47 protein-coding genes and 1 tRNA gene (2 of these 48 cut by a window edge) are annotated in these 57347 nt (G+C 65.4%); 22 read left to right on the plus strand and 26 right to left on the minus strand.

Going from position 1 to position 57347, the window contains the following annotated elements; all coding sequences use genetic code 11:
• The 3 genes from phhA to CLI93_RS12345 all read left to right on the plus strand — a co-directional run.
• Positions 1 to 21, plus strand: partial view of a phenylalanine 4-monooxygenase gene (phhA, locus tag CLI93_RS12335; protein ID WP_095995959.1) — the final stretch only. It extends 900 nt beyond the left edge of the window; only the last 21 of its 921 coding nucleotides appear in the window; its start codon lies beyond the left edge, outside the window; it ends in the stop codon at positions 19 to 21.
• Between the two features lie 25 nt (positions 22 to 46).
• Positions 47 to 757 (plus strand): SDR family NAD(P)-dependent oxidoreductase, encoded by a 711-nt coding sequence (locus tag CLI93_RS12340; RefSeq protein ID WP_095995960.1) that lies wholly within the window; start codon positions 47 to 49, stop codon positions 755 to 757.
• A 210-nt stretch (positions 758 to 967) separates the two neighbouring features.
• Entirely contained in the window at positions 968 to 1789 is an 822-nt protein-coding gene (locus CLI93_RS12345; RefSeq protein WP_095995961.1) for an undecaprenyl-diphosphate phosphatase, read from the plus strand.
• A 36-nt stretch (positions 1790 to 1825) separates the two neighbouring features.
• Here CLI93_RS12345 and CLI93_RS12350 read toward each other — a convergent pair whose 3' ends face one another.
• From CLI93_RS12350 to CLI93_RS15210, 7 genes are all read right to left on the minus strand, one after another.
• Positions 1826 to 2254, minus strand: coding sequence for a polyhydroxyalkanoate granule-associated phasin (locus CLI93_RS12350; RefSeq protein ID WP_238945740.1), 429 nt, complete (start codon positions 2252 to 2254; stop codon positions 1826 to 1828).
• Positions 2251 to 3009, minus strand: a complete 759-nt coding sequence (locus CLI93_RS12355; RefSeq protein ID WP_095995962.1) for a glutathione S-transferase N-terminal domain-containing protein — start codon at positions 3007 to 3009, stop codon at positions 2251 to 2253. The genes CLI93_RS12350 and CLI93_RS12355 overlap by 4 nt, the downstream gene beginning before the upstream one ends.
• A gap of 130 nt (positions 3010 to 3139) precedes the next feature.
• Complete coding sequence (locus tag CLI93_RS12360; protein WP_095541691.1) at positions 3140 to 4165, minus strand: ABC transporter permease subunit; 1026 nt, start codon at positions 4163 to 4165, stop codon at positions 3140 to 3142.
• Between the two features lie 58 nt (positions 4166 to 4223).
• Positions 4224 to 4889 carry a lysozyme inhibitor LprI family protein gene (locus CLI93_RS12365; protein ID WP_095541690.1) on the minus strand — a complete coding sequence of 222 codons (666 nt, stop codon included), beginning with the start codon at positions 4887 to 4889 and terminating at the stop codon, positions 4224 to 4226.
• Between the two features lie 132 nt (positions 4890 to 5021).
• Positions 5022 to 6185: a phosphatidate phosphatase App1 family protein gene (locus CLI93_RS12370; RefSeq protein WP_095541689.1), complete on the minus strand. Its 1164-nt coding sequence runs from the start codon at positions 6183 to 6185 to the stop codon at positions 5022 to 5024.
• Positions 6182 to 6553 carry a hypothetical protein gene (locus tag CLI93_RS15205; RefSeq protein WP_172424224.1) on the minus strand — a complete coding sequence of 124 codons (372 nt, stop codon included), beginning with the start codon at positions 6551 to 6553 and terminating at the stop codon, positions 6182 to 6184. Before CLI93_RS15205 ends, CLI93_RS12370 begins: the two co-directional genes overlap by 4 nt.
• 38 nt (positions 6554 to 6591) lie before the next feature.
• Complete coding sequence (locus CLI93_RS15210) at positions 6592 to 6945, minus strand: ArsR/SmtB family transcription factor (protein WP_238945739.1); 354 nt, start codon at positions 6943 to 6945, stop codon at positions 6592 to 6594.
• A gap of 210 nt (positions 6946 to 7155) precedes the next feature.
• Here CLI93_RS15210 and CLI93_RS12380 point away from each other — a divergent pair, with 210 nt between their 5' ends.
• The 5 genes from CLI93_RS12380 (at position 7156) to CLI93_RS12400 (ending at position 12706) form a co-directional block, all read left to right on the plus strand.
• Positions 7156 to 7785 carry a CDP-alcohol phosphatidyltransferase family protein gene (locus CLI93_RS12380; RefSeq protein ID WP_238945756.1) on the plus strand — a complete coding sequence of 210 codons (630 nt, stop codon included), beginning with the start codon at positions 7156 to 7158 and terminating at the stop codon, positions 7783 to 7785.
• A 97-nt stretch (positions 7786 to 7882) separates the two neighbouring features.
• Positions 7883 to 9262, plus strand: coding sequence for an adenylosuccinate lyase (gene purB, locus CLI93_RS12385; RefSeq protein ID WP_095541687.1), 1380 nt, complete (start codon positions 7883 to 7885; stop codon positions 9260 to 9262).
• A 392-nt stretch (positions 9263 to 9654) separates the two neighbouring features.
• A complete protein-coding gene (locus CLI93_RS12390; RefSeq protein WP_095541686.1) occupies positions 9655 to 10638 on the plus strand; it encodes a TerC family protein in 984 nt (327 codons plus the stop codon).
• Positions 10639 to 10780: 142 nt separating this feature from the next.
• A complete protein-coding gene (gene guaB, locus CLI93_RS12395; RefSeq protein WP_095541851.1) occupies positions 10781 to 12250 on the plus strand; it encodes an IMP dehydrogenase in 1470 nt (489 codons plus the stop codon).
• Positions 12251 to 12412: 162 nt separating this feature from the next.
• Positions 12413 to 12706: a hypothetical protein gene (locus CLI93_RS12400; RefSeq protein ID WP_095539194.1), complete on the plus strand. Its 294-nt coding sequence runs from the start codon at positions 12413 to 12415 to the stop codon at positions 12704 to 12706.
• Between the two features lie 307 nt (positions 12707 to 13013).
• On the opposite strand, the gene CLI93_RS12405 is transcribed toward CLI93_RS12400, so the two are convergent.
• The gene (locus CLI93_RS12405) at positions 13014 to 15665 is read right to left on the minus strand and encodes a hypothetical protein (protein WP_095541685.1); all 2652 of its coding nucleotides are present in this window, start codon (positions 15663 to 15665) and stop codon (positions 13014 to 13016) included.
• Positions 15666 to 16247: 582 nt separating this feature from the next.
• Here CLI93_RS12405 and guaA point away from each other — a divergent pair.
• Entirely contained in the window at positions 16248 to 17864 is a 1617-nt protein-coding gene (gene guaA / locus CLI93_RS12410; RefSeq protein ID WP_095541850.1) for a glutamine-hydrolyzing GMP synthase, read from the plus strand.
• 238 nt (positions 17865 to 18102) lie between these two features.
• Here the strand turns inward: guaA and CLI93_RS12415 are convergent, their stop codons facing one another.
• Together CLI93_RS12415 and CLI93_RS12420 are read right to left on the minus strand one after the other, a co-directional pair.
• Positions 18103 to 20733 (minus strand): AAA family ATPase, encoded by a 2631-nt coding sequence (locus CLI93_RS12415; protein ID WP_238945738.1) that lies wholly within the window; start codon positions 20731 to 20733, stop codon positions 18103 to 18105.
• A 301-nt stretch (positions 20734 to 21034) separates the two neighbouring features.
• Positions 21035 to 27685, minus strand: a complete 6651-nt coding sequence (locus CLI93_RS12420; protein WP_095541684.1) for a DUF3320 domain-containing protein — start codon at positions 27683 to 27685, stop codon at positions 21035 to 21037.
• Between the two features lie 215 nt (positions 27686 to 27900).
• Here CLI93_RS12420 and CLI93_RS15645 point away from each other — a divergent pair.
• The 3 genes from CLI93_RS15645 (at position 27901) to CLI93_RS12435 (ending at position 29510) form a co-directional block, all read left to right on the plus strand.
• A protein-coding gene (locus tag CLI93_RS15645) for an IS630 family transposase (protein WP_420823127.1) occupies positions 27901 to 28840 on the plus strand; the annotation gives its coding sequence in 2 pieces (ribosomal slippage) (positions 27901 to 28239 and positions 28241 to 28840; 939 coding nt in all).
• A gap of 95 nt (positions 28841 to 28935) precedes the next feature.
• The gene (locus tag CLI93_RS14975; RefSeq protein WP_143326336.1) at positions 28936 to 29229 is read left to right on the plus strand and encodes a CopG family ribbon-helix-helix protein; all 294 of its coding nucleotides are present in this window, start codon (positions 28936 to 28938) and stop codon (positions 29227 to 29229) included.
• Positions 29230 to 29267: 38 nt separating this feature from the next.
• Positions 29268 to 29510, plus strand: coding sequence for a type II toxin-antitoxin system RelE/ParE family toxin (locus CLI93_RS12435; RefSeq protein WP_238945736.1), 243 nt, complete (start codon positions 29268 to 29270; stop codon positions 29508 to 29510).
• 56 nt (positions 29511 to 29566) lie between these two features.
• On the opposite strand, the gene CLI93_RS12440 is transcribed toward CLI93_RS12435, so the two are convergent.
• The 5 genes from CLI93_RS12440 to CLI93_RS12460 form a co-directional block, all read right to left on the minus strand.
• Positions 29567 to 30466, minus strand: coding sequence for a hypothetical protein (locus CLI93_RS12440; RefSeq protein WP_095541680.1), 900 nt, complete (start codon positions 30464 to 30466; stop codon positions 29567 to 29569).
• Positions 30463 to 31338 (minus strand): hypothetical protein, encoded by an 876-nt coding sequence (locus CLI93_RS12445; RefSeq protein WP_095541679.1) that lies wholly within the window; start codon positions 31336 to 31338, stop codon positions 30463 to 30465. Before CLI93_RS12445 ends, CLI93_RS12440 begins: the two co-directional genes overlap by 4 nt.
• A complete protein-coding gene (locus tag CLI93_RS12450) occupies positions 31335 to 32267 on the minus strand; it encodes an ATP-binding cassette domain-containing protein (RefSeq protein ID WP_238945735.1) in 933 nt (310 codons plus the stop codon). Before CLI93_RS12450 ends, CLI93_RS12445 begins: the two co-directional genes overlap by 4 nt.
• A gap of 69 nt (positions 32268 to 32336) precedes the next feature.
• Positions 32337 to 33620, minus strand: a complete 1284-nt coding sequence (locus CLI93_RS12455; RefSeq protein WP_095541678.1) for a YbfB/YjiJ family MFS transporter — start codon at positions 33618 to 33620, stop codon at positions 32337 to 32339.
• Positions 33621 to 33632: 12 nt separating this feature from the next.
• Positions 33633 to 37283, minus strand: coding sequence for an indolepyruvate ferredoxin oxidoreductase family protein (locus CLI93_RS12460; RefSeq protein ID WP_095541677.1), 3651 nt, complete (start codon positions 37281 to 37283; stop codon positions 33633 to 33635).
• A 317-nt stretch (positions 37284 to 37600) separates the two neighbouring features.
• Here CLI93_RS12460 and argB point away from each other — a divergent pair, with 317 nt between their 5' ends.
• Both argB and CLI93_RS12470 read left to right on the plus strand, forming a co-directional pair.
• Complete coding sequence (argB, locus tag CLI93_RS12465) at positions 37601 to 38491, plus strand: acetylglutamate kinase (RefSeq protein WP_095541676.1); 891 nt, start codon at positions 37601 to 37603, stop codon at positions 38489 to 38491.
• 147 nt (positions 38492 to 38638) lie between these two features.
• Positions 38639 to 38896 (plus strand): DUF2789 family protein, encoded by a 258-nt coding sequence (locus tag CLI93_RS12470; RefSeq protein ID WP_095541675.1) that lies wholly within the window; start codon positions 38639 to 38641, stop codon positions 38894 to 38896.
• Between the two features lie 203 nt (positions 38897 to 39099).
• Here CLI93_RS12470 and CLI93_RS12475 read toward each other — a convergent pair whose 3' ends face one another.
• The 3 genes from CLI93_RS12475 to CLI93_RS12485 are packed head-to-tail and all read right to left on the minus strand — an operon-like array spanning position 39100 to position 43839.
• Positions 39100 to 40560, minus strand: coding sequence for an efflux transporter outer membrane subunit (locus CLI93_RS12475; RefSeq protein WP_238945734.1), 1461 nt, complete (start codon positions 40558 to 40560; stop codon positions 39100 to 39102).
• A 31-nt stretch (positions 40561 to 40591) separates the two neighbouring features.
• Positions 40592 to 42625, minus strand: a complete 2034-nt coding sequence (locus CLI93_RS12480) for a MacB family efflux pump subunit (RefSeq protein ID WP_238945733.1) — start codon at positions 42623 to 42625, stop codon at positions 40592 to 40594.
• Positions 42626 to 42639: 14 nt separating this feature from the next.
• Positions 42640 to 43839 (minus strand): efflux RND transporter periplasmic adaptor subunit, encoded by a 1200-nt coding sequence (locus CLI93_RS12485; protein WP_095541846.1) that lies wholly within the window; start codon positions 43837 to 43839, stop codon positions 42640 to 42642.
• Positions 43840 to 44199: 360 nt separating this feature from the next.
• On the opposite strand from CLI93_RS12485, the gene CLI93_RS12490 reads away from it, so the two are divergent.
• Positions 44200 to 44697, plus strand: a complete 498-nt coding sequence (locus CLI93_RS12490; protein WP_095541845.1) for a universal stress protein — start codon at positions 44200 to 44202, stop codon at positions 44695 to 44697.
• A gap of 285 nt (positions 44698 to 44982) precedes the next feature.
• On the opposite strand, the gene CLI93_RS12495 is transcribed toward CLI93_RS12490, so the two are convergent.
• Positions 44983 to 45924: a DUF808 domain-containing protein gene (locus CLI93_RS12495; protein ID WP_095541673.1), complete on the minus strand. Its 942-nt coding sequence runs from the start codon at positions 45922 to 45924 to the stop codon at positions 44983 to 44985.
• A 91-nt stretch (positions 45925 to 46015) separates the two neighbouring features.
• Between CLI93_RS12495 and CLI93_RS12500 the strand changes: the two genes are divergently transcribed.
• Positions 46016 to 46579, plus strand: a complete 564-nt coding sequence (locus tag CLI93_RS12500) for a cob(I)yrinic acid a,c-diamide adenosyltransferase (RefSeq protein ID WP_095541672.1) — start codon at positions 46016 to 46018, stop codon at positions 46577 to 46579.
• Positions 46580 to 46626: 47 nt separating this feature from the next.
• Here CLI93_RS12500 and CLI93_RS12505 read toward each other — a convergent pair whose 3' ends face one another.
• The 3 genes from CLI93_RS12505 to metK all read right to left on the minus strand — a co-directional run bounded on the left by CLI93_RS12505 (position 46627) and on the right by metK (position 49741).
• Positions 46627 to 47046, minus strand: coding sequence for a hotdog fold thioesterase (locus tag CLI93_RS12505; protein WP_095541671.1), 420 nt, complete (start codon positions 47044 to 47046; stop codon positions 46627 to 46629).
• Between the two features lie 124 nt (positions 47047 to 47170).
• Entirely contained in the window at positions 47171 to 47950 is a 780-nt protein-coding gene (locus tag CLI93_RS12510) for a DUF6683 family protein (RefSeq protein WP_143326335.1), read from the minus strand.
• A gap of 603 nt (positions 47951 to 48553) precedes the next feature.
• Positions 48554 to 49741: a methionine adenosyltransferase gene (gene metK, locus CLI93_RS12515; RefSeq protein ID WP_095541668.1), complete on the minus strand. Its 1188-nt coding sequence runs from the start codon at positions 49739 to 49741 to the stop codon at positions 48554 to 48556.
• A 178-nt stretch (positions 49742 to 49919) separates the two neighbouring features.
• Between metK and CLI93_RS12520 the strand changes: the two genes are divergently transcribed.
• The gene (locus tag CLI93_RS12520) at positions 49920 to 50810 is read left to right on the plus strand and encodes a lysophospholipid acyltransferase family protein (RefSeq protein WP_095541667.1); all 891 of its coding nucleotides are present in this window, start codon (positions 49920 to 49922) and stop codon (positions 50808 to 50810) included.
• 31 nt (positions 50811 to 50841) lie between these two features.
• Positions 50842 to 51726 carry a lysophospholipid acyltransferase family protein gene (locus CLI93_RS12525; RefSeq protein ID WP_172424222.1) on the plus strand — a complete coding sequence of 295 codons (885 nt, stop codon included), beginning with the start codon at positions 50842 to 50844 and terminating at the stop codon, positions 51724 to 51726.
• 48 nt (positions 51727 to 51774) lie between these two features.
• On the opposite strand, the gene thiL is transcribed toward CLI93_RS12525, so the two are convergent.
• Both thiL and apaG read right to left on the minus strand, forming a co-directional pair.
• The gene (gene thiL / locus CLI93_RS12530) at positions 51775 to 52785 is read right to left on the minus strand and encodes a thiamine-phosphate kinase (protein WP_095541843.1); all 1011 of its coding nucleotides are present in this window, start codon (positions 52783 to 52785) and stop codon (positions 51775 to 51777) included.
• Between the two features lie 26 nt (positions 52786 to 52811).
• Positions 52812 to 53243, minus strand: a complete 432-nt coding sequence (apaG, locus tag CLI93_RS12535) for a Co2+/Mg2+ efflux protein ApaG (protein WP_095541666.1) — start codon at positions 53241 to 53243, stop codon at positions 52812 to 52814.
• Positions 53244 to 53337: 94 nt separating this feature from the next.
• Between apaG and rpe the strand changes: the two genes are divergently transcribed.
• Complete coding sequence (gene rpe, locus CLI93_RS12540; protein ID WP_095541665.1) at positions 53338 to 54030, plus strand: ribulose-phosphate 3-epimerase; 693 nt, start codon at positions 53338 to 53340, stop codon at positions 54028 to 54030.
• A 66-nt stretch (positions 54031 to 54096) separates the two neighbouring features.
• A tRNA-Ser gene (locus CLI93_RS12545) sits at positions 54097 to 54186 on the plus strand.
• Positions 54187 to 54277: 91 nt separating this feature from the next.
• On the opposite strand, the gene CLI93_RS12550 is transcribed toward CLI93_RS12545, so the two are convergent.
• Positions 54278 to 55063, minus strand: a complete 786-nt coding sequence (locus tag CLI93_RS12550; RefSeq protein ID WP_238945732.1) for a Crp/Fnr family transcriptional regulator — start codon at positions 55061 to 55063, stop codon at positions 54278 to 54280.
• 13 nt (positions 55064 to 55076) lie between these two features.
• Between CLI93_RS12550 and CLI93_RS12555 the strand changes: the two genes are divergently transcribed.
• Positions 55077 to 55592, plus strand: a complete 516-nt coding sequence (locus CLI93_RS12555) for an Mpo1 family 2-hydroxy fatty acid dioxygenase (RefSeq protein ID WP_095995963.1) — start codon at positions 55077 to 55079, stop codon at positions 55590 to 55592.
• A 196-nt stretch (positions 55593 to 55788) separates the two neighbouring features.
• The gene (locus CLI93_RS12560; RefSeq protein ID WP_172424221.1) at positions 55789 to 56550 is read left to right on the plus strand and encodes an alpha/beta hydrolase; all 762 of its coding nucleotides are present in this window, start codon (positions 55789 to 55791) and stop codon (positions 56548 to 56550) included.
• 346 nt (positions 56551 to 56896) lie between these two features.
• On the opposite strand, the gene trpD is transcribed toward CLI93_RS12560, so the two are convergent.
• A protein-coding gene (gene trpD, locus CLI93_RS12565; protein ID WP_095995964.1) for an anthranilate phosphoribosyltransferase crosses the window boundary here: on the minus strand, positions 56897 to 57347 show its 3' end. 590 nt of this gene lie beyond the right edge of the window; only the last 451 of its 1041 coding nucleotides appear in the window; its start codon lies beyond the right edge, outside the window; the stop codon is at positions 56897 to 56899.

Genomic DNA, 57347 nt, shown 5'->3' on the forward strand with positions numbered 1-57347 from the left:
GATGCCGGCGCCAACGCCTGAGCCCCCCCTTTCTGGAGCACCTGCCATGAACCACCCCGCACGCACGCTGCTCATCACCGGCGCCAGCGGCAACCTGGGCCGCGCCGTCGCCCAGCACTTCCGCGCCCTTGGCGAGCGCCTGATCCTGCTCGACCACAGCCCGCAGGCGCTGCAACAGCACTTTGGCGACTGGCCCCAAGCGCAGGCCCTGTGCCTGGACTGCGACCTGCTCGACCCGGCCGCGCTGGCCGCTGCGCTGGCGCGCGCGCGCCAACACTTCGGCCCGATCGAGGTGCTGTGCAACCTGGCTGGCGGCTTTGACATGGGCCCGCCGGTGCATGCCACGCCGCTGGAGGCTTGGCAGCGTCAATACCAGCTCAACCTGCTGACCGCGCTGCACGCCTGCCAGGCCGTGGTGCCGGACATGCTGGCGCTGGGCCGCGGCAAGATCGTCAACATCGGCGCGCTGGCCGCCGCCCACCAGGGCGCGCCGCACATGGCCGCCTACACCACCGCCAAGGCCGCCGTGATCCGCATGACCGAAAGCCTGGCCGCCGAGCTGCGCGAGCAGGGCATCAACGTCAATTGCATCCTGCCCAGCATCATCGACACCCCGGAAAACCGCGCCGCCATGCCCGATGCCGACCCGGCCCGCTGGGTCAGGCCGCAGCAACTGGCCGAGATCATTGGCTTTCTCTGCTCCAACGCCGCCAACCCCATCCACGGCGCTGCGCTGCCGGTCAGCGGCCTGAGCTGAGCCGGCTGGCACACCAGATCAACTGCCACACCGCGCAGCGCCGGGGCACGCAACCGGCATGCGACAATGCCACGGCCCTGACCCGGGCCCATGCCCTTGCCGTAAAGGCCTGGCGTGGCGCTTTTTCCTCCCACATCTTCCCGCCCCGCTGGCACAGAGGGCGCGCCTGCCAGGCGCCTGCCGGGCGCTTGCGGCGCGCGCACCGTCACCATGAGCTGGTTTGAAGCCATTGTTCTCGGGCTCCTGCAGGGGCTGACCGAATTCCTGCCCATTTCCTCCAGCGCGCATCTGCGCATCTTCGGGCCGCTGCTGCCCTCGGGCGGTGATCCGGGCGCGGCCTTCACGGCCATCACCCAGCTGGGCACGGAGGCAGCGGTGCTGCTGTACTTTCGCAAGGATTTATGGCGCATCGCGCAGTCTTGGCTGCGCACGCTGGGCCAGCCGCTGGCGCGGCTCGATGCCGATGCCCGCATGGGCTGGTTCATCATCGTCGGCACCGTGCCCATCGTCGTGCTGGGGCTGCTGTTTCAGGACGCGATCGAATCGACGCTGCGCAATCTCTACATCACAGCCAGCATGCTCATCGGCTTTGCGCTGGTGCTGGCCTGGGCCGATTGGATCGGGCGCAAGACCAGGCCTTTGCAGGCGCTGACGACGCGCCACGCGCTGCTGTTCGGCCTGGCGCAGGCGCTGGCGCTGATCCCGGGCGTGTCGCGCTCGGGCGGCACCATCACCGGCGGCCTGCTGCTGGGCTACACCCGCGAGGCCGCAGCGCGCTATTCCTTTTTGCTGGCCATTCCGGCGGTGATTGCCTCGGGCTTTTACCAGCTGCTCAAAACCTGGGGCAGCAACGCCGTGCCTGCCGGGCCCACGGCGCTGGCCACGCTGGTGGCCTTTGCCAGCGGTTATGCGGTGATCGTGGTGTTTCTCAAATGGGTTTCGCACCACAGCTATCTGCCCTTTGTGATCTACCGTCTGGCTCTGGGGCTGCTGGTGCTGGCGCTGCTGGGGCTGGGCATACTGCACCCCTGAGCGCCTGCAACGGCCCGGGCGGCGGGCCCCGCCAGATCAGCGCCGCGACCGGCGCTGGCCGGTCAGCCGCCGAGCATTGGCCGTGGCGCGGCGGTGCACGGGCTGGATGCCGCTGAGCGCCGTATCCAGGCCCGCCTCGCGCAGGCGCTGCTGCGCCCCACGGGCCAATTGCTCCCAGGCGCCCGGCTGCATCCAGCCGCCCAGCGCCATTTGCCACCAGGCCTGGGTGCACCACAGCGCCCATTGCTGCTGCGCGGCCAGCGCCTGGACTGCCATGGCTTGCCAGGATTGCGCAAAAGCTTCGACTTTCTCGGCCCCCATGCGCTGGAACTCACGCCGGTCGCGCGCGCTGGGCTGCGGCCCAGCCGTGAGCATGCGGCCCACGCGCACGGCCACGACCTGCGGCGCCGCCTGCATCAGCTCGCCACTCTTGCGCGCCAGTTTCGCGCGCTTGCCCGCCGTCATGGCTGCTCCCCTGCAGCGGGCACGAGCAGGCCGCGCTGCACCGCCGGGCGCTCGTTGAAAGCGGCCAGCACGCGCTGCACATGCTTGAACTGGTCAAAACCCACCAGCTCGGCAGCGCCATAGCCCACCACCAGGTTGCGCACCCAGGGGAAGATGGCGATGTCGGCGATCGAATAGGCGGCCTCGCCCCGGCCCAGCAACCAGTCGCGCTCCTGCAGCTGCTGATCCAGCACGCCCAGCAGGCGGCGCGATTCATTGGCATAGCGCTCGCGCGGGCGCTGATCCTCGATCTCGCGGCCAGCATATTTGTAGAAGAAGCCCAGCTGGCCAAACATCGGCCCCAGGCCGCCCATTTGCCACATCAGCCATTGCAGCGCCTGATAGCGCTGCGCGCCGTCCTTCGGCAGCAGTCGGCCGGTTTTCTCGGCCAGGTAGATGAGGATGGCGCCGCTCTCGAACAGCGCCAGCGGCTGGCCGCCCGGGCCATCAGGGTCGAGGATGGCCGGGATTTTGTTGTTCGGGTTCAGCGAGAGGAATTCGGCCGTGAACTGGTCATTGGCCGTGATGTCGATGCGGTGCGCCTCGTAGGGCAGGCCCAGCTCCTCCAGCGCGATGGACACCTTGGCGCCATTGGGCGTGGTCAGCGAATACAGCTGGATGCGCTCGGGGTGGCGCGCTGGCCACTTGCGGGTGATGAGAAAGTCCTGCAGCGGCTTGCCCTGGGCTTGGCCGGCAGTATTGGGGGTCTGGGTCATCGCAACTCTCCTGCAATGCGGGATGAAACAAAATGCGCGCCATCATGCCAAAGCCGCCAAGCCCCTAAAAGCTCTGCACAAATCAACCGCGCCGCAGGCGCTTGGCTTGTTTTCAGGTGTGGCGGCCAGCTCAATCGAACTTCACGCGCGGATCGACCCAGACATAGCACAGGTCGCTGATGAGCTTGGTCAGCAACCCAATCAGCGTGAACAGGTAGAGCGTGCCCAGCACCACAGGGTAATCGCGGCGGATGATGCTTTCATAGCCCAACAGGCCCAGCCCATCGAGGGTGAACAGCGTCTCGATCAACAGCGAGCCTGCAAAGAACGCGCCGATGAACGCTGCAGGAAAGCCCGTGATGATGGGGATCAGCGCATTGCGAAACACGTGGCGCCACAGCACCTGACGCGGCGCCAGGCCCTTGGCGCGGGCCGTGAGCACGTACTGCTTGCGAATTTCCTCCAACACGGCGTTCTTCGTCAGCAGCGTGGTCACGGCAAAGCTGCCAGCGACCATCGAGATCACGGGCAGGGTAACGTGCCACAGGTAATCGAGCACGCGCTCGCCCCAACCCATGTCCTCCCAGCCCGGCGAACTCAGCCCGCGCAGCGGAAACCATTCGAGCTGGCCGCCAAACACCACCAGCAAAATCACCCCCAGCACAAAGCCTGGCACGGCGTAGCCCAACAGCACCAGCAAGGTGGTGACGAAATCGAAACGGCTGCCCGCGCGCACCGCCTTGGCCACGCCCAGCGGCACGGCCACCAGATAGCTGATGAAAAAGCTCCACAGACCCAGGCTGATGGACACGGGCAGCTTTTCGCGGATCAGCTGCCACACGTCCTTGTTGTGCATGAAGCTGCGCCCCAGATCCAAGCGCGCGAACTGCCCCAGCATCTGCAAAAAACGCTCGTGCGCCGGCTTGTCGAAGCCGTACAGCGCCTTGATCTCTTCCAGGCGGCGCGCATCCACGCCCTCGTTGCCCCGGTAGTGCAGGCCCGCGCCCTCAATCCCGCCCGGCCCGGCGCGCGACTCGGCCAGGTACTGCTCCACCGGCCCGCCCGGCACGAACTGCACCACGATGAAGGTCAGCAGCAGCACCCCCAGCAAGGTGGGCAGCATCAGCAGCAAGCGCTTGACGATGTAGGCGAACATGGCGGGGATTCAAGAAGAGCTGTCGCGCCGGATTATCGGGCAGCGCCGCAGAGCCGCTCTAGCGCCCGGCCGCCGATTGGGCCTGGGCCCGCTGGCGCAGTTGTTGCAGCAGCGCTGGCCAGCCGGCCTCATCGGGCTGGGCGGCCTTTTGCACTGCGCCAGCGGCGTTGGCCGTGTTAGCCGTGTTGGCCGTGTTGGCCGATGCTCCGGGCTGCGCCTCTTGCGCGGGCGAGCTGCTGACATCCTCGAACAGGCCTGTTTCGGCCAGGCCCTGCAGCTCTTGCGCGCGCAGGGCGGTTTCGCGCAGCGTGCAGTCGTTGGCCAGCAGACGGGTGATGGTGCCGCCGTTGGGGTCGAACAGAAATTCGCAATGCGCATCGCGGTATTGCAGCCAAAGCCGCTGCGCTTGCTTGAGCTGCTCCTTGCGCTGCGCGCTCAGCTGCGCGCGCAGCGCCTGGTAGTGGGTGTTGAGGCGGCCGTCCTGCACGGCCAGCTCCTTGGCCATGCAGTCGATGATCTCGGCATTGACGGCATCGGCGCGCTCCAGGCAGCGACCGTAGTCCTCGGTGTACAGCGGCGGCTGCGCCTGCTGCGGCTCAGGTTCTGGCTGCTGCGCCAGCGCCAGCAACGGGCTGGCCAACAGCGCCAGCACGGCGGGGCGCCAACGGAGCGCTTGGGGGGCAAGTCCTTTGGGGCGCTGGCAGTTCAGGGGCTTCATTGGCATGGGCAATCCTTGTTCAAGACGATCGCGTGGTTATAGCCCCGCGCCGCCCAGCCTGGCTGCAAGCAAACGTAAAGCCCCTGCAGGCCGGGAACCTACAGGACTGGGCTGGGGGCAGGTGGGGCTGCGCAGCCGTCAAAGCCAAAAACCGTGTTGCTGCGCAATGGCCAGGCCTTGCGCGCCATCCTCGATCAGATACCAGGGCGTGGCCGCCGGCAGCGCCGCCATGGCCTGGCGGTAGCGTGCGGCCGATGCGGCCTCGCCGGTCACGTCGCGAATCAGGATGGCCGCCACCTGCTGCGGATGGCGGCTGGCTGCTTGGGCGTAGATCTCCGGGTCGGCCTCGCCCGAGTCGCCGATCAGCACGAAGCGTCGCCCGGGAAAACGCACCATCAAACGCTGCAAGTGCGCCAGCTTGTGCCGCTCGCCATCTTGCGCGCCCGGGATCAGGCGGCTCCAAGAAGTCGATTCGCGCAGCAGCAAGCAACCGCCCGGAAAGCCATGGCCCTGCAAGAAGTCCTGCAGGGGCTCAAGCAGCTGCACTGGGCTCGATGACAGGTAGTGCACTTCCACATTGCGCCCGGCCTGCGCCCCAGCGGCCTGCATCTGGCCCAGCCAGGCGGCCATGCCGGGCACGGCCTCGAAGGGGGCGAGAAAGGTGTTGCGCAGCAGCTGGCTCGTGTCGCGCACCTGGGAGATTTTGATGGTGTCGTCGATGTCGCTGACGATGGACAAGCCCTGTGCGGCCATGGGCCAGAGCCAACCCTGGCTCTGGCTACGGCCTGTCACTGAATAGGCCTGCGGCTGTGCCGGGGCGCGCTCCCAAGCTCGGTTCCAAAGCGCACTGGGCAGGCTGATCTGCGTAGAGCTGCGGCCTGCGCGGTCGGTGCGATTCAAAGACAGTGGGCCTTGCCCATCCATCTCAATCGACAAGCGCTTGCCACGCTCGGAATCCTTGAGGAACCAGCGTGCACGCGTTTCGAACAGTGCGCGCTCGCGCGCGCTGAGCTGGCTCAACTCGATGCCCAGATAGCGCGCAAACAGGCTGCGAGCGCCTGGACGGCGCTCGTTCTCGTACACCCACAGCTCGATGTCGGCCTGCAGCTGGCCATCGGCGCCTTGCCACAGCAGCCCGGGCAGCGCCAGCACGTGTTCATCGCGCTTGAGCGGCGATGCCTGGGCGCCGCCCAGCCCCAAGGCCGCGCTCGCCGCGCCCGCCGCGCCCGCCGCGCTCAACAGGGCAAACAGGCTGCGCCGCCGCAGCCCTTGTGCGGCGGCGCTGTCATCGCCCGCGCTCACGCAGCGGGCGACACCACTTGCAACGGGCCGTGGTCGTCGCAGTGGTCGCCGTGCGGGTGGTGCAGGTGGCCGTCGACCAGATAGTCCACGTGATCGCCGTGGGGCACGGCCTCATGCCCACAGCCAGGGCCATGCACATGGCCGGGCTCGTGGCCCTGGCAGCGGTGCTGCGGTGTGCAGGCATCGGGGTTGGTAGCCGATACGGCAATCACATGCTCATCCACGTGGTCGCCATGCGGGTGGTGCAGGTGGCCGTCGTGCAGGTAGTCAACGTGGCCATCATGCATGACGGCCGTGTGGCCGCAGTGCGGGCCATGCTGGTGAGCGTGGTCCTGGTGGTGCGGGTGGTTGCAAGTGGGTGCAGTCATGGACGACTCCTTTCAGTGGTACATCAAACAGAGGGGAATCAGCGCGCCGCGGCCTTCCAGGGGTACTCCGCAGCGTGGTGCAAGATGTTGCGCAGCAGCTCATGCACATGCTCGTCGGCCAGCGCATAGAAGATGTGCTTGGCCTCGCGCCGCCGCGTCACCAAGCCTGCGGCATGCAAGGTCTGCAGTCGCGCAGACACACTGCTGAGCTTGCCGCCCTCGCAGGCCACCAGCTCGGAGACGCACATCTCCCGCTCAGCCAGCCACAGCAGCAGCCGCAGCCGCGCCGGATCGCTGAGCGCATGGCACATGGCTGCGGCCAACTCCAGCTGCCGGGCCGGGTACTGCATCGCAGGCGGCGTGGCTTGATCGTGCTGGCAAGGGCTGGTCATGGCTTTGCGGGGCTTATTCATTCCATTATTTTTTGTAATGTTAGATCGTTACCCAAGGCAGGTCAAATCACATCCCGCCAATACCCATGAAGCCCTCATGCCCGCCAGCGTCTGCTCAATGGTCGTGGCGCTTGTCGGCTCTTGCCAACTCTTCTCGAACACACCTTGCGCGATACTGTCGGGCCATTGCATCGCACATTCGCCGGCATGATTTCCATCTACCAGCTCAAACCCAAGTTCCAGAACCTTTTGCGCCCCATGGTGGCGCGCCTGCACAACGCGGGCGTGAGCGCCAATCAGGTCACGCTGCTGGCTGCGGCCGTGTCCGTGCTGCTGGGGCTGGCGCTGGCGCTCAACCCAGGGCGCAGCGGCTGGTTTGCGCTGCTGCCGCTGTGGATGTTTTTGCGCATGGCGCTCAACGCCATCGACGGCATGCTGGCGCGCGAGTTCGGCCACCAATCGGCGCTGGGCGCTTATTTGAATGAGCTGTGCGATGTGCTGGCCGATGCGGCGCTGTTCCTGCCCTTTGCCCTGCTGCCCGGCGTGGCCAGCACGCCCGCGGCCCTGCTGGTGTACCTGGTGGTGCTGGGCGCGGCCGTGGTCGAGCTGGCCGGCGTGCTGGGCCTGATGGTGGGCGCCAGCCGCCGCTACGACGGCCCCATGGGCAAGAGCGATCGGGCCTTCGTCTTCGGCGCGCTGGCGCTGCTGGTCGCCCTGGGCTGGTGGAGCGCCACGTGGGTGAGCGTCATCCTGGCCGTGGTGCTGGCCTTGCTGATCTGGACTGGCGTGAACCGCGTACGCAATGGGCTGGCTGAGGCCGCCCAGCGCGCGGCGAGCTAGAGCGTGTTCACACTATGCAAGCAAACCCCGCGCAGCCGCCCCGCCGCGGCTTCTTGGGCGGCCGCTCGGGCGGCTGCGCCTACATACAATAACGGGCATGAATCTCTCTGCCCTGACCGTCCTCTCGCCCCTGGATGGGCGCTACGAAAAAAAACTGGCCGCGCTGCGCCCCATCGCCAGCGAATACGGCTACATGCACCGCCGGGTGCAGGTGGAAATCACCTGGTTCATCGCCCTGTCCGAAGCGGGCTTTGCCGAATTCCCCACACTCAGCGCCGATGACAAGGCCTATTTGCTGCAACTGGTCGAGCAGTTCAGCCAGGCCGATGCCCAGGCCATCAAGGACATCGAAAAGACCACCAACCACGACGTCAAGGCCGTGGAGTACTGGATCAAGGAGCGCCTCAAAGGCCGGCCCGCGCTGGAGCGCGCGGCGGAGTTCGTGCACTTTGCCTGCACCAGCGAGGACATCAACAACACCAGCCACGCACTGCAACTGCAGGCCGCGCGCGATCAAGTTGTGTTGCCGGGCCTGCAGCAGGTCATCGCGCGGCTGCGCGAGCTGGCGCTGGCCCATGCCGACGTGCCCATGCTCAGCCGCACGCACGGCCAGACAGCCAGCCCGACCACGGTGGGCAAGGAGCTGGCCAACGTGGTCGCGCGCCTGCAGCGCGCCGCCGCCGCCATTGCCGAGGTGCCGCTGCGCGCCAAGATGAACGGCGCCGTGGGCAACTACAACGCCCACCTCTCGGCCTGGCCCGAGTTCGACTGGGAGGCCTTCAGCCGCCAGGTGATCGAATCGCCCGCCCCGGCGGGCCTGGGGCTGGTGTTCCAGCCCTACAGCATCCAGATCGAGCCGCACGACTACATGGCCGAGCTGTTCGACGCCGTGGCTCGCGCCAACACCATCCTGATCGACCTCAGCCGCGACATCTGGGGCTACATCAGCCTGGGCTACTTCAAGCAAAAGCTCAAGGAGGGCGAGATCGGCTCCTCCACCATGCCGCACAAGGTCAACCCCATCGACTTCGAGAACGCCGAAGGCAATCTGGGGCTGGCCAATGCCCTGCTGCGCCACCTGGCCGAGAAGCTGCCCGTCAGCCGCTGGCAGCGCGACCTGACCGACAGCACCGTGCTGCGCAACCTGGGCGTTGCCCTGGGCTATGCCACGCTGGCCTACAACGCCCTGCTGGTGGGGCTGAACAAGCTTGAGCTCAATGCCGAGGCCGTCGCCCAGGATCTGGACAACGCCTGGGAGGTACTGGCCGAGCCCATCCAGACCGTCATGCGCCGCTACGGCGTGGCCGGCGCTTACGAAGCGCTCAAGGCCGTCACGCGCGGCAAGAGCGTGGCCGCCAGCGACCTGCACGGCCTGATCCAAAGCCTGGAGATCCCCGCCGAGGCCAAGGCCAGACTGCTGGCCCTGACCCCAGCCACTTACACCGGCAAGGCCCAGGAGCTGGCGCGGCGCATCTGAGACGCCTGCACCCAGGAATGCCTCTGCACCCAGCGCAGCGCCGCGGTTCATGTAGAGCATCCCTTGTGGTTTAATTCGCACCTCGATTTCGAAGGGGAGTATTCCTGCAGCCATGCTGCAGCCCGCTTGCGGTTTGCCGGGGACAGCGCGCCACATCGCTGCCCAATAGGCACGCCGCCCTGGCCGGGCTGCCAGGCGCCAGCGGCACTGCGCCGCCTGAGTTAGTGCGCCACATGCGCCCAACACCCATCCGTCAATACGGGCCGCGCACACTGCGGCCCCGGGTGCGGTGCTGGCCAGCGGGCTGACCGTACGCCACGCGTACCGGCCAGGCCTGCGCCAGGGGAGAGACTTTCGAGCCCATCAACCGCAAAACTGCCCATAGGTAATGCATGGAACTCGCCCTCCCCTTGGAATTTGAAGTCGGCTCCTTCATCGTGCTGACGCTGATCCTGGTCGCCGACCTGCTGCTCATCATCAAGCGCCCCCACATCCCCTCGATGCGCGAGGCATCGCTGTGGGTGGTGTTCTACGTCACGCTGGCGCTGATCTTCGGCGGGCTGATGTGGTTCTTCGCCGACAAGGAGCACGCTGGCCAGTTCATCGCCGGCTGGCTGACCGAATACTCGCTGTCCATTGACAACCTGTTCGTCTTCGTGCTGCTGATGGCGCAGTTCCGCGTGCCGCGCCAGTACCAGCAGGAAGTGCTGATGGTGGGCATCATCCTGGCGCTGGTGCTGCGCGGCATCTTCATCCTGCTGGGCGCGGCGCTGATTCAGAACTTCAGCTGGATCTTCTACATCTTCGGCGCCTTCCTGGTCTACACCGCGTACAAGCAGGCCTTCCCAGGCCAGGACGATGACGATGAAAACCTGGAGCCCGCCATCGTGCGCTTTGCCCGCAAGCACATGGAGATCGCCCCCGACTACGACGGCGCCAAGGTGCGCACCACCTTCAATGGCCGCCGCATGTGGACGCCCATGCTGATGGTGTTCATCGCCATTGGCTTTACCGACTTGATCTTCGCCATCGACTCCATCCCGGCCATCTTCGGCATCACGCAAAGCCCGTTCATCGTCTTCACCGCCAACGTCTTTGCGCTGATGGGCCTGCGCCAGCTGTACTTCCTGCTCGGCGGCCTGCTCGACCGCCTGAAGTACCTGCACTACGGCATTGCCTTCATCCTGGCCTTCATCGGCGTCAAACTGGTGTTCCACGCCATGCACGTCAATGAGCTGCCCTTCATCAACGGCGGCCAGCCCATCGACTGGGTGCCGCACATCACGACCTGGGTATCGCTGGGCGTGATCGTGGCCTCGATGGTGGTGGCCACGGTGGCCAGCCTGGCCTCCAAGGACAAAGCCGCGCACCACTGAGCAACCGCAAGCCCAGGCTGAGCGGCAGCCCGCCCGCGCCGCCCAGCACACGCGCCCGCAGCCACTTGGTTTGCGGGCGCTTTTTCATGATGGCCTGCCGTTGAGCCCGCAGCGCTACAATCCGTTTTTTGGAGAAAACCCCATGCGACTTCTTGGCAAAGCGCTCACCTTTGACGACGTTCTACTGGTGCCAGCGTTCTCGCAAATCCTGCCCAAAGACGTTTCTTTGGCCACCCAGTTCTCCCGCAACATCCGCCTGAATCTGCCGCTGGTCTCGGCCGCCATGGACACCGTGACCGAAGCGCGCCTGGCCATTGCCATCGCCCAGGAAGGCGGCATGGGCATCGTGCACAAGAACCTCTCGGCGCAAGAGCAGGCCAGCCAAATCCTCAAGGTCAAGCGCCATGAATCGGGCGTGGTGCGCGAGCCCGTGACCATCACGCCTGAGCAGTCCATCCGCCACGTCATCGACCTGTCCGAGGAGCTGGGCATTTCCGGCTTCCCCGTGGTCGAAGGGCGCAAGGTGGTGGGCATTGTCACCAGCCGCGATCTGCGCTTTGAAAACCGCTTTGACCTGCCCGTGCGCGACATCATGACGCCGCGCGAGCGCCTCATCACCGTGCCCGAAGGCACCTCGCTGCAGGACGCCAAGGCGCTGCTGAACAAGCACAAGATCGAGCGCCTGCTGGTGGTCAACGACGCGTTTGAACTCAAGGGCCTGATCACCGTCAAGGACATCACCAAGCAAACCACCTTCCCCAACGCCGCGCGCGATGCCGACGGCCGCCTGCGCGTGGGCGCCGCCGTGGGCGTGGGCGCGGGCACCGAGGAGCGCGTCGAGGCCCTGGTCAAGGCCGGGGTGGACGCCATCGTGGTGGACACCGCCCACGGCCACAGCAAGGGCGTGATCGAGCGCGTGCGCTGGGTCAAGCAAAACTACCCGCAGGTGGATGTGATCGGCGGCAACATCGCCACCGGCGAGGCCGCGCGCGCGCTGGTCGAAGCAGGCGCCGATGCCGTCAAGGTCGGCATTGGCCCCGGCTCCATCTGCACCACCCGCGTCGTGGCCGGCGTGGGCGTGCCGCAAATCACCGCCATCGACAACGTGGCCAAGGCCCTGCATGGCACAGGCGTGCCGCTGATCGCCGATGGCGGCGTGCGCTACTCGGGCGACATCGCCAAGGCTATTGCCGCCGGCGCCAGCACCGTGATGATGGGCAGCATCTTCGCCGGCACGGAAGAAGCGCCCGGCGAGATCGTGCTGTTCCAGGGCCGCAGCTACAAAAGCTACCGCGGCATGGGCAGCATCGGCGCCATGCAGCAAGGCAGCGCCGATCGCTACTTCCAGGAAAGCAGCACCGGCAACGCCAACGCCGACAAGCTCGTGCCCGAAGGCATCGAAGGCCGCGTGCCCTACAAGGGCTCGCTGGTGGCCATCATCTACCAGATGGCCGGCGGCGTGCGCGCTGCCATGGGTTATTGCGGTTGTGCCACGATCGAGGACATGCGCGATCGCGCCGAGTTCGTGCAAATCACCTCCGCAGGCTTCCGCGAAAGCCACGTGCACGACGTGCAAATCACCAAGGAAGCGCCCAACTACCGCGCTGGCTGACAACCACTGGGCCACTGGGCGCAGCAGCTCGGCGCGCAAGCGGCAAGCACTCGCCGCCCTGTGCGCCGCCCTGACGCCAGCACCCTTGCCCGACGCGCGCGCTGCGTCGGGCACTGCACTGTTCTGTGCGCACCTGTGGGTGCGCCCTCTGCTCACATTGCCATGGATCAGCATCACCACAGCAGCACGCAGCCCCAGGCATCGCCGCACCGCAAATGGGCCTTCGCCGGATGGATCGCCGCCCTGGCATGGCTGGCCACCTCCGTGGCCTGCCTGATGTACGTGCTCTATGGCAACCCCCATGCAGGCCTCTGGAAGCACTGGGCCGCCATCACCTGGCAGCTGGGCCAAGTGTTGGCCATTGCCTGCTTCACCCTGGGCATGTGGCAATTCAAAAAGCACCGCCACTGGCAGCAGCGCCACGATGGCGCCGCGCCCGACCAGCCCCTTGCTTGAGATTGCTGCCAGCCTTGTTCAGTGGCGACAAGGCCGCCGCGCACGCTCTGCACAGGCAGGGCTGCACAGGGCCGCACATGGCTACAGAGCCGCACTGCTCAAGCCTTTTGTCCACCCACTGCACCATGTGCCCAAGCCAAAAAATAAGCCTTGAAGCGCCATAGCGCTCCAAGGCCCCCAGGGAATCTACCCCCGCACAAGCCGCCTGGGCGGCCTGTCATGCACATTCAGACGGGCTGCCCCCAAGAGGCAAACTCATCTCAATACAGCCGGCGCCCATCCAGCACGGATGGGCGCCAAAGCCGTTTTACGCAGACTTTCTGCCGGTGAAGCGACGGCCCAGGCCCACGATGCCCAGCGCCGCCAGCAGCAATGCCCAGGGCGCGCCCACCGGCACAGGCGTTACGCCAGCGCCAACCAGGCCGGCAGCCGTCACCGTCAGCGTGACTTTCGCCACAGCGCATGGCGCGCCGCCAGGGAAGACGCAGATCTCGTAGCTGTACTCGTACGCGCCTGCAGGCGTGCCTGGCGGCACCACCACAGTGCCATCCTCCTTCAAGCTCAGATCGCCACCCGCAGGGCCAGACAGCTTCTTCCAGGAACCAGGCTTGAGCTTGGCATTGACACCGGCCTGCATGGGCACGCCATTGATCAAATCATTGGCGAAGATCGACACCGTATTGCTGCCAGCCGCAATGCTGCCCAAGTGGTTGTCCAAGGCCAGAATCGGCGCAGGCTTGACCTTCAGGGTGACCGTCGCTGCATCGCAAGGCGTTCCAGCAGGATGCGCGCAGATTTCATAGGTGTAGGTGTAATCGCCCGCTGGCGCGTCGGCCGGCACGCTCACTGTGCCATCCGCGTTCAGCGTCAGCTTGCCGCCGGCAGGGTTGCCCGCACCGGCCTTCCAGCTGCCCGCTTTCAGTTCTGCGTTCTTGCCAGGGCCGGTGAACACGGCCAAAGCGCCATCAACGGTGTCGTTGGCAAACACCGAGGTCGTACTGCTGCCTGCAACCACTTCGCCAAAGGCGTTGTCTTCCGCCTTCACCACAGGCACTGCTGGCGCCGACGACTTCACCTTCAACTTCACCTGCGCCGTGTCGCAAGGCTTGTTGCCCGGCTGCGCGCAGATTTCGTAGCTGTAGGTGTAATCGCCCGCTGGTGCATTAGCGGGCACGGTGACCACGCCAGTGGCGTCATCCAGCGTCAAGCTACCGCCTGCCGGCGCAGAAACCAGACTCCAAGAATTAGGCTTGAGTGCGGCGTTGCTTGCATCCGCTGCTGCGCCATTGACGGTGTCATTGCCATAAATGGAAGGCGTCAGCGCCATCGCCGTCGTACCTGCGCTGACCTCGCCAAAGTTGTTGTCCACGGCATCGACCACAACGACTTTCAGCGTAACTTCCGCCGGGTCGCACTTCTCAGGGGTAGCAGTCGTGCACAGCAAATATCTGTATTCGTAATCGCCTGGCAGCGTTCCAACAGGCACCGTGACTTGGCCTGTCGCGTAGTCAAAGCTCAAGTCGCTTGCGGGGCCGTTGAGCTTCTTCCAAGTGTCGGCCTTCACTTTGGCGTTCGGGCTTGCCCCTGTCACCACAGCCTGCACGCCAGCCACTTTGTCGTTGGCGACCACGGAAGGGGCTAAAGGCGTGGCGCTGGGGCCGACGGTGCCAAAGTCATCCTCCACCGCCCAAATCGGCTCTTCAGTGACCTTGATGACCACTTCTGCCTTATCGCAGGCCGCGCCGGCAGGCGTCACCTCAGGCGACACGCAAATCTGGTATTCGTAGGTGTAAGTGCCTGGCGTGGTGTCCTTTTGCACTGTGAACTTGCCTGTCGCGTGATCCAGCGTGATACCGCCAGCGGCAGGGGCTGCACCGCCACCAGCGGGCTTCCAGGAGTCAGGCGTTACCGTGGCGTTTTGCCCTGGGCCGCTCAGCGCGATAGGCTGCAAATAGGCCTTGTCGTTGTTCAGGATGGAGGTGGGAAACTCTTCATCTATGCCATTGGCCATCGTCGCAAACGGCGCTGTGCTGCTGCCATCGTTGGTGGCATCGATGGAGGTCATGCACGAAGCGCCGTCGGAGGCATTGGCGGCAACAGCGTTCATCACCGTGCCAATCACCGTCCACTTGGTGGCGCTGGCAGGGTCGGCATCCACCTCATACACCTTGCCGTCCGCAGAGTACAGGAACAGCTTGCCATCGCGGCGGAACGCCGTCGATGCCATGTAGCCCGTGGCCGCATCCATGCCCGCAATGAGCTTGCGCGAGACATAAACCTTCTTGGTCGCCAGATCGATACGGTAACGGTGCAGATACCAGCCTGCGGTCACCTTATCGCCCATGCCGTACAGCACGGTCTGGGCGCTGGTGCTTTCCTGGGGGCTGACGGCAAAGTCCGTGATGGCGCGCTGCCCAGCCACGTGGCCTGGCGTGACGGCCTCGAAGCCATCAGGCACTGTGGTTTCTTTCAGGCGCTCCAGTTTTTCCGCTAGCACAGCGCCGCCGTCTGGCGTGGCTTGGTGCAGATTCTGGATGAGGTAAACATCGCTGGTGGCCCCGTTGACCATGAAGTAATTGCCCACCCGGTCAAACGATGCGGCCGCGCCAAGCGCGCCGTCTGGCAGCCCAGCAACAGGAATGGTGTGCTTGACAGCATCCACCCCCGACGCGCTGGGGCTCATGGGCACGGGCTGCACCTGCCCGGCCGCGTTCTTGCCCAGGCGATAAATGCCCACGCGCTGGGCGGGCGAATCCGGGTGCTCCACAAACACCCGCTTCGGTGCATACAGGTAGTTATCGCGCGGGTTGTAGGCCAGCGCATTGAGGTCGCGCGGGCCGGAGCCTGTGTTGGCATCCACCGTGCCAATGGCCGTGCCATTGCCCCAGGCAGCGCCGCCCACCATGTCGTAAGTGAAGAAATTGGTCGGAGCACTGGCATTGGAGCGGCCGACGTACATCTCCGTCCCGCAAGTCCAAGGCCCAGGCGCCGTCTGCGCCGATGCAGCGCCTGCTGCAGCCAAACAAGCCAGCAGCAGCCCATGCCGCTTCGCAATCAAACCATGTGTCACACAAGCTCCTTTGTTAGAGACAAATCTTCACAATTATGTAATAAAAATGTCACCAACTCGGCGAGTTGCCTGGCGATTTGTCGCCTGGCGAGTGCGCCGCCCCATTGCCTCACCGGCGCCCCGCCTGCCCCCTCTGCCAGCGACTGAATGCCACAGCACATGGGCGAAAATAGCGCTTTTGCCTCAAGTGCAACAAGGGGTGAAGGCGCGGGCGCCAACAACGCGGCCCTGCATCACATGCGCCGCTTGGCCCAGGCGCCTTTTCGAAAGCCCTGCGCCAATGGCTCAGTGGAAAAGAAGCGGGGGGCGGTGGCATGCCAGAAACCAAAGCGTAGCCGGGCCAGCAGCCCGGCAAGGCTTTGCGATGCCGCCAACGGCTCCATGCCGCTTCACCCCGCCCCATTGCGCTTGATGGCCCGCCTCACCCCCACGCCACGACCAGGCCACCCGCAAGCAGCCCGCCCAACCACCATGCAACACGACAAAATCCTCATCCTCGACTTCGGCTCGCAAGTCACCCAGCTCATCGCCCGCCGCATCCGCGAAGCGAACGTCTATTGCGAAGTGCATCCTTGCGACGTGAGCAGTGACTGGCTGCGCGACTACGCCGCCGATGGGCACCTCAAGGGCATCGTCCTCTCCGGCAGCCACGCCAGCGTCTATGAAGTGGATGACCGCGCGCCAGACGCCGCGTTTGAACTGGGCATCCCGGTGCTCGGCATCTGCTACGGAATGCAAACCATGGCGCAGCAGCTCGGTGGGCAGGTCGAGGGCAGCCACACCCGCGAATTCGGCTATGCCGAAGTGCGCGCCCACGGTCACACCGCGCTGCTCAAGGACATTCAGGACTTCCACACCCCCGAAGGCCACGGCATGCTGAAAGTTTGGATGAGCCACGGCGACAAGGTGACCGCCTTGCCCGAGGGCTTCAAGCTGATGGCCAGCACGCCGAGCTGCCCGATCGCCGGCATGGCGGATGAGGCGCGGCGTTTCTATGGCGTGCAGTTCCACCCGGAAGTGACCCACACCGTGCAGGGCCGCGCCATGCTGGAGCGCTTTGTGCTCGACATCTGTGCCGCCAAGCCGGACTGGATCATGCGCGACCACATCGAAGAAGCGGTGGAAAAAATCCGCGCACAAGTGGGCGATGAAGAAGTCATTTTGGGTCTATCCGGCGGCGTCGATTCCTCCGTAGCCGCAGCCCTCATCCACCGTGCCATCGGCGACCAGCTCACCTGCGTATTTGTCGATCACGGCCTGTTGCGCCTCAACGAAGGCGACATGGTGATGGACATGTTCGCCGGCAAGCTGCACGCTCGCGTTGTGCGCGTCGATGCCAGCCAGCTGTTCCTCGATGCACTCAAGGGCGTTTCCGACCCCGAACAAAAGCGCAAGATCATCGGCAAGCTGTTCGTCGATGTGTTCAAGACCGAGGCGGAAAAACTCAAGGCCGCAGGCAATGGCGCGAAGGGCGCGACCTTCCTCGCCCAAGGCACCATCTACCCCGACGTGATCGAATCCGGCGGCGCCAAGAGCAAGAAAGCCGTGGTCATCAAAAGCCACCACAACGTCGGCGGCCTGCCCGAGCAACTGGGCCTGAAACTGCTGGAGCCGCTGCGCGATCTGTTCAAGGACGAAGTGCGCGAACTCGGCGTGGCGCTCGGCCTGCCGCACGACATGGTCTACCGCCACCCCTTCCCCGGCCCCGGCCTTGGCGTGCGCATCTTGGGTGAAATCAAAAAGGAATACGCCGACCTCTTGCGCCAGGCCGACGCCATCTTTATTGAAGAACTGCGCTCCACCATCGAACCCCACAGCGGCAAAAGCTGGTACGACCTCACCAGCCAGGCCTTTACCGTGTTCCTGCCCGTCAAGAGCGTTGGCGTCATGGGCGATGGCCGCACCTACGACTACGTCGTCGCCCTGCGCGCCGTGCAAACCAGCGACTTTATGACCGCCGACTGGGCGGAACTGCCTTATTCGCTCTTGAAAAAGGTTTCTTCCCGAATCATTAATGAGGTTCGGGGAATTAATCGGGTGACGTATGACGTCTCATCCAAGCCGCCGGCGACGATTGAGTGGGAGTGAACGGACATTAGAAGGCTTTTGATCCGTCTAATGGCAAGATTTGCCGAGGCAGAGTATGTGGAAAGTTTTGTTTCTGCCCTCTCTGCTTCGCAGGACTGCATGTCTCCAACCCCTCTCTCATGAGAGGGGCTTTGAATTCTATTTACATTTTAGCCAAAAACGCTCTAGCTATTGATCTGAGATGCCAAGAACCGGAGATTGAAAGCTAGAGATTATTTTGGATGGCCGTGAATATGATCTATGCGCTTGCTCCGAGAGTAATTGGCGGCCCAGCTTTACGCTTCTTGGCTGTTTCTTCCGAACGCTTGACAGTTTGTGCACGCCAGTTCTCTAGATCGACGATGTCTTTGAGTAGTTCGTCTGGATCAGGAATAGCAACGCCGCCGCACATCGCCTTGTCATGGGCATAGTTGGAACATTTGCTCATTCCGGCGCTTACCATTGCATAGTCATTGTCATCCACACTTACTCCAGCGAGTCGCTGTGTCTCCACACCTTTGCGGAAACGGAGAATGACCTCGCGTAAAAGAATTTCTTCCACTGCACGCTCCCATGCCATACGCAGGCGGAAATAGGCATCAATCGTCTGTTTCTGATGCTCTTGCTCATTGCCTTCTTTGTACAGTTTGGCAATTGCCTGCTGCTGTGCTTTCAGCGCACCGATGCGTTTGCTGGTGTTCTTTCCTTCAAATGGTAATTCCGGGTCGGCTATGCCGAAGCCTTCAGCTCGCCGGATCAGGCTTTGCGTGAGTACGGCAGCACCTGCCTGTTTTGCTTCTTCGACTAGAAGGCAAAGGAAATAGATGTCGTGCGTGAAGATGATGACCTGCCGTTGCAATGCCTCCTTGGCCAAGCGCTTCGCAACACGTTCGCGACGACGGTGATCTAGGGAGGAAACCGGATCGTCGAGGATGACTCCCCCTTTCCCAGCGCTCAACCGTACCTCGGCGAGGAATGAGCCGATCGCAATGGCGCGCTGCTCGCCCTCGCTCAGAATCTCGCCGGGGTTATAGGACTGCGGCAGTTGTAATTTCAGCTTGTGTAGCGCCCTCCCGCGATCGGCACGACTTTGCAGCGCAACGCTCAAGCTCTCCACGCCCAGTTCTTTGAACTCCTGATTCAATGCATTAGCCAAATCCTCTGAGACGACTTTTGCTGTGATTTCCGATGCCTTGCGGGATATGGTGGTTGTTTTGAGACAAGCCAGACAGTTTTTCAATTTTTCTTGGTATCCAAGCTTTTCTATTGCCGTAACCACGGCCTTTTTGATTTGATTGAGCTTTACGCGCGCATCCAGCTCGTCTAGTTGCTTCTGTAGCGCAGCGCGAGCTTCTTCATTTGAGGCCTTATCCAGAGCTTCCGCTTCGGCATTCAATTTGTCGGCGAGTGCCTGTAGTCGATCTGCTGGGCTGAGTAGAACCTGAGCTTGCTCCAGCTCGGTCCAATCATGGGAAGTAATCGCTGTTTTAATGGCCTCATGCCGTGTTCTTAGTTCAACCTCGAAAGCTTTGGTATCAGCCACTAGCGATGGATTAAATTCTGCAACTTCCGCCTGCGTTACTTCATCGAAGCTCAAATCCATGTTGGAAGCTGCGAATGGGTGGTAAATGTCGGCGAGTGCTTGACGCCGTGCCTGTACCACTTTTTCTGCTTCCGCTTGAATAAACGCTTCGAAGCGCAGCAAACGTTGTGCGCCCACATCTAGCGGCTGCTGACATAATGGGCATGTAGCATCTTCTCCCAAGTCAGGGAACTGTTTGTCTGGATGTGACTCCAGTGAAAACTTGCGGGCGGCCTCAAACAATTCCCGCCATGCATCCCCGCCTGTCCCTGGTAAGAGCTTTTCACCTTCCTTGAAGTTTTTGGCCGCAAGGGCTGCGGCGTCTTGTGCTGCACGGAAGCTATCAGCCAGCGCCTTTAGCTCGGCAATGGCTTCAGGGGCTATAACAAGCTCTTTATCTCTTGCATTCTTGGCGAGAACTGCAATGCGGCGAGCGCGCAAGCGCAAGAGACCGGCTTTTTCCTTCGGGTTATTCTCTTTGAGGCTTTTCTCTAGCACTACCCTCTGCTCAAGTTCTTCCGGTATCACGGCAGCAAGTGCTTCAATCTGAGCTATTGGTGTTTTTGCAGAGAGCCTGGAAATCAGCTTGCCGACGGCTGTTTCTCCCTGCAATGGGCTGAGTGCGGCAAGGTTCACTGCTGATTGTTTTATTTCATCGTCAATACGATCCTTAAATATTTGACAGATCTTGGCAAGCGCTTCGAATACTTCAAGGCCATACGGTACGTAGGAAAAATCGTCCTCGCTATCTAAATAGGCACGTGCGCAACGCGTATCGAAGACCGAGAGAGAAGAAAGCTCTACTGGAGCTTCTTTCCCTTGGTGCCAAGTCACTTCCTTGACGATGCCATTAATCGCAATTTCGAAAGATGCTTGGGCATTGCCAGTCTTGATCTCTGGTAAATTGGCATTGGGATGGATAGTCTCCAACTGATCGCGGGCGCGGCAGGCACGTTTGAGAACTCGCGAATATCCCGACTTTCCTGAACCGTTGCTACCGTAAATGACAGTCATGCCATTAGGGTTTATTGCTAATCGTTGATTCTCTGCAATCGCATTGACGTTGCACAAATCTTTAATGGCTATCAGCTCAATATGTGTGGTCGTTGCAACAGACGCTGGAATTTGGCTGGCATTTAACGGTTGGGCCTGACGATTCTTCGGGTCTGGAATTCCATGCTCCAGCTTGAGCAAAGCATACAGATCCTCGTAGTCCTGAGGAATCAAATTTTGCCTCGCCAGCAAGCGGGAAACAGCATCACTTTGCCATGGCGGAAGTTTCTGAGTCCAAGTAAGAATTTCTTGCATTATAGACATCATTTTCTCCTTTTTTTGATTTTATATTGACCGCGAGTGGCGCCAAAGTGGCACACATAATATCTTTCAAAATTCCACTTCCAACAACGGCGCCACAACTCCTTCGCTTTGTTATTGATCGTCGCATAAGCGTTTTTGGGGCGGATTGCGCCTTGGCGTTGTCGGGTCGGGGTGCCACTGAAACTGCTACTTGATTGCGGCGAGAAGCAATCAAGGGCGCAGTGATACGAAGCGGCTCCGCACCGACGCGGTGAAACAGATCAGCGGTCTGGACGGGGCTGACCGCATCACCTCATGGGGTGGGCGATACGGCCTGCAAGGCCTGCGTCAAGCGTGCTCGGCTGGCGGCGCCCAGCTTTTGCAGGCCCAGTGCGTGCGCCATTGCGGTGTATCTCGATTCGCCTTGGGTACCGCGTGCGACCACGGCGCGGGCCAGTGAAGCCAGTTCTTGCAGGCTGATCTCGTCGGCTGCGCGCACGCTGTCTTCTTCGGCTGGCGCCCGGAAAGGCGCTTCCGCTGCGGGGTCCAGATGGTCGGGCCAGTAGAAGGTGCCGACTTCTTCATCGCTTGTCCGGTGGCGGGCGCGTGCGATTTGGAAAACGCGCTCCCGGATGCGGCTGCCGGTGCGCAGCCAGCCGTGGGCGCGGGCGATGCGACGAGCCAGCAGGGTGTCGAGCACCGGCCCTTCATGCTCGATGACGTGGGTAATCATGGCCGACAGGGTGTCGTTGTATTCACTGTCGAAAAAGCGTTCGGGATTGGCGCCAGCGACGGCTTCAGCGGGGTGAGTGACCCGATAGCGCGCGGCTTGCGCTGGCGTTATTGCTTCGGCCTCGGCATTGGCATCGGCTGTTGCTGCTGCGCCGATCTGGCGGGCAAAGATTTCCTCGGCCTGCGGTGCGGGCGCGGTGGCAGGGGCTTGCGCTGCGCTCGGGTGCGCCTCGGTTGGGAGCGGCGCTTTTTCGTCCGGCGTCGTCACCGGGGCCATGGCCTGTGCGATGGCCGCTTGCGCCAGGCGCTCGGCTTCGGCTTCGCGTTCGGCCTGTTGGGCGCGCCGTTCGCGCTGGGCCGCGAGCACGGCTTGCAGACGGGCATCCAGCCTGTCGAGGGTGCCAGCGGGGTCGATCCACCAGTCGGTGGACCAGACGCGCAGGATTTCCCAGCCCAAGCCGCGCAGGACCTGCTCACGCAGTTTATCGCGATCGCGCGCCGTGGCGCTGCGGTGGTAGGTGGCGCCGTCGCATTCCACGCCGGCCAGGTAACGGCCAGGTGCGTCGGGATCGACGATGCCCAGATCAATGCGGAACGAAGATGCGCCGATCTGCGGCTGGACTTGCCAGCCGCGCTGGGCCAGGGCCGTGGCTACGGCCTGTTCAAAGGGGCTGTCGAAGTCGCCAAGGCTGCCGCTGTTCGCGGTCGCCAGCGCACGAGCGCCGTATTCGGCGAACTCCAGGAAGTGCTTGAGATCGCGTACGCCGATGGCCTGGGTGCGGGCCAGATCCATCTGCTCGGCGCGGAAGCTGGCAAACACGCGCAGCTCGTGCCGCGCGCGAGTGATGGCGACGTTGAGCCGCCGCTCGCCGCCCTGGCGGTTGAGCGGGCCGAAGTTCATGGCCAGTTGGCCAGCGGGGTCCGGACCATAGGTGATGGAGAAGTAGATGAGGTCGCGCTCATCGCCTTGCACGCTTTCCAGGTTCTTGACGAACAGGGGTTCCAGTTCGCTTTCGGCGAAGTAGGGCTCCAGCCGCGGGTCTTTCCGCCGGGCTTCGTCGAGCATGTCCTCGATCAGTTTCTGCTGTTCGGCGTTGAACGTGACCACCCCGATCGTGAGGCCGCTTTCGCGAAATCCGGGCGCGGTCAGGCGGGCGACGATGTCCGCGACCAGCGCCCTGGCTTCGGCCGGGTTGGTTCGCGCGCCACCTTTCTGGTAGGCGCCGGTGACCCGTTGCAGGCTGACAGCGCGATCATGGGTGACGGGGGAAGGAAAGGTGACCAGTTCACCTCCGTAGTAGGCGTGGTTGGAGAACGCGATCAGGCTTTCATGGCGGCTGCGGTAGTGCCAGTTCAGGTCGCGGGTTGGCAGGTTGGCGCCGATGCACTCGTCGAGGATGCTCTCCAGATCCGCCTCGACATCACCGTCGTCAAGGCCTGATTCGGCGCGGTCGAAGAACGAGGTGGGCGGCAACTGTTTGGGGTCGCCAACCATCACCACCTGACGGCCGCGGGCGATGGCGCCGATCGCGTCCCAGACCGGAATCTGTGAGGCTTCGTCGAAGATCACCAGGTCGAAGGCGTTGGCCCCCGCTTGGAGGTACTGGGCGATGGACAGCGGGCTCATCAGCAAGCAGGGTGTGAGTCTGGTCAGAGCCTCGGGAATCTGGGCCAGCAACTCCCGCAAAGGCCGATGCGCGCGCTTCTTGCCAATTTCGTGCCGCAAAACGCCCCATTCGGAGTTGCGGCTGACGTTGTCCTGCGAGGGCAGTTCGGCGCAGAGGCGGGCGCGCAGCCAGTCCCGGGTCAGGGCGGTGAAGCGCTCGTCGAGTGCGCGGAAGTCGCGGATGCGCTGTTCGTGTTCGGCGCTGACGAACCCGCGGATGACCGGCTCGTGATCCACCACGGCGTTGAGCCACCAGCGGGCGTAGTTGGTTTCAAACGTTCGGCGTGCTTGGCCGAGCCGGACATGGCCTTGTTCGATCCCCTGCACCAGCGCGGCCAAGCCCAGTGCCAGAGCCTCACTGCGCGCCTGACGCCAGGCGCACCAACTGCGCAGGCTGTGTTCTGTGCGCAGGATGGATTGGCTTTGCTCGATAAGCCCGTCGAGTGACAGGGCGTGCCAGCGCGTCTGGTCGATCTCGGCAAGCCCACCGATGGTCGCAAACGCCTCCTGCCGGGCAAGCAGTTGCGTCCGGCTTTCCACATACCGCACACCAGCCAATGCAATGCGACCGCCTGGCGTCAGCAAGGCATTGGCATCGCCCAGCAGGGCATGCAGCGGCGCCTTGCAGGCGGCAATCTGTTCGGGCGTGGCGGCCAGGCGCGCCAGCACGGCGGCCAGATCCTCGTGGAGCTTGCAGGCTTGTGCAAGCTCGTGCAGATTGGTGCCCAGCCCTTTCCACAGGCCGGTGGTGAATTCACGCAAGTCGTCCAGGGCCGCCAGCGCCTGTTCGGTTTCGGCGCGTTGGCGGAGCATCTGGTGATCGCGCGCCAGCGTGGAGCCGCAAGCGCCTTCTTCGACCAAGGCATGGGCTGCATCCAGAGGGCCTTGCTGGAGGTGTTTGCGCCGGTCGCTCAAGAAATCCAATGCGGCGCGCAGGTGATCGGCTTGCGTGGCGTGGCCGGCCCACAGGCCGTCGGTCGCCGCCTCCAGCGCGGCATGGGCGGCAATGGCCTGTTCCAGCTGGCGCAGTCGGCGCGCCCGCTGCAAATCGGCTTGCAGGGCTGCCCCGCATTGGCCGTCCGCGATGGCGTCGAAGCCGTCGTCTTCCCACGCCCGGCCTTCGCGCACGGCGGCTAGGGCGATCTGCCAGCGCAGGGCCGTGCGCATCTTGTCTTGCTGGGTATCCAGCCCGGCCCAAACGCAGGCACATTCCTGCGCGGGGGTCATGGCTTGCACCTGTTGGCGCAAGGCGCGGATGGCATTCCAATGCTGCAGATCGTTGCGAACGTCGGGCTGCGCTTGCCCCTTGATGGCGCCAGACAATTGCGCCGTGACCTTGCGTTTGCCCAGCCAGGACTTGGGCCAGAACGCCTGCTCGGCCTGCTCCCAGCGGCGCTGCAGCTCAGCGACGTCGAGCTGTTCGATCGATGCGTCATACGGAGCCGACAGCGCTGCCTGGTGTTGCGCAATCCGGGCCAACAGATCCAGCCCCTGCTTCAGTTGCACGACCGTGCGAGCTGCCCAAGGCTCGCCGAGCTGGGCATGGATCTGCCGGTGCTCGGTAAGCGCTGCCAGGCCGTCGGTGCAGGCGGCCACGACGGAGGCGGGCCAAAGTTCAGAGAGCTGTGCATTCAGTTCGGCATGGCGGCGCAGCAGTGCGGCGCCCTTTTGCAGACCTTGGCACAACGCATGTGCATCGGGGCGCAGGACGAAGCGCCAGTCGTGCCCGGCTGCCGATGGCAGGCGTTGGGCCAGGATCAGCAGCGCTTCGCAGGTCTCGGTCGTCAACGCAGGCGCAGGCAGCCCGATGGCCTGGACGAATGCCTCTGCAGATTCGATCGTCGCCTGGGCGGCGGGAAGAACCTCGCGCGCGGCGGTGAGCAGTTGTTGCTGCCAGGTGGGCGACCAGTCGCCCTGGCCGATGAGGGCCAAGGGGTGTTGCGCCAGCGCGGCATGGCCGATGGCTTGCGCATTGACTTCCAGCCGGTCCACGGCATGGCGCAACTGCTCGATGCCAGCATGATCGTGCTGATCGGCCATGGGCCAGGCCATTTCGAGCGTCGGGACATCGTGTCCGGCGCTGACCGTGCCGATTGCGTCGAACAGGCTCAAACCGTTTCGGCGGCGACGATGCAGGCGTTCGACGTAGATGTTCAGCGCATCGCGCAGATGCTTGAGCTTGTCGGCTTCTGCGCGCCACTGCTCGGCGTCGGCCTGGCCGCTGCTGGACCAGGCCGATTGCAGCTGAGCCAGCACGTCGCGCTTGCGCGCCTTGCTCGAATGCAGCTCCAGACAGAACTCGCCCAAACCGATTTCGCGCAAGCGCCGGTAAACGATGTCCAGCGCCGCAATCTTTTCGGACACGAAGAGCACGCGCCGCCCCTGCGCCAGGGATTGGGCGATCAGGTTGGCGATGGTCTGGCTTTTGCCGGTGCCGGGCGGGCCGATCAGGACGAAGTCCTTGCCCTGCGAGGCCGCCAGCACGGCCGACAACTGCGAGGAATCGGCCGGCAAGGGGCAGAACACCTGCTTGGGGTCGAAGTGCCGGTCCAGTTCGCGTACCTGCGGAAACGGCGCGCCAGGCGGGTAAGGGTCGCGCGGCGTGTCCAACAGGTGGCGCACGACCGGGTTTTCGCGCAACTGCTCGCTGCGCTCGGCCAGGTCTTTCCACATCAGGTACTTGGCAAACGAGAACATGGACAAGACCACGTCCTCGGTTACTTCCCAGCCCTTGATGTCCTTGATGGCGTGGCCAACGGCCTTCCAGACCGCAGCGACATCCAGCCCGTTCTCGTCTCGCGGCAATTCGCCTTCGAGGCTGCCCAGGTTCAGTTCAAAGTCCTGACGCAGCATCTCGATCAGGGTCGGATTGAAACGGGGCTCATCGTCATGCAGGCTGAGCGTGAAGCCCGAGCGGGCACTTTGGCGTTGCAGGCTGACCGGCACCAGGATCAAGGGAGCGCGATAGCGCTGACCGTCGCGGTCCTCGCGCGTCCAGGACAAAAAGCCCAAGGCGAGATAAAGCGTGTTGGCGCCGCCTTCCTGCAAATTCGTGCGGGCGCTGCGAAACAGCTCGGTCAGCCGTGCGTCGAGTTCGGCTTCGGCAACGCCGATGAAAACCTCGCGTTTTTGCAAGGCTTCCAGGGCATGTGCGCGGCGCAGGTTTTCGCGCTCGCGGGATTCGTAGATGGCCTGATCGCGCGGATCGGCGCCATCCATCAGATCCGGGCGCGGCCGCAGCTTCAGGGGTTGGCTACTGGCCAGCAGGTCTTCCAGTGCGCCGGGGTCTGGCGCCTCCAGCTTGAGCGCCTTCTTGCCGCCCTTGAAGTTCAGCAGATTGTTGCGAAGCGAAAGGTCCAGCAGCTTGCGTTGCCAGCGCAGCAGCCGGTCTTTCGGGTCGAGCAGGCTAGTGTCTTCCGCATAAGCCGGCGCGCTGTCGGGAAGCTCAGGCGCGTCTTCAAACATTGGCATGGCAGGCGTGGGCGAGGCTGGCACTTCAGCGTCCGCCGTTGCCGCTGCCGCCGCTTCCGCGCTGGCCAATGGCTTGATGCGCTGCAGTCGCGCCCGGCGAATGTCCACGGCCAGACGGAACGCCGTATCCTGGGATTCATCCGCCTGCTGCGCGCCGCGTTCGGTGGCATAGCTGAAGGGAACTGCGGGGCGCTGCGTGATCAGGGTGGTTTCAAACAGCACCAGCTCCTTGAGCCTGAGGCGCTTGCGCAAGGCGGTCACGTCGTCAATGACAGTGGTGGAGAATTCCTCGGCTTGCAGCCAGACGCCGGCAAAGGCATGGCCCTCGGTGAAGACCAGCAACGGGTTCAGTCCTGCCTGCTCAAGCGCAGCGCAAAACAGCAGCGCGAGGTCGAAACAGGTGCCAAGGCCGGAGCTTTCGATCTGGCTGGGGCTGCGCACCTTCTGGCCAGACTGCTCGAAACTGGCGGGCGGCAAGGCATAGTCCAGCTGCATGCCAGCCATAGCCCCCCAGAGGGCCGAGGCCAGCTCCCAAGCACGCTTGGCGCCGCCTGCATAGCCGTCCAGCGCAGGGTTGCGACCGTGCTGGCGTAGCACCTCGGCGCTGCGCTTGAGCAGCCGATCCACGGCCGGGTCATTGGGCTGCACAAACGCGGCAACCAAATCAGGCAGATGCGAGAGGCCGCCCCATTGGTTGCGTGGCAACAGCTCCAGACGGCTCTCGTGCCGTGCAAGGGCAGGGGCGGATACTTCCGCGCCCGCGGCGCACAGCGCCAGCGAAACCGTGGCCGTCTCGGCCTCCGTCAGCCGTGCCAGCAGTCCGCCGTCCAGGCTTAAGTCCAAGTCGCGGATTGGGTAGCGCGAATGCGCCGCCAGCGCATCAATCCGCCAACGACGTGGCTTCAAAAAGGGTGGCTCGGAAGTCAGGATCAGCTCGACCTGCTCATGCGTCTGATCGGTCTCGTTGATCAGCGCGAGATCCCGGATCAACGGGACCGCATTCTGAAAGTCCGCCAAGTTCAACTTGGCGATCAGGGTCACGTCGATCTTCAACTCTGCCGCGATGTCCGAACTTTCCGGTTGTACCTGATCCATGGAATCCCCTTAAGCGCCTGTCGTAACACGAATTACGACATGTTACGTCATTGGCGGGTATTGGCTATGGTTGCCAGAAGCGTCAACGTGCAATGCTCAAACTGAAATGGGTCACTTCACACAAGGAAGACAAATGAAAGGCATGGATCGGTCGTTAGAGCAAATTTGATTGAGAAGATTACATAACGGGTTTTTTCTTTCAGCCGGAGCCTGAAATGCGAGCCTATTCGCAAGACCTGCGAGATCGAGTACTGGGAGCGCTGGAGCGGGGAGAGCGCCCCAGCGCCATTGCCCGTCGTTATGAAGTCAGCCGCATGTGGGTATATCGGGTGCGTGATCGCTTCGAAAAAGAAGGCGAGCGCAGCAGCAGGCAGCAAGGCGGCAAGCGCATCTCCCGACTGGCGCCAGTGGAGGGCATGATCCGCGACTGGATCAAGGCCGAGCCCGATCTGACCTTGGTGCAAATGTGCGAGCGTTTGGGCGAGCATGGCATCAGCATCAAACCCTCGGCGTTGTGGCACCAGCTCAACAAATGGCGGCTGAGCTTCAAAAAGAACGCTGCACGCCAGCGAGCAGGAACGTGAAGACGTGCAGCAGGCACGGGCGAGCTGGATACAGCAGCAGGCCCGGCTCGATGCCAGGCGCCTGGTATTTCTGGACGAGACCTGGAGCAGCACCTGCATGACGCCGCTGCGCGGGCGCGCTCCGCGCGGTCAACGCTGCGTGGCCAGCGCCCCGCATGGGCACTGGAAGACCAGCACCTTCATTGCCGCCTTGCGCTGTGATGCGCTGACAGCCCCCATGGTGACCGATGGCCCCATCAATGGCGCCGTGTTTCTGGCGTGGGTCAAAACCTTTCTGTGCCCGACACTTCGCCCTGGCGACATCGTCATTGCCGACAACCTCTCCAGTCACAAAGTGGCGGGCGTGCGAGAAGCCATCGAAGGGGTAGGCGCCAGCATTCGCTATCTGCCGCCGTACTCGCCGGATTTGAACCCCATCGAGAAGCTGTTTGCCAAGTTCAAGGCGCTGCTGCGCAGGGCGGGCGAGCGCACGGTGGGTGCGCTGTGGTGGCGCATGGGGCAACTGGTTGATCTGTTCTCGGCGCAAGAGTGCGCCAATTACTTCAGATCAGCTGGGTATGTAATGAATTAAATCAAAAACTTTCCGGGAGGGGATTTCGTTATGCAAAATCTTGCTCCTCAGTAGTCTCTAGATATACTGGGCACTACTTTTCTGAAGGTATGCCTATGACTGCAACCACCACACCTATGTCGCTCAAGCTCCCCAGCGACGCCCGCGAACGACTTCGCGCCATTGCCACACAAAAAAAGCGCCCAGCCCATGCGCTGGTACGCGAAGTAGTAATGAAGTACATCGAATTTGAAGAGGAGCAGGCACGGCGCAACCGTGAAGCCGATGAGGCGTGGAGGCACTACCAAGACACGGGCATCTACTACGACGGTGAAGACTGCATTGCTTGGCTGCGCTCCCTGTCTACTGCAACCCCGCTCCCTCAGCCTCAAGCCCGATGCGAAAAATAAGACTCACGGAGGCAGCGCAGAAAGATCTTGAGCGGGTCGTGGAATTTCTTGCAACGAGAAGCCCACAAGCCGCAGCGAGGGCACAGCTTGCTCTTGCTGACCAGCTTGAAAAAATTAAGGAGAACCCTACTATCTACCGCCCTGTGCCATCGATGCCGAGACAGCGAGAGGCAGTGCTCGCGTTCGGCTCATACGGCTATGTCATCCGCTACTTGTTCGATAGTGACTCCGACATGGTGTATGTCTTGCGTGTATGGCATCAACTGGAAGACAGGGAGTGATATCACAAGCCTTGTGGTCGCCTGGGTCGCCCGTCCGCCACAAAGCACAAGCTGCGCTATGGCCCCACCGGCCCAGGCGGGGCGCACAGGGGCAGGCTGTCGCTGACGAAGCAGTCTGGGCAGGGCTGCTGCAGTGCCTGCCGCTGCTCGGGGGCAAGGGGTTGCAGTTGCAGCAGGGGCAGTACGGCGCTGAGCTGGTGGCTGTCCAGCCGGCTGTCTTCGCTGGCGTGCAGTTGCAGTTGCTGCAGTTGCCCGCCATGTTGGAGTTCAACGCGGCCGCCGGCGTTGACGATGCACAGCCGCTCGACCTGCTCAGCATTGACCACGACCTCGCCGGAGACGTCTGCATGCTGTGTGCAGCGGGCCTGGGCTGCGGCGGGCATGGGCGCGGGCTCGGCCGGTTGGGAGGTGTTGGGGGCGGCGCTGGGGGCGGGGTTGGCTGGGCCGGCCTCGGGTTGGGCCTCATCGGGGCGGCATGGGATGTGCGAGACCAGCTGCAGCTGCCCGACCTGGCCGCGCTGCCAGTGGATGCCCTGGGCCTCGACATGCAGGGCGGGCATTGGCACCTCGGTGCGGAGAGTCAGGTCGGCGCCGCGCAGGCGGCGGATGTGGGCGGGCAGGTGCAGCGCCAGAATGCCGACCGGCTGACCGGCCATGGGGCTGTGCGCCTGCAGATACAGGCGCTCGCCCTGGCGCCAGCTGCGCAGTTGCACGGCGCGGCCAATGAGGCGGGCGTAGGCGCCAGGCCCTTTGCCGAAGCTGACTTCGGTTTGTCTCGCCCAGGCAGGCTGGGAGTGCGCGCCCAGCAATACCACTTCATTCGCGCCATCGAGCAGGGCCTCGTCCAGCAACTGCTGCGAGGATTCATGCGCCGCGAACTGGCCCGACAACAGCATGGCGCCCCAGAACAGGCCCAGCGTCAGCAAAAACAGGGCGATGGAGATGCGGCGCCTCATGCCAGCTCCCGCTCATGCAGCGCGCGCCAGGCCGCCAGCCACAGCAGGGCCGGCGTGCCCAGCCAGAACAGCGCCACGACCAGCTGCTGCAGCGCGCTGGCCTGCTGCGCCTGCAGGCTGCCGGGCAGCAGCTGGGCCAGCTCCAGCCGGCTCAACTGCACGCCGTCGCCCACGGCATCGAGCAGCCCGGTGGCCATGAACAGCGCCAGGCCCAGCAACACCGTCTTGATGGCGGGCGCGCGGCGAAACCACAGGCTGCCCAGCACGGCAAAGCCGCACAGGCCGGCGAACATCAGCGCAATGCCCAGGCGATCGGCCACGGCGTCGTACAGGCCCGCACGATCCAGGTGGGGCGCCATGCGCAATGGGTGAAACAGCGCCCATTGCTGCGGCCTGGGCATGGTGAGGGAGCCGCGCTGCGCCTCGCTCAGCGACTGGAAGTGCGCCACGGCCAGCTGGTATTCCAGCGCCGCGCCCAGGCCGTTGAGCGCGCCGATGACCAGGGTGTAGGCCAGCGGGTAGGCCAGCAGCAGCGTCAGCGCCGCCAGCAGCCATTTCTCGAACACCGAGGCCGGCCGCATCAGCAGCAGCAAGGCGGCGCCAGGCTGGCGCAGGCTCTGGAAGTACAGCCCGGCAAACACCGGCCCAGAAAGCAGCAGCCCGGCGGCGTAAAGCTCGGCCTGGCCACTGGTCTGCAAGGCGTTGTGGCTGCGGCTGTTGCCCACCGCCAGGGCCAGCAGCAGCGCATACAGCAAGGCCCCGGCCAGCGCAAAGCCGGCCCAGCCGCGCCAGCGCTCGGCCCATTGCACACGCGCCAGCCGCACAAAGCGCGGCAGGCTGAAGAAAGGCGATGGCGCAGCAGGCACGTTCATGGTGCATCCTCCTGGGCGGGGGGCGCTTGCAGCGCCGCCAGCACGCCCGCTTCGTTCAGGCTGATGGCCTTGTACAGCAGCTCCAGCGGCACGGGCGCGGCTGGCTCGCCAGGCCGGCGCGCGGCCAGCCAGACGGTGTGGCCGCCCATGGCCTCCTGGTGGATGGGCGGCGGCCCTGGCGGCAGCGCCTGGCCTGCCGGGGCCAGGCCCAGGCGCAGCCGCTGCCCCAGCATGGCCATGCTGGCGTCGAGCAGCAAGCGCCCCTGGCCCAGAAACCAGATGTGCTGCAGCACCTGCTCCAGATCGTGCGCCTGGTGGGTGCTGACCAGCACCGTGCGCCCGGCCTGCTCGGGCTGCATCAACAGCTCCTTGAAGCGGCTGCGGCCAAGGATGTCCAGCCCGTTGGTGGGCTCGTCCAGCAGCAGCAGCGGCGTGCGCACGGCCAGCGCAAAGGCCAGCGCGGCCTTTTTCTTCTGCCCCAGGCTCATGCCGCCAAAGCGCTGCGCGCCGGGCACCTGCAGCGCCTGCAGGCAGTGCGCGAACAGCGCCGCGTCAAACTGCGGGTAAAAACCGCCGTGCGTGCGCTGCAGCTGCTGCGGCGTGAGATCGGGCAGGTGGAACTCCTCGGGCAGGATGTAGAGCTGCTGCAGGAACTCCGGCCGGCGCTGGCGCGGCGCCTGGCCCAGCACGCGAATCTGGCCCGCCTGCGGCCCCAGCAGCCCGGCCAGCAATTTCAGCAGCGTGGATTTGCCGCTGCCGTTGTGCCCGAACAGCCCATACACGCCGGGCCGGTCGATCTGTGCCTGCAAGCCATCGAACAGCGCGCGCGGCCCATAGCCAAAGCGCAGCCCTTGTATTTGCAGCAAGGCGGCAGCGGCTGGGCGATCCGGGGTGGCGGGCATGGTGGGCACGGCAGGGGTGACGGGCATAGCAGGCGCATCATAAAGAAACTGGCGCAGGCCCCGCCCTTGCATGTCCACAGCCCAAGCAGCAGCCCCTCACCGCCGGGCATGCAGGCTGCGGCGCTCCAGGGCCAGCATCAGGCCGTACAACAGTGCGCCGGCCAGCAGGCCGGCGGCGGCCACCCACAGCGCCAGGGCGAAGCCTTGCTGTTGCGATGCAGCGCCGTGCAGCAGTTGCACCACCAGCGGCGGGCCGGCGATTTGCCCCAGGCCGTACAGGGCCGTCAAGCTGCCCATGAAGGCCGTGGCCTGGGTCGGGCGCAGGCGGCGCGCCTCCTGCATGCCAAACAGGGTGATGGCGGTGAAGGGCAGGCCCAGCAGCGCGCTGCCCAGCACGAAGCCCGTGGCGTTGGGCAGCAGCAGGGGCAGCACCACGCCGCAGGCCTGCAGCAGATGGCACAGCAGCAGCAGCCAGCGCCGATCCACCCGCGCCGGGATCAGGCCGGTACTGGCCGCGCCCAGGGCCACGCAGGCGCCGAAGATGGGCCAGAACCAGGCAATCCAGCGCGAGCCGGGGATCACGCCCTGGGCAATGACGGGCAGGTAGGTGGCGGTGATGATGTAGCCAAAGCCGGCCAGGCCGTAGGCCAGCGCCAGCAGCAGGGGCTGGGCCGCCCACGCGGCGGGCTGGGCGGATGCGGTTGCTGGGGCCGCCGGGGCTGTAGATGGGGCGGGCGCGGCAGCAGGTGCGGCGGCGGCATCAGCGGCAGCGCGCTGCAAAGCCCCGCTGCGCCAGACTACGCGCAGCACCCAGGCGGCCATAACCACAGCCGCCAGGGCCTGCACGGCCCAGGTCAGCAACGCCGGCCTGGCTTGCAGCGCCCAGGCCATCAGGCCCGAGGCCAGGATGCCGATGCCCGGCCCGCTGTAAACGATGCCGCCGAGCTGCCCGGCCCGGCGCATGGCCAGTTGCTCCAGGCACCAGCCGGAGGTGTGCACAAAGGCCACGGCCGAGGCCACCCCGGCCAGCAGCCGCACGCCCGGCCAGAGCCAGGCCAGCGGCAGCGCCATGAGCAGCAGCAAGACGGCCGTGGCCGCCAGGCCCGCCAGCAGCAGCCAGGGGCCCCAGGCCCGCAGGCGCTGCGGCTGGCGCAGCAGCCAGGGCAAGGCCATGCAGGCCAGCGCGCCCAGCAAATAGCCCAGGTAGTTCAGGGTCGCCAGCCAGCTGCCCTGGCGCAGGTCGAGCAGGCCATCGCGCACCATCAGCGGCAGCATGGGGGTGAAGGCAAAGCGCCCCAGGCCCATGGCGATGGCCAGCGCCAACAGGCCGGCCAGGGCCACGGCCAGCGCGCAGGGGCGGGTGGTGGTGTGCTCGCTCATAGGCTCATCGGCTCATGCGCGCAGGCGCTCTGGCTCTGCCGCTGCGCCCTGGGCCTGTGCGTCCCACTCGTGCCAGAGCTGCTGCCAGCGCTGGCGCGCCTTTTGCACGGCGGCGTGCTTGACGTGGCCGAAACCGCGAATCTCCTCGGGCACGCTGGCGATCTGGCACGCCAGCGCCCAGCGCGGCGCATCGGCAGGCAGCCCTTGCAGGCCCTGGCGCAAGCGCTCGAGCATGGCGCGGTACTCCTCGATCAGCGCGCGCTCCATGCGGCGCTCCTCAGTCTTGCCGAAGACGTCCCAAACCGTGCCGCGCAGCGCCTTGCCGCGCGCCAGCAGCGCCAGGCCCCAGTGCATCCAGGGGCCGAACTGGGTCTTGATGGGCTGGCCCTGGGCGTTCTTGCGCGCCAGCAGCGGCGGCGCCAGGTGGTATTGCAGGCGGTAGTCGCCTTCGAACTGGGCCTGCAGCTGGGCGCGGAACTGGCCGTCGGTGTACAGCCGCGCCACCTCGTATTCGTCCTTGTAGGCCATGAGCTTGAACAGGTTGCGCGCCACGGCCTCGGCCAGCGCCGTCTGGCCGGTGGCGGCCTCGACGTCCTGCATGTGCTGCACTTGCGCCGCGTAGCGCTGCGCATAGGCGGCGTTCTGGTAGGCGGTGAGGTGCTGCACGCGCAGCGCCACCAGGCTGGCCAGATCTTCGGGGCCGGGCCTGGGCTGGCGCACCAACTCGATGACTTGCGCCGGGGGCGCGGCAAGGGCCTGCATGGCCGCTGGATCGGCTGCAGCGCGGCGGCCCCACTCGAAGGCCTGCTGGTTTTTCTGCACCTGCACGCCGTTGAGCTCGATGGCGCGCAGCAGCGCCGCGCGCGACAGCGGGATGCGCCCTTGCTGCCAGGCAAAGCCCAGCAGCAGCGGGTTGGTGAAGATGCTGTCGCCCAGCAGGCGCGTGGCCAGGGCCTGGGCATCGAGCGCGCCCAGCCCCTGCGGGCCCACGGCGCGCTGCAGCGCCGCTTCGGCCGAGGCGGCGGGAAAGCGCCAGTTCGGGTCGTGCACGAACAGCGCGGTGGGCGTGCCGTGCACGTTCAGCGCCACGTAGGTGCGGCCTTCCTGCATGGTGGCCAGGGTGGCGGCGCTGGTGGCCACGATGGCGTCGCAGCCGATGACCAGATCGGCCTTGGCGGCATCGACCTTGGTGCTGAACAGCGCCTCGGGCCGCGCGGCGATCTGGATGTGGCTCCAGGTCGAGCCGCCTTTTTGCGCCAGCCCGCCGGCATCCTGGGTGATGACGCCCTTGCCTTCCAGGTGCGCGGCCATGCCCAGCAGCTGGCCGATGGTGATGACGCCGGTGCCGCCCACGCCGGCCACGACGATGCCCCAGGCGCTCTCGATCTGGGGCAGCGCGGGCTCGGGCAGCGGCGGCAGCTCCTCAGGCGCAGGCAGGGCTGGCCGGGCCGCGCCGGCGGCATTGGCGGCAGCGCCCGTTGCGCGCTTGAGCTGGCCGCCATGCACCGTGACCATGCTGGGGCAAAAGCCCTTGAGGCAGGAGAAATCCTTGTTGCAGGTGCTTTGGTTGATGCGGCGCTTGCGCCCCAGCGGCGTGGCCAGCGGCTCGACCGAGAGGCAGTTCGACTGCAGCGAGCAATCGCCACAGCCCTCGCAGACCAGCTCATTGATGAACACGCGCTGCGGCGGCTCGGCCAGCTTGCCGCGCTTGCGGCGGCGGCGTTTTTCGGTGGCGCAGGTCTGGTCGTAGATCAGCACCGTCGTGCCCTTGACCTCGCGCAGCGCGCGCTGCACGGCATCGAGCTCGTCGCGGTGGTGCAGCTGCACGCCCGGCGCCAGCGGCGCGCCTTGGTACTTGGCCGGCTCGTCGGTGACGATGACCACCTGGGCCGCGCCCTCGGCGATGACGCTGGCCATGATCTGCAGCACCGAATGGCCCTCGGGGCGCTCGCCCACCTGCTGGCCGCCGGTCATGGCCACGGCGTCGTTGTAGAGGATTTTGTAGGTGATGTTCACCCCGGCGGCGATGCTCTGGCGGATGGCCAGCAGCCCGCTGTGAAAGTAGGTGCCATCGCCCAGGTTGGCAAAGACGTGCGCCTCATTGGTGAAGGGCTGCTGGCCCACCCAGGTCACGCCCTCGCCGCCCATTTGCGTGAAGGTGGCCGTGCGCCGGTCGGGCATCCAGTTGGCCATGTAGTGGCAGCCGATGCCGGCCAGCGCGCGCGAGCCCTCGGGCACGCGGGTGCTGGTGTTGTGCGGGCAGCCGCTGCAAAACCAGGGGATGCGCTCGCCGGTCTTGACCTCCAGCGCCGCCAGCGCCTGCTCGCGCGCATCCAGCGCGGCCAGGCGCTGCTGCAGGTGCGCGCGCCAGTCCTCGGGCACGCCCAGCGCCAGCAGGCGCCGCGCAATGGCGCGCGCCACCAGCGCCGGGTTCAGGTCGGCATGGGCGCGCAGCAGCGTGCTGCGCGCCGGGTTGGGCTGGGCCCATTCGCCGCCCAGCTCGGCGCTGGCGTCCTCGCCGGCATCGAACTTGCCCAGCACGCGCGGGCGCTGCGCCGCGCTCCAGTGGTAGAGCTGCTCCTTGAGCTGGTATTCGATGAGCTGGCGCTTTTCCTCGACCACCAGCACCTCTTGCAGGCCGCGCGCAAAATCCTGCGTGGCCTGCGGCTCCAGCGGCCAGACCACGCCCACCTTGTGCACGCGGATGCCCAGGCGCTGGCAGGCGGCCTCGTCCAGGCCCAGGTCCTGCAGCGCCTGGCGCGTGTCGTTGTAGGCCTTGCCGCTGGCGATCAGGCCAAAGCGGTCCTGCGGGCCGGCGATGACGTTGTGGTTCAGGCGATTGGCGCGGATGTAAGCCAGCGCCGCATACCACTTGGTGTTCATGAGCCGCTCTTCCTGCGCCAGCGGCGCATCGGGCCAGCGGATGTGCACGCCGCCGGGCGGCATCTCGAAATCGCCCGGCAACGCAATCTGCACGCGCTGCGCGTCGATGCAGACCGAGGCCGAGGACTCGACCACCTCCTGAATGGTCTTCATGCCCGACCACACGCCGGCATAGCGGCTCAGCGCCAGCGCATGCAAGCCCATGTCCAGGATGTCCTGCACGCTGCTGGGGAAGAACACCGGCAGGCCGCAGGCCTTGAAGATGTGATCGCTCTGGTGCGCGGCGGTGGAGCTTTTGGCCACGTGGTCGTCGCCCGCCAGCGCCAGCACGCCGCCATGGCGCGCCGTGCCGGCCATGTTGGCGTGCTTGAACACGTCCGAGCAACGGTCCACGCCAGGGCCCTTGCCGTACCAGATGCCGAACACGCCGTCGTACTTCTTGTGCTCGGGCTGCAAGTCCAGCTGCTGCGTGCCCCAGACGGCAGTGGCGGCCAATTCCTCGTTGACGCCAGGCTGGAACACGATGTGCTGGCGCGCCAGGTGCGCGCGCGCGCCCTGCAACGCCTGGTCGTAACCGCCCAGCGGGCTGCCACGGTAGCCGCTGATGAAGCCGGCCGTATTCAGCCCGGCGGCAGCATCGCGCGCGCGCTGCAACATCGGCAGGCGCACCAGCGCCTGCACACCGCTCATGAAGGCCGTGCCGCTCTCCAGCGTGTATTTGTCGTCGATGGAAACTTGGCGCAGCGCAGCCTGCAGCGCCGGTGAAATGGGGGCGTTCATCGTGGTATCTCCTGTTGGTATTGGGCCTGTCATCACAACCCTCGCGCCGCCCTCATCCCCAGGATCGGGCGCTATTTGCGGCGATTTTGATGACAGGCCTTTGTTGTCCGTGATCGCAAGCGCACAGTGTACGGGCCATGACCCCACCGCACGCTGCGCGACTATCCCTTGGGGCACAATGCGGGCACGGTCTGCACGGATCGCAGCGCCTGCTTTGCCGCTGGATTCGTCCAGACTCTTTCCTGCGCAGCCCGCTGCCGAACTCTTCTGCGGCGAGGCTGCGCTGCCTTTGTGTTCACTTCCCTCCCCTTGCCACCATGACCGACGCCACCGCCATCGCCCCGCACGACAAGGCCCGCATCCTCGCGCAGGCCCTGCCCTACATCCGCAAGTTCCACGGCAAGACCATGGTCATCAAATACGGCGGCAACGCCATGACCGAGCCGCAGCTGCAAGCGGCCTTTGCCGAGGACGTGGTGCTGCTCAAGCTGGTGGGCATCAACCCCGTGGTGGTGCACGGCGGCGGCCCGCAGATCGAGTCGGCCCTCAAGCGCCTGGGCAAGACCGGCCAGTTCATCCAGGGTATGCGCGTGACCGACGCCGAAACCATGGAAGTTGTCGAATGGGTGCTGGCCGGCGAGGTGCAGCAAGACATCGTCGGCCTCATCAACCAGGCCGGCGGCAAGGCCGTGGGCCTGACCGGGCGCGACGGCGCCTTCATCCGCGCACAGAAGCTGCGCATGGCCGACCACAAGGATCCGAGCATCCTGCACGACGTGGGCCAGGTCGGCGAGATCCTCAGCATCGACCCCAGCGTGGTCAAGGCGCTGCAGGACGATGCCTTCATCCCCGTCATCAGCCCCATCGGCTACGGCGACCAGAACGAGAGCTACAACATCAACGCCGACCTGGTGGCCAGCAAGCTGGCCGAGGTGCTCAAGGCAGAGAAGCTGATGCTGCTGACCAACACCCCGGGCGTGCTCGACCAGCAAGGCAAGCTGCTGACCAATCTCTCGGCGCGCGAGATCGACGCGCTGTTTGCCGACGGCACCATCTCCGGCGGCATGCTGCCCAAGATCGCCGGCGCGCTCGATGCCGCCAAGAGCGGCGTGAACTCCGTGCACATCGTCGATGGCCGCGTGCCGCACGCCATGCTGCTGGAGATCCTCACCGACACGCCCTACGGCACCATGATCCGCGCCCATTGAGACGGATGGAGCGCGCCCAGCGAACGCCGAACGCCGAACGCCGAACGCCGAACGCCGAACGCCGAACGCCGAACGCCGAACGCCGAACGCTGGAGCGTCGGCGGCCGCACACAGCCTGACCCCACACCACAGTACAAGGAGCCTTTGATGCCCATCCACAGCCCCGAATTCATTGAGCGCTGCGCCAGCTTCAGCGATTTGTTCGAGCAGCTCGGCCTGCCCAGCTCGGCCGTGCAAATCGCCGACTTCATCTCCGAGCACCACCCTCTGCCCGATGAGGTGCTGCTGGCCGATGCGCCGTTCTGGAGCACTGCCCAAGCGCAGTTTCTGCGCGAGCAAAAGCAGCTCGACGAGCCGCCCTGGTCGATCCTGATCGACCAACTGAGCGCCGCGCTGCGCGACTGAGGCGCATGCCAGCTGCCCCGCAGCTGGCCGCGCGCCCATCAGAGCCTGTTCAAAATCTTTGCACGGCGGTCAAGAGAGCGGATTTGGGCGCTCTGCTGCGCCCGCAAAGCCTCGCCATAGCCCCAGCTATGGCTGCGTTTTGCGCCTTGCAGCCCACCCCAAACCGCTTCTTGCCCACTCGCGCCGAGATTTTGAACAGGCTCTCAGGGCTCAGACGGTGCGCCGCCCAGAGCCTTGTACAGCGTCAGCAAGTTATTGAGCTGGGCCTGGCGGTTGGCCGAGAGGGCCAGCTCGGCGCTGCGGCGCGCCTCTTGCGCGTCCAGCCAGGCTTGCAGCGCCACCGCGCCGTTGCGGTAGCGCGCCTCGCTGAGCGATTCAACCTGCAGCGCCGCATCGCGCTGCTGCTGCAGCCAATGGCGCTGCTGCTGCAACTGCTGGCGCGCAGCCAGCGCGTCCTCCACCTCTTGCAAGGCCTGCAGCAAAGTCTTTTGAAAACCCACGGCCGCAGCTTCATAGTTGGCGCGCGCCACCTCGCTGTTCAGGCGCATTTCGCGCTGGCGCAAAAACGGTAGCGCCAGGCTGGCGCCCAGCGTGCCCACCGGGTTGGACAGCCACTGCCCCAGCGACTGGGCGCTGCTGCCCAGGCCAGCCGTCAGGCTGATACTGGGGTAGTAGCTGGCGCGCAGCGCATCGCCATCGGCCAGCGTGGCGCGCAGCCGGGCCTCGGCGGCCTGCACGTCAGGGCGACGCGCCAGCACCTGGGCCGGCAGCTGCAGCGGCAGCTCGGGCAGCTCGCCTGCAGGCAGGGCCTGGGGCTCGCCATCGGGCAGCAGCGCAGCCAGGGCATCGCCCGTGGGCGGCTGGCCCAGCAGCACGGCCAGCGCATGGCGCGTACTGGCGCGCGCCTGCTGCAAGGCCGCCAGTGCGGCCTGCTGCGCGGCCACGCTGCGCGCGGCCTGCTGGCGCTCCAGGCCGGAGACGCCGCCAGCCTCATACTGCGCCTGCACCAGCGCCTGGGTGCGCCGCGCGTAGTCCAGGCTGCGCGCGCCGCTGGCAATCTGCTCGTTCTGGTGCGCCAGCTGCCAGTACAGCGTGGCCACGCTGGCCACCAGCACCAAGGCCGTGCTGTGCCGATCCTGCTGCGTGGCGCTGTGGCGCCACTGCGCCGCATCGCGCTGGCTGGCCAGCTTGCCCCACCAGTCCAGCTCATAGCTCAGGTTCAGGCCCAGGCTGTGGCTTTGGGCGCTGCGCGCGGCGCCGAAGTCGCGGCTGGCGCCGAGCGAGGCGCTGGCGCCCAGGCTGGGGCGGGCCTTGTCCTGCGCCAGCCCCAGGGCCAACTGGGCTTGGCGGATGTTCCAGGCCGCCAGCGCCATGTCGGGGCTGTGCTGCAGGGCCTGGGCGATCAACTGGTTGAGCTGGGCATCGCCCAGCGCCGTCCACCACTGGGCGGCCTGGGCCGGCTCGGCCACTGCATCGGCCGGCGCAGCTGCGCGCTGGCCGCTCCAATCGGCAGGCACGGCCAGCGGCGGCGGGGTGTAGGCCGTTTGCAGGCTGGCGCAGCCTGTCAGCGTCAGCGCCAGGGCGCAGGCCGCGCCCAGCACAGCGCCGCGGCGGGGGGAGAAAGCCAAGGGGAAGTTCATCACACGCATGTTCTTGCGATTCACGTTGCGGCTCCTTGTATAGCGTGAACAACCCCTAGTTGCGCGACAGCGCGTCGATGGGATTGAGGCGCGCCGCGCTGCGCGCCGGCAGAAAGCCGAACACGATGCCGATCAACGATGAGCAGGCAAAGGCCCAGACCATGGCCTGCACCGAGAAGACCAGCTGGAAGTCGCGGCTGAAGCGCGCGAACAGCTCGCCAAACGCCAGGGCGCAGCCAATGCCCAGCAGGCCGCCGAGCACGCACACCAGCACGGCCTCGATCAGGAATTGCTGCTGGATGTCGCTCTGGCGCGCGCCTACGGCCATGCGCACGCCGATCTCGCTGGTGCGCTCGGTGACCGAGACCAGCATGATGTTCATCACGCCGATGCCGCCCACCAGCAGTGAGATCACGGCGATCGAGGCCACCAGCAAGGTCATGGTGCGGGTGGTGCTCTCGATGGTCTGGCGGATGGTGTCGGAGTTCATCAGGAAGAAATCCTGACGGCCGTGGCGCTGCGTGAGCAGCTGCGTGATGCCGGCCTCTGCAGCCTGCGAGGAGGCATCGTCGCGCACGCGCACGGTGATGGTGTTGACGTGGCTTTGCCCCGAGATGCGCCCCATGACCGTGGTGTAGGGCACGTAGACGGTGACGCTGCCCGAGTCCGGGTTGAAGCCCGCCGCCTGCGGCTGCAGCACGCCCACAATGCGCACGGGCACGCGGCCCAGCAGCAGCACTTGGCCGATGGGGTCGCGGCCATCGGCAAAAAAAGTCTTGCGCGCGTTGTCGTCGATCACCGCCTCCTGCGTGCGCGCCTGCACGGCCTCGCGCCCAAACCAGCGCCCGGCGGCCAGCCGCAGGCCACGCACCTGGAAGAACTGCTCGCCCACGCCGCGCACCTGGCCGCTGGATTCGACGTTGCCGTGACGCACGGTGGCTGCGCTGTTCACGCTGGGCGTGACGCTGTCCACATAGCCTTGCTGCGCCAGCGCATCGGCATCGGCAGCCACCAGCGTGCGAATGCGGCTGGCCTGGCGATCGCCAAAGCCACTGCCGGGGCGGATGTCGATGGTGTTGGTGCCGATGGAGGCAATGTTCTGCAGCACGGCGCGCCGCGAGCCCTCGCCCAGCGCCACCACCGAGACCACCGAGGCAATGCCGATGATGATGCCCAGCATGGTCAGAAAGGTGCGCAGCCGGTGCGCGTTCATGGCCCGCAGCGCCATGTGCAGGGCTTCGCCCAGGCGGCCCAGCGCGGCCAGCGGCGCCGAGCGCGCTGCAGCACGGGCCGTGACAGAGGCGGCGGGGCTGGCCGCTTCAGCTGCGCCCGCGCCCTGCCCCGCCGCGCCGCTGCGTTGCGGCGCATTGGGCCGGTCGCTGACGATTTGCCCGTCGTGGATTTCGATGATGCGCTGCGCATGGCGCGCCACCTGCATGTCGTGCGTGACGATGATGATGGTGTGGCCCTCATCGTGCAGCTGCGCCAGGATGCGCATGACCTCCTCGCCCGAGGCCGAGTCCAGCGCGCCGGTGGGCTCGTCGGCCAGAATCACCTGGCCGCCGTTCATCAGCGCCCGCGCAATGGACACGCGCTGCTGCTGCCCGCCCGAGAGCTTGCCCGGCGGATGCGCCGTGCGCTCGCCCAGGCCCAGGCGCTCGAGCAGCTGGCGCGCACGCGCCTGGCGCTGCGCCGCTGGGGCGCCGGCATAAATGGCCGGCACCTGCACGTTGTCCAGCGCGTTCAAATCGCCCAGCAGGTGGTAACGCTGAAAGATGAAGCCGAAGTATTCGCGCCGCAGCTGCGCCAGCGCATCGGCATCGAGCTGCGATGTCTCGCGTCCGTTGATGCGGTACACGCCGCGCGTGGGCTGGTCCAGACAGCCCAGGATGTTCATCAGCGTGGACTTGCCCGAGCCGGACTGGCCAACAATGGCCACCATCTCCCCGGCGCGGATGTCCAGGTCGATGTCTTTGAGCACGGCGATCGTGCCCTCCCCGGCGGGGAATTCGCGCCGCAGCTGGCGCAGTTGCAGCAAGGGCGCGCCAGCGCTGGGCGCGGCCTGGGGGCGCGGGTTGGCAACGTGCACCGGGCCAGCCCTCCTCACAGGCGCATGCCGCGCGGGCCGCTGGGGCGCATGGCCGCCGAGGGCCCGGAAGCATCGGCCACCACCACGCGCTCGCCCTCTTGCAGACCGGCGGTAATCTCGGCCGTGATCTGGTTGTTCAGACCGACCTGCACGCGACGCGGGCTGCTCTTGCCATCGGCGCCGACCACGCGCACCGTGTGGCTGCCATCGGCCGCGCGCGCGCCCAGCGCCGCAGCCGGCACGGTCAGCACGTCCTGCACTGCCGCCTGCACGATGTAAACCTGCGCCGTCATGGCAATGCGCAGGCGATGCTCAGGGTTGGGCACGTCGAACAGGCCGTTGTAGTAGATGGCCGCCGTCGTGCTCGCATTGCTGGCGCTGGCAGCGGCGCTGGCGCTGCTGATCGACTCGGGCGCGGGCTCGACGGTGCGCAGCGTGGCCTCATAGCGGCGGTCAGGCTCGCCCAGGATGGTGAAGTACACCTGCTGACCAGGCTGCACGCGCGTGACGTCGGCCTCGGAAATCTCGGCCTTGATGGTCATGGTGTCCAGCTGCGCAAGCACGACGATGGTCGGCGCCGACTGGTTGGCGTTGACGGTCTGGCCCTCCTTGGTGACGATGGCCACAACCTGGCCGTCCATGGGCGCGACGATGCGGGTGTAGCCCAGGTTCAGGCGTGCGGTGTCGGCGCTGATCTCGGCCTGGGCCACGCGCGCCTTTTGCGATTCGATGTTGGCCTGCGCCACCTTGTAGGCCAGCTCGGCGGCCTCCAGGTCGGCGTGCGAATTGGCATCGGCCGCACGCAGGCGGCGCTGGCGCTCATAGGTGGACTTGGTCTGCGCCAGCGTGGCGCGCTGCGCGGCCAGGTCGGCGCGCGCCGTGGTCAGGGCCGCCTCGGCATTGCGCAAGGCGTTTTGCTGCGTCAGCGAGTCGATCTCGGCAATCAACTCACCGGCCTTGACGTTCTGCCCCAGCTGCACCGCCAGGTGCTTGACCTGGCCCGAGACCTGCGCGCCCACGTTTACCTGCTGCAAGGCTTCGAGCTTGCCCGAGGCCAGCACCGTCTGCTCGATGCTGCCGCGCGCCACCGGCGCGGTGACGTACTCCGGGGTGGCACTGGCCGCCAGCCGCTGCTGGCGCACGACATAGCCAAGCCCCGCCAGCAGCAGCAATATCAGCAGCCACAGCCACCAACGCCTGTTCTTTTTTTGCATGGTCGTGGTTTCAATCGTGGCAGCGGCAGCCATGCAGGCGCGGCCGCCGCTGTGTTCTTGGAAGTTGTTCGAGTTTTTGCTGCCAACCTGCACAGCGGCGCCATTGTGGCGCGCCCACGGCGCACGGCATTTGAGCGCCGGGTAAACCGCAGGTAAAGCGCCTGGCCGGCGCGGGCAGTCCGAGGCGGCGCGGGGATTTTCCAGATAGGCCCTAACCCCAATACCGCCCTCGGTCAAAGCGCCGCACCATGCCGCGCGCCATTACCATGGCGCAGGCGCGCCGAGTTGGCGCGCGCGCCCGAAGATCAAGGCCAGTGCAGCCTTTTCCATCAACGATTTCTGGAGACCACCGCCATGTCCCTGTACCACCACATCATGGTGCCCATCGACGGCACGGACACATCGCTGTGCGCCATAGCCCACGCCAAGGCCATCGCCAAGGCCTTTGGCAGCACGGTGCTGGTGCTGTACGTGGTGGACCCTTACCCGTTCACTGGCATCGGCACGGATCTGGCCTATGGCCAGGCGCAGTACGTGGCCGAATCCAGCGAGCAAGGCCAGCAGGCCTTGCAGCAGGCGCGCGCCGAGCTCGAGGCCGAAGGCCTGGCCGTGCAAACCCTGTCGCTGGAAGGCTCGATCGTGCAAAACACGATTTCTGATGTTGTGAAGGAGCGCGGCATCTCGCTGATCATCATGGCCTCGCACGGGCGCTCCGGGCTGGAGAAGTTCCTGCTGGGCAGCACCACCGACCGCGTGCTCGGCTCGGTGCAAGTACCGGTGATGGTGGTGCGAAAAGCCGCCGATGAGGCCGCCGCCCCAGCCAGCGAGGCTGCGCCAGTGCCCATGCCGCCTTGTTAGAGCGTGTTATGCACTTTTCGCCCCCCGCGAGCGCGCAAAGTGCACAACCACACGCTCTGCTCAACCCGGCAACCGCGCCGGGGCGTTGAGCGGGCTTTCAAGGCCATCCCTTTCAAGGTCTGGACGCGCTGCCCAAATTCCAGGCAACCCAGCCCCCGTCATAGCGCCATCCCAAAACCGCCGACACCTTGTCCACAGCCTTATCCCCGGCCGATGGGGATGACTTCGGGCTATCCATGATCAGGCGCAAGCCCCAGGCGCAGCCGCCGGGCTTTGAACAGGCGCTCAGTGCCCGCGGCCCAACAGGCGCTTGACGCCCATCACCACGGCCACGATCAGCAAGCCGGCCACCAAGCCCACCAGGCCATTGCCCAGGGTGTTGACCCACAGGCTTTCGGGGTTGCCCGTCCACTGCTGCGCCAAATGCTCGATGGCGTGGTGCACAGATTCCAGGCCATGCACGAGGATGCCGCCACCGACCAGGAACATCGCCGCCATGCCGACGACGGACAGGGTTTTCATCAGCCAAGGAGCAGCCCAGAGAATGGCCTTGCCCAGGCCCTGGCGCCAAGCCTGACGCTGGCTGGCCAGCCACAGCCCCAGGTCATCGAGCTTGACGATGCCCGCCACCAGCCCATAGACCAGCACCGTCATGGCCAGCGCCAGCACCGACAACACCATGGCCTGCTCGGCAAAGGCCCGGCCTTCAACCACGCCCAGCACGATGGCAACGATCTCGGCCGAGAGAATGAAATCCGTGCGGATTGCGCCCTTGATCTTGGCTGCTTCGTCCAACGTCGGCTCAGCCTGGCCATGGTCATGCGCATCGGCGTCGCGGTGCAGCCAGCGGTGCAGGATTTTCTCCGCACCCTCGAAACACAGAAAAGCGCCGCCCAGCATCAGCAGCGGCGTAATCAACTGCGGCAAAAAGGCGCTGATGAGCAGCGCCGCCGGCACCAGGATCAGCTTGTTGATCAGCGAGCCCTTGGCCACGGCCCAGACCACTGGCAACTCGCGCTCGGAGGCCACGCCCGTGACCTGCTGTGCATTCAAGGCCAGATCATCGCCAAGCACCCCAGCGGACTTCTGCGCCGCCACCTTGGTCAGCACGGCCACATCATCGGCCATGGCTGCGCCCTTGCGCGCCGCCACCTTGGTCATCACAGCCACGTCGTCCAGCACCGTAGCGATGTCGTCGAGCAAGGCCAACAATCCCGCAAACGCCATGAACACACCCTTTCATTGAAAATCGTCGCCAGCCCCTGCCGGGGCAGCGTGAAAAACCCGCTATGGTAGCGGTTTGACTTGGAGAGAGCGCATGGGCAACCGATTGAGCACCATCACCACCCGCACCGGCGACGACGGCAGCACCGGCCTGGGCGACAACACGCGCCTGTCCAAGGCCAGCGCGCGCATCCATGCCATTGGCGAGGTGGACGAGCTCAACTCCCACATCGGCCTGCTGCTGTGCGAGGACTTGCCCGACGACGTGCGCCAGCTGCTGCAGGCCGTGCAGCACCAGCTGTTCAATCTGGGCGGTGAGCTGTCCATGCCGGGCTACCAGCTGCTGCAGGACGAGGCGCTGGCCGCGCTGGATGCGGCCTTGCCGCAGTACAACGCCCAGCTGCCGCGCCTGAAGGAATTCATCCTGCCAGCAGGCAGCCGCGCTGCCGCCCAGGCCCATGTATGCCGCACCGTGGCGCGCCGCGCCGAACGCGCCGTGGTGGCGCTAGAAGCAGGTGGCGAGACGCTCAACCCCGGGCCGCGGCGCTATCTGAACCGGCTGTCCGATCTGCTGTTCGTGCTGGCTCGCCACCTCAACCACAACCATGGCGCGGGCGAGGTGTATTGGCAAAGCCAGCGCCTGCAGCAGCAATCCTGAAGCAAGGTCTGCACGAAATCGCAGCGCCAGGCGCTGCGATGCCAAGCTCAGCGATTCAGGATCGCCATGGTCAGGCGTGAGATGCAGGCCATCCTGCCCGCCTCATCGACAATCTCGATGTGCCAGACGTGGGTGCTGCGGCCAATGTGGATGGGCCGCGCCGTGCCCATCACCCAGCCCGAGGTGACAGCGCGCAGGTGGTTGGCATTGATCTCCAGCCCTACCACGTTGCAGCCTTCGGGCGAAGCGTAGTAGGCCGCCTGCGAGCCCAGTGTTTCGGCCAGCACCACGCTGCAGCCGCCATGCAGCAGGCCAAAGGGCTGCTTGGTGCGCTCGTCCACGGGCATACGCGCCTGGATGAAGTCATCGCCCAACGCCAGCACCTCGATGCCCAGATGGGACACGGCGGTGTTGGCAGCGGATTGATTGAGCAACTCGACGGAGACAGGCTTTTTCCAGATTGACATGGCACAGGGTCAGGGCAGGCAGAAAACGGGGCGATTCTAGGGCCTGTGATGCGCCTTGCGCCGCGCGCAGCCGCCGCCCGCCTGACCGCCTGACCGCCCCCCGTGCGCTTTCAGGGCACTGGCCTCATTGCTGCGTGACGAAGCCCTGATCGCTCAGCTTCATCTGCTCGGCATCGAAGCCAAAGCTTTTCAGCGCCTGGCGCGCATCGTCGGTCACGGCCTGGACGGAGTAGCCCTGCGCGCCCTGCTTGGCCTGCTCATAGCCGTGCTGGGCCAGGGTGGCAAACCAGTACAGCGCCTCGGCCACACGCTGTTTTTGCGCATCGTTCATGCTCTGGATGTCGGCCACGCTTGCCATGCGCTGCTGGATTTGCCGGTGCACGGCGGCGTTTTGCGCATCCGTGGTGTTGGCGCCCTGCACGATGCCGTAGTGCACCATCAGCCAGGTGGTCAGCGCAGTGCCCAGGTCGTGCATGGCGTAGCCCTGCTTTTTCAGCTCGGGCTCCAACAAAGCCACCAGGTCGATCTTGCCAAAAGCATCGCGCAACGCCTGCTCGCCCTGCGCATCCAGTGCGCCACGGCTCTTGCCCACGTTCACCAAATGGCCGATGACCTCATCGCGCACCTGCGCACTCAATGCCGGCGTGTAGGTGTAGCCAGCGTTGCTGGCCGATGCCGCCGATTTGTCCGAAGCCGGCGGGGGCGTAGACGACGAGAGCGCGCCGCCCACGGCGCGCAAGGCGTCCTGAGCAGCGGCGTCGAAGACGCCCGCAAAACTCCAGCTGGCGGCGGGCTGGGCCAGCCCTACAGCCAGCGCCAAAGCGCCCAGGGCGCGGCGTTTGTTGGCCCAGAAAGAGCGCGCCTGAACGGCCAGGCGCCCCCACATCGTGCATTGGATCGGCATCAATCAATCTCCCTTGGTGCGGCATGGCGTTGCAATGGTTTTCCCGAGGCTGCTGCAGCCATGCCATGGCGCCCCCGGCCCCCGTAAACCGGGGCCTGCGCAGTATAGGGATGGCCTCCCATGCTGCCAGCGCGGGCCATGCTTCCAAATGCAACGCAGCCAAGGCCACCCGGCCGCGCCCTACCCCCCATGAGCGGCTCATGGGCTGCCCCTGGCATACACACAGGCGCAGCCGCGACGCAACAAGGGGGCTCTGCCATGCCAGGGGTTGCTGAGGTTTGGTTTGCGAAGCGGTTTTTCCGAGGCAAAAGCCGCAGATGCAAGGCGAAAAAACGCTCAAGGCGGCGCCTTGCGCGCATTTGCAACGCAGCAGTTGCGAAGGTTTCGACCGAAAACTCCGCCGCAACGCCCCATCTCAACACGCCCCTGGCCCACAACGCCCTGGCATCCGCACTGCGCCAATGACTGACCAGCAGGCGCGCAACATTTGCTTTCACTTGAACGCTTGAGCGCCCGCTGCCATGGCCACAAAAAAAGAGCACGGCGCGCATGGACGCCGTGCTCCTGTTGTCGGGCTCAGAGGCCTTTGTTCCGTGTGTCCGGTCAGTCTTTCAAGCCAGCGGCGGCGCGCAGGGCTTGGGCCTTGTCGGTGGCCTCCCAGGTGAACTCCGGCTCGTCGCGGCCGAAGTGGCCGTAGGCGGCGGTTTTTTCGTAGATGGGGCGGCGCAGGTCGAGCATTTCGATGATGCCGCGCGGGCGCAGGTCGAAGTGCTCTTGCACGAGCTGGGCGATTTGCTCGTCCGGGATCACGCCCGTGCCTTCGGTGTAGACCGTGACGTTGATGGGCTTGGCCACGCCAATGGCGTAGGAGACTTGGATTTGCGCCTGGCGCGCCAGCCCGGCGGCGACGATGTTCTTGGCCACGTAGCGCGCGGCGTAGGCGGCGGAGCGGTCCACCTTGGTGGGGTCCTTGCCGCTGAAAGCGCCGCCGCCGTGCGGGCAGGCGCCGCCGTAGGTGTCGACGATGATCTTGCGGCCCGTCAGCCCGCAATCGCCCTGCGGCCCGCCGATGACGAAGCGGCCCGTGGGGTTGACCAGGTATTTCGTGTCCTTGAGCCATTCCTTGGGCAGCACGGGCTTGATGATTTCCTCGATCACGGCCTCGATGAAGCTGTCCTTGAGCTTGGTGGCCGTCTCGCTCTGGTCGGGGCTGTGCTGGGTGGAGAGCACCACGGTGTCGATGCTGTGGGGCTTGCCGTCCACATAGCGCATGGTCACCTGGCTTTTGGCGTCGGGGCGCAAAAAGGGCAGGCGGCCATCGCGGCGCAGCTGGCTTTGGCGCTCGACCAGGCGGTGCGCGTAGTAGATGGGCGCGGGCATCAGCTCGGGCGTTTCGTCGCAGGCGTAGCCAAACATCAGGCCCTGGTCGCCCGCGCCGATGTTGAGCTCGTCGTCGCTGGCCTTGTCCACGCCCTGGGCGATTTCCTGGCTTTGCTTGTCGTAGGCCACCAGCACGGCGCAGCCTTTGTAGTCGATGCCGTACTCGGTGTTGTCGTAGCCGATGCGCTTGATGGTGTCGCGCGCGATCTGGATGTAATCGACGCTGGCGCCGGAGGTGATTTCACCGGCCAGCACGACCAGGCCGGTGTTGGTCAGCGTCTCGGCGGCCACGCGGCTCATGGGGTCCTGAGCGAGCAGCGCATCTAAAATAGCGTCCGAAATCTGGTCGGCGACCTTATCGGGATGGCCTTCAGAGACCGATTCCGAAGTAAACAAAAATTCGTTGGCCATAAAAAAACTCCTTTGCTTGGCAGTGGCTTGGGTAGGCGTTTGCCTGAAACCACCCTCAAGAAAGGAGCCCGGGCGAACGCTTTAGCAGCATTGTTTTCAGTCGCCCTGCAAGTTGCTCTTTAACTCAGCGACCGATCCCGCAAGGGGATCCAAGCAGGCGATTGTAGCCCCGTCTTTCATGTTCTTTCTCCTGCGCACGCTCTCCTGGCTGCCCGCCCGCCTTTTGCAGGCCCTGGGCTGGCTGCTGGGCTGGCTGGTTTTTCTGGCCTCGCCGACGTATCGGCGGCGTTTCATCGACAACGCCGCGCAGGCCGGCTACCGCTTCGCCCAGGTGCGCGCCGCAGTCGGCCATGCCGGGCGCATGGTGGCCGAGCTGCCCAAGGTCTGGCACGGCCCACCTGTGCCCGTGGCCCTCGACGAACAGGCCCAGCGCCTGCTCGACGAGATCTGGCCCATGCCGCAAGGCGTGCTGTTCATCACCCCACACATGGGCTGTTTCGAGCTGTCCTCACAGACCGTGGCGCAATACTGGGCGCAGCGCTGGGGCACGGCGCGCGGGCCGCTGACGGTGTTGTACCGCCCGGCGCGCAAGGCCTTTCTGGCCCGCATGTTGCAAACCGTGCGCAACCGCCACGGCCAGCAGGCCGTGCCCACAGACATGAGTGGCGTGCGCGCGCTGCTGCGCTGCCTGCGCCAGGGCGGCGCCGTCGGCCTGCTGCCCGATCAGGTGCCGCCCTGGGGCATGGGCGAGTGGGCCGATGTATTCGGCAAGCCAGCCTACACCATGACTATGGCCGCACGCCTGATCCAGCAAACGCGGCCCATTGTCGTCATCGCGCGCTGCGAGCGCCTGCCTTGGGGCGCAGGCTACCGCCTGTACCTGGAGCAGCTGGATTTGGACGCCAGCGCCAGCCAGGCCGCGCTGGTGCAGCAGATCAACCGTGCCGTCGAGGCACAGATCCGCGCCTGCCCCGATCAATACATGTGGGGCTATGCCCGCTACAAGGCCCCACGCGGCATGCCCGCCGATGCCGTGCAGCCCCAATCGCTGGAGGATCTGCAAGCATGAGTGCCTGCCCATCTCGCCAGGGGCTGTGCTGATGCGCTGGCTCCATGCCTTGAGCGGCCATGCCGTCATCGCCTTGATGCACGCGCTCTCGCGCCTGCCCCTGCCGGTGCTGCGCGCCATGGGCCATGGCCTGGGCCGCGTGCTGTACTGGCTGGCCAGGCCGCGCCGCCGGGTGACGCTGATCAATCTGCGGCTGTGCTTTCCCGAGCAGAGCGAGGCCACCCGGCGCCAGTGGGCCAAGGAATGCTTTGTGTACTTCTGCCAGACCTGGCTGGATCGCAGCTGGCTGTGGCTGGCCCCGCCAGAGCGGCTGCGCCAGCGCATCCGGCTCGTGGGCGCCGTGCACGAGCTGGACGACCCGCGCCCGCTGATTTTGCTGGCGCCGCACTTTTATGGGCTGGATGCGGCGGGCGTGGCCGTCGCACTGGGCAGCACCCGGCTGGCCGCCAGCATCTACACCAAGCAACCCAATCCCGTGCTCGATGCCTGGATCAAGCAGCGCCGCGCCCGCTTTGGCCAGGTGTTGCTGCTCAACCGCGCGCAAGGGTTGCGCCCCATCGTGCAAACCCTGCGCCAGGGCGGCGCGCTGTTTCTGCTGCCGGACATGAATTTCGGCCCGCGCGAATCCATTTTTGTGCCCTTTTTCGGCGTGCCTGCGGCCACCGTGGCCTCACTGTCGCGCTTTGCCCGCATTGGGCAATCGCGCGTCGTACCGCTGCTGGCGCGCGTCACCCCCGGCGGCTATGAGATCGAGATGCTGCCGCATTGGCAAGACTTCCCGACCGATGACGCCGTGGCCGACACCGTGCGCATGAACCGCGAGGTCGAGGCCTGGATATGCACCATGCCTTCGCAGTACTTCTGGGTGCACAAGCGCTTCAAGTCCAGACCGCCGGGCGAGCCGCCGATCTACTGAAGAATGGGAGCGCGGCAAGCCATGCAGGCCCTGCAACAGAACCTGGCCTCAAGGGTTGCCCGCGAAATGGTCGAACGACGCCGCCGCCAAAGCCAGGGGATGGCCTTGGCCGTCAAGCACCTGCAGCGCCGGCCCCGCTTCAGGGCGCGGCGTGATCTCACCGATGCGCTGCACGCCCATGCCCAGCTCCTGCCCCAGCTCGCTCAGGTAAGAGCGAAAACCCGGATGGGCAGTGAACAACAGCTCATAGTCATCGCCGCCGGCCAGCGCGAACGCAATCCTTTGTGCCTCAGACCAGTCGGCCAGCTCCGGCGCGGCCCACAGCCTGGGCGCCGTCTCCAGCAGGCTTGCGCCACGGATGCAGGCGCCAACCCCCGAAGCCGCCAACAGGTGCTGCACATCGCCGTGCAGGCCGTCGCTCAAGTCCATCGCGCTGCTGGCCACGCCACGCAAATGCCGCGCCAGCTCCAGCCGCGGGCTGGGGGCCTCCAGCCGCTGCAGCAAATGTGCCCGCAGCGCCGCATTGCCACACTGCCAATGGCCCTGCAACAGTTGCAGGGCGGCGCGCGCCTCGCCAATCGCGCCGCTGACATACACATCGTGCCCAGCGCGCGCGCCGCTGCGCAGCAAGGCCTGCCCTGGTGGCACCTGGCCAAAGGCGGTGATGGTGATGGACAGTGGCCCGCGCGTGGTATCGCCACCCACCAGCGGGCAATCGCACTGCTGCGCCAAGGCCAGCAGGCCCTGCGCAAATGCCTGCAGCCAGGCCTCGTCCACAGCCGGCAAGGTCAGCGCCAGCGTAAAGCCCAACGGCGTGGCCGCACAGGCGGCCAGGTCGCTCAGGTTCACGGCCAGGGCCTTGTGCCCCAGCCGCCTGGCATCGGTGTCGGCAAAAAAATGCCGCCCAGCCACCAACGTATCGCTGGACACCAGCAGCTGCGCCCCCTCCGCCGGCTGCAACAATGCGCAATCATCGCCAATGCCGGCCAGCACAGCCGGCGTATGCAGGGCCTGCGCCGGCTGCCGGAAATAGCGCGCAATCAGGTCGAATTCGCCCATGGCCGCCCCCGCCTGCACGGCCCGCGTCAATGCAGCAAGCGCGACTGGCCCGCCGGTGCCATGATCACCAAATCCTTGGCCACCGCGCCAGCTGGCGAGCCGGCATCGAGCACGAACTCGGCAATCGGGCACTCGAACACCTGGCCTTGCTCGTCCACGCACAGATAGTGGCCGCGCATGCTGCCCTTGGGCGTTGCCAGCTGACACATGCTGGTGTACTCGAAAGACTGGCCCGGCTCCAGAAACGGTTGGCCCCCGACCACGCCCAGGCCGCGCACCTGCTCAACGTGGCCATGCCCATTGCGAATCCACCAATGACGGGCAATCAACTGCCCAGCGCGCTCGCCATGGTTGTGAATCCGAATCGTGTAGGCGAAGCGGTAAACGGCCTGCGCCGGATCGGACTCGCGCGGCAAATACTCGCAGCGCACCTGAACGTCAAAAAAGTTTTCCTGCATGGGCCGCGATGGTAGCGCCTTGGCGCCAAAACGCACCCCCCTGCGCCAATGGCCCTGGCCAGAGCGCAGTCGCAATCTTTGCGACAATCGGCACATGAATTGCACCGCCAGCCCCACCCACCGCATTGCCCCCTCCATCCTCTCGGCCGACTTTGCCCGCCTGGGCGAGGAAGTGCGCAACGTCATCGCCGCTGGCGCCGACTGGATCCACTTCGACGTAATGGACAACCACTACGTGCCCAACCTCACCTTCGGCCCAATGATCTGCCAGGCGCTGCGCCCGCACGCCAAGCAGGCCGACGGCACGCCCGTGCCCATCGACGTGCACTTGATGGTCGCCCCGGTCGATGCGCTGGCCGCCGAGTTCGCCGCCGCCGGCGCCGACTACATCAGCTTCCACCCCGAGGCCAGCGAGCACGTGCACCGCAGCATCCAGGCCATCCGCGCCAAGGGCTGCAAAGCCGGGCTGGTGTTCAACCCGGCCACGCCGCTGGACGTGCTCGACTGGGTCATCGACGATCTGGACCTGATCCTCATCATGAGCGTCAACCCCGGCTTTGGCGGCCAGAGCTTCATCGACTCGGCCCTGCGCAAGCTCGAACAGGCGCGCAAGCGCATCGACGCCTGCGGCAAAGACATCCGTCTGGAGATCGACGGCGGCGTCAAGCCCGAGAACATCCGCCGCATCGCCGATGCCGGCGCCGACACCTTCGTGGCCGGCAGCGCCATCTTCAACGCCCCCAGCTATGCGGACGTGATCGCACGCATGCGCCAGGCCCTGGCCTGAAAGCCGCCGCCGCCGCAGAATTCCTCTGCTAGAATCGCCCGCTTGCACCGCATGCAACCAGTTCCAGGAGAGGTGGCAGAGTGGTCGAATGTACCTGACTCGAAATCAGGCGTAGGTGCAAGCCTACCGAGGGTTCGAATCCCTCCCTCTCCGCCAGGACACGCGATCGCCTGTGATCGCTAGACGCCGCCAGACGCCGTTCTGGCGGTGTTTTTCTTTTGGTGGCGCGCATTTTTTTCAGCCAGACTCAAATTCCATCGCGAGTGGCACGAAGCAAATGCACGTCGATCACTTCAATCGAGGCCCGGCGACGCTTGATGCATCCGCGCAATTGCAGCTCGCGCAGCGACTGGTTCACCGTCTGCCGAGACAACGCCAGCATCAGCCCAAGCTGCTCCTGTGAGACCTCCAGCACGCGTTTGCTCCGATCCGTCCAAGTGCCATAGCCGTCCGCCATCAGCAACAAGCGACCTGCCACGCGCTGGGTAGGACGCAAGAGCGACAATTCTTCGACTGCTGCGAACGTGATGCGCAGCTTTTGCGTCAGGAGCTGCCCCATTTCCCGCCAGTGTTGTGGTCGTTCGGCGAGCTCTGCCAGCAAGGCGGCCTGCGGCACGCGCAGGAGTTCGCAATCCTCCTGCGCCCAAGCATCGTGGGTGCGTGGTGCGCCGTCGAATACCGCAATCTCGCCAAACCACTGAGGCGGCTGCAGCATCGCCAAAAGTGCCTCCTGACCTGACACCGAAGTAGCGGTCACGCGAACCACCCCGCTCAACACGCAATAAAGGCCGTCCGGAACCTCGCCGCGCGCGAACAGGCGCTGTCCTGCCGAGATGGACACAGGCTCTGCCCTGGACAGCAGCGCGTCGGCGAACGTCGCAGGGAGCCCAGCGAACCAAGCGCCTGATGCGGCCACCCGCTGCCAAGTATCGCGGCAAGACATGAATTGCAGCCCTTTCTGCAAGGAGGCGTCGCTTATGTCGCCCGCCCGACAGACGGCATTTTGCGCCAACGCAAAAAATACACGCCTCATCACTGGAGTTCCTATGAAAACCCTGGAAGACCAACTGGCGAATTATGCGGCTTACCATCGCGACCCCCGCAATATCGCCACGCACTTCATCGGCATTCCGATGATCGTGCTGGCCATCACGGTGCTGCTGTCGCGACCGGCCTTCACAGCGTCCGGCCTGGTGGCATCGCCCGCAGTGTTCGCGGCGATCGCCGCGTCGGCGTACTACCTCAGGCTCAGTCTTGGTCTGGGGCTCGTGATGACGGCGCTGCTCGCCCTGTGCGTCTGGCTCGGTGCGTGGGCGGCGCAATTGTCCACAGCGACCTGGCTGGCCCTGGGCATCGGCGGCTTCGTCGTGGGCTGGATATTCCAGTTCGTCGGCCATTTCTGGGAGGGCCGCAAACCTGCCTTTGTCGATGACCTCATAGGTCTGATCATCGGACCGCTGTTCGTGGTGGTCGAGGCTCTGTTCGCGGCGGGACTCCTGCAGGGCCTGCAGCGAGAGGTTGAAACACGATCCGGGCCGGTGCGCCATCATGGCGTGCGATAGGCACGCCTGACCTCTCATCATTCCAATGACAGCGCGCAACACGCACACTGCACCGAAAAGACTCAGCCTGCGCGCCCAGGCCTTAAAGATCTTGCTCCGACTCATGCGTAGGAAAAAGATATGGGCCAGCGTGGCGGGCATGGAGGAGGGGATTCGGCAGGCCCGGCAAGAGGGGCCAGCTAGGCCAGGCTCATCCTTGCTGCGCCACGCCGAGCTGCGAACGGAGATCATCGCCGGCAGCGAGGTCTATACCCTGGTACCGCGCGATGGCGTGAGCGCACAGACCATCCTCTACATCCATGGCGGCGGCTACATCCGCCCCATCACCAAGTACCACTGGGAGTTCCTGACGTGGTTGCTCCAGGCCCAACAGGCCACCATCGTCGTCCCCCTATATCCCCTGGCGCCGGAGAGCACCTGCCAGGCGACGGTGCGGGCCGTCCGCAGCGCCCATGACCTTGCAGTGCAGCGCCATGAACGCTTTGACGCCTTCATCGGCGATTCTGCGGGCGCAGGGCTCTGCCTCGCCTTGTGCCAAGACCTGCGAAACTCAGCGCTCGAACTACCACGGCGCATGGTTCTGATCAGCCCGTTCGTCGATGTAACCCTGAGCAATCCCGCGATCATCGAGACCGATAAGCGCGATCTGATGCTGGGGCCCGCAGGGGCAAGAGAGGCCGGGCGTCTCTACGCGGGCGAGTTGCCGCTCGATCACCCCATGGTAAGCCCCGTCTATGCGGATCTGCGCGGCTTTCCCACTATGCAGGTCTTCGTGGCGTCAGACGACATCGCCGGTCACGACGCCTTGATTTTGGCGGAAAGGGCCCGTGAGGCAGCCGTGGAGACCGAGGTCCATATCGGCTCTGGCCTAATGCACGTCTGGCCCATCCTGCCGATCCCGGAGGCCAGCATCAGCCGTGCGGCCATGAGCGAGTTCTTGCAGAAAGACCACTTGTAGACTGTCTCGTCCTTAGTTGTAGGGGTTGTTGAGATTTGGTTTGCGAAGCGGTTTTTCGAGGCAAAAGCCGCAGATGTCAGGCGCAAACGCGCTCAAGGTTGAACACCTTGCAAGCGTTTTCAACGCTGTAGCTGCGGGGCTTTGACCGAAAAGCGCCGCAATACTAAATCTCCACGATCCCTAGTTTCTCGGCCCCCCTGACGTACCCCGGCTTGGGGTCGAAAACTGCCTGTGTGGTTGGGGAGGATCAAACCCTCGAGACCTCAGCAAAAAGCGATGCTTCTTGACCTTAGCAGCTTGGTGATGGTGACAGGCGGCCTGCCCAGGCTTGCCCCGACGGGGGCGCTCAGGCCGCAGTCTGTGCCAACTCCTGGGTGGTGCGCACGAATTCCTGCAGCTTGCGCTGGGCGTTGCCGCTGTCGATGGCCTGGCGGGCCAGGTCGATGCCCTGGGCGATGTCGCTGGCCACGTTGGCGGCATACAGCGCTGCGGCGGTGTTGAGCAGCACGATGTCGCGCGTCGGGCCGCTTTGGCCTTGCAGCACGTCGCACAGCATGCGCTGCGATTGTTCGGGGGTGTCGGCGCGCAGGGCGCGGGTGCTGGCCATGGACAGGCCGAAGTCCTCGGGGTGGATTTCGTATTCGCGCACCTGACCGTCCTTGAGCTCGCCGACCATGGTGGCCGCGCCCAGGCTGATTTCGTCCAGGCCGTCCTTGCCGTAGACGACCAGTGCGTGCTCGGCGCCCAGGCGCTGCAGCGTGCGCACCTGGATGCCCACCAGATCGGCGTGGAACACG

Origin of the sequence: Vandammella animalimorsus (assembly GCF_002288875.1) — a bacterium.
GTDB lineage: Bacteria > Pseudomonadota > Gammaproteobacteria > Burkholderiales > Burkholderiaceae_C > Lampropedia > Lampropedia animalimorsus.

Excerpts from the sequence above, each read along its gene's own strand:
- CLI93_RS12420 (WP_095541684.1), bottom strand. The coding sequence starts at position 27,685 with ATGGATCAGGTACAACCGGAAAGTTCGGACATCGCGGCAGAGTTGAAG.
- CLI93_RS15210 (WP_238945739.1), bottom strand. The coding sequence starts at position 6,945 with ATGACCAGCCCTTGCCAGCACGATCAAGCCACGCCGCCTGCGATGCAG.
- CLI93_RS12450 (WP_238945735.1), bottom strand. The coding sequence starts at position 32,267 with ATGCCCGTCACCCCTGCCGTGCCCACCATGCCCGCCACCCCGGATCGC.
- CLI93_RS12525 (WP_172424222.1), top strand. The coding sequence starts at position 50,842 with ATGCGCTGGCTCCATGCCTTGAGCGGCCATGCCGTCATCGCCTTGATG.
- CLI93_RS14975 (WP_143326336.1), top strand. The coding sequence starts at position 28,936 with ATGACTGCAACCACCACACCTATGTCGCTCAAGCTCCCCAGCGACGCC.
- CLI93_RS12360 (WP_095541691.1), bottom strand. The coding sequence starts at position 4,165 with ATGTTCGCCTACATCGTCAAGCGCTTGCTGCTGATGCTGCCCACCTTG.
- CLI93_RS12365 (WP_095541690.1), bottom strand. The coding sequence starts at position 4,889 with ATGCCAATGAAGCCCCTGAACTGCCAGCGCCCCAAAGGACTTGCCCCC.
- CLI93_RS12390 (WP_095541686.1), top strand. The coding sequence starts at position 9,655 with ATGGAACTCGCCCTCCCCTTGGAATTTGAAGTCGGCTCCTTCATCGTG.
- purB (WP_095541687.1), top strand. The coding sequence starts at position 7,883 with ATGAATCTCTCTGCCCTGACCGTCCTCTCGCCCCTGGATGGGCGCTAC.
- CLI93_RS12340 (WP_095995960.1), top strand. The coding sequence starts at position 47 with ATGAACCACCCCGCACGCACGCTGCTCATCACCGGCGCCAGCGGCAAC.
- guaA (WP_095541850.1), top strand. The coding sequence starts at position 16,248 with ATGCAACACGACAAAATCCTCATCCTCGACTTCGGCTCGCAAGTCACC.
- CLI93_RS12520 (WP_095541667.1), top strand. The coding sequence starts at position 49,920 with ATGTTCTTTCTCCTGCGCACGCTCTCCTGGCTGCCCGCCCGCCTTTTG.
- argB (WP_095541676.1), top strand. The coding sequence starts at position 37,601 with ATGACCGACGCCACCGCCATCGCCCCGCACGACAAGGCCCGCATCCTC.
- guaB (WP_095541851.1), top strand. The coding sequence starts at position 10,781 with ATGCGACTTCTTGGCAAAGCGCTCACCTTTGACGACGTTCTACTGGTG.
- CLI93_RS12350 (WP_238945740.1), bottom strand. The coding sequence starts at position 2,254 with ATGACGGCGGGCAAGCGCGCGAAACTGGCGCGCAAGAGTGGCGAGCTG.
- CLI93_RS12355 (WP_095995962.1), bottom strand. The coding sequence starts at position 3,009 with ATGACCCAGACCCCCAATACTGCCGGCCAAGCCCAGGGCAAGCCGCTG.
- CLI93_RS12470 (WP_095541675.1), top strand. The coding sequence starts at position 38,639 with ATGCCCATCCACAGCCCCGAATTCATTGAGCGCTGCGCCAGCTTCAGC.
- CLI93_RS12405 (WP_095541685.1), bottom strand. The coding sequence starts at position 15,665 with ATGTACGTCGGCCGCTCCAATGCCAGTGCTCCGACCAATTTCTTCACT.
- thiL (WP_095541843.1), bottom strand. The coding sequence starts at position 52,785 with ATGGGCGAATTCGACCTGATTGCGCGCTATTTCCGGCAGCCGGCGCAG.
- CLI93_RS12510 (WP_143326335.1), bottom strand. The coding sequence starts at position 47,950 with ATGCCGATCCAATGCACGATGTGGGGGCGCCTGGCCGTTCAGGCGCGC.
- CLI93_RS12455 (WP_095541678.1), bottom strand. The coding sequence starts at position 33,620 with ATGAGCGAGCACACCACCACCCGCCCCTGCGCGCTGGCCGTGGCCCTG.
- metK (WP_095541668.1), bottom strand. The coding sequence starts at position 49,741 with ATGGCCAACGAATTTTTGTTTACTTCGGAATCGGTCTCTGAAGGCCAT.
- CLI93_RS15205 (WP_172424224.1), bottom strand. The coding sequence starts at position 6,553 with ATGACTGCACCCACTTGCAACCACCCGCACCACCAGGACCACGCTCAC.
- CLI93_RS12550 (WP_238945732.1), bottom strand. The coding sequence starts at position 55,063 with ATGAGGCGTGTATTTTTTGCGTTGGCGCAAAATGCCGTCTGTCGGGCG.
- CLI93_RS12345 (WP_095995961.1), top strand. The coding sequence starts at position 968 with ATGAGCTGGTTTGAAGCCATTGTTCTCGGGCTCCTGCAGGGGCTGACC.
- CLI93_RS12415 (WP_238945738.1), bottom strand. The coding sequence starts at position 20,733 with ATGCAAGAAATTCTTACTTGGACTCAGAAACTTCCGCCATGGCAAAGT.
- CLI93_RS12485 (WP_095541846.1), bottom strand. The coding sequence starts at position 43,839 with ATGCAAAAAAAGAACAGGCGTTGGTGGCTGTGGCTGCTGATATTGCTG.
- apaG (WP_095541666.1), bottom strand. The coding sequence starts at position 53,243 with ATGCAGGAAAACTTTTTTGACGTTCAGGTGCGCTGCGAGTATTTGCCG.
- CLI93_RS12400 (WP_095539194.1), top strand. The coding sequence starts at position 12,413 with ATGGATCAGCATCACCACAGCAGCACGCAGCCCCAGGCATCGCCGCAC.
- CLI93_RS12440 (WP_095541680.1), bottom strand. The coding sequence starts at position 30,466 with ATGAGGCGCCGCATCTCCATCGCCCTGTTTTTGCTGACGCTGGGCCTG.
- CLI93_RS12495 (WP_095541673.1), bottom strand. The coding sequence starts at position 45,924 with ATGGCGTTTGCGGGATTGTTGGCCTTGCTCGACGACATCGCTACGGTG.
- CLI93_RS12445 (WP_095541679.1), bottom strand. The coding sequence starts at position 31,338 with ATGAACGTGCCTGCTGCGCCATCGCCTTTCTTCAGCCTGCCGCGCTTT.
- CLI93_RS12460 (WP_095541677.1), bottom strand. The coding sequence starts at position 37,283 with ATGAACGCCCCCATTTCACCGGCGCTGCAGGCTGCGCTGCGCCAAGTT.
- CLI93_RS12505 (WP_095541671.1), bottom strand. The coding sequence starts at position 47,046 with ATGTCAATCTGGAAAAAGCCTGTCTCCGTCGAGTTGCTCAATCAATCC.
- CLI93_RS12555 (WP_095995963.1), top strand. The coding sequence starts at position 55,077 with ATGAAAACCCTGGAAGACCAACTGGCGAATTATGCGGCTTACCATCGC.
- CLI93_RS12500 (WP_095541672.1), top strand. The coding sequence starts at position 46,016 with ATGGGCAACCGATTGAGCACCATCACCACCCGCACCGGCGACGACGGC.
- rpe (WP_095541665.1), top strand. The coding sequence starts at position 53,338 with ATGAATTGCACCGCCAGCCCCACCCACCGCATTGCCCCCTCCATCCTC.